The sequence below is a fragment of the Pseudomonas sp. BF-RE-25 genome, from assembly GCF_019956105.1.
GTDB lineage: Bacteria > Pseudomonadota > Gammaproteobacteria > Pseudomonadales > Pseudomonadaceae > Aquipseudomonas > Aquipseudomonas migulae.
In genome coordinates, this window is sequence record NZ_JAHBDB010000018.1 from 1 (window position 1) to 57671 (window position 57671).

53 protein-coding genes (1 of these 53 running past the window's edge) are annotated in these 57671 nt (G+C 59.9%); 23 read left to right on the forward strand and 30 right to left on the reverse strand.

Annotated elements, in window-relative coordinates; all coding sequences use genetic code 11:
* Positions 1–76: 76 nt before the first annotated feature.
* The 4 genes from KGB24_RS09895 to minC all read right to left on the reverse strand — a co-directional run bounded on the left by KGB24_RS09895 (position 77) and on the right by minC (position 2897).
* Complete coding sequence (locus tag KGB24_RS09895) at positions 77–712, reverse strand: RluA family pseudouridine synthase (RefSeq protein ID WP_008031443.1); 636 nt, start codon at positions 710–712, stop codon at positions 77–79.
* Positions 713–892: 180 nt separating this feature from the next.
* Complete coding sequence (gene minE / locus KGB24_RS09900) at positions 893–1147, reverse strand: cell division topological specificity factor MinE (RefSeq protein ID WP_007944431.1); 255 nt, start codon at positions 1145–1147, stop codon at positions 893–895.
* Positions 1147–1959 (reverse strand): septum site-determining protein MinD, encoded by an 813-nt coding sequence (gene minD / locus KGB24_RS09905; protein ID WP_008031445.1) that lies wholly within the window; start codon positions 1957–1959, stop codon positions 1147–1149. Before minD ends, minE begins: the two co-directional genes overlap by 1 nt.
* A gap of 200 nt (positions 1960–2159) precedes the next feature.
* Positions 2160–2897: a septum site-determining protein MinC gene (gene minC / locus KGB24_RS09910; protein ID WP_032832547.1), complete on the reverse strand. Its 738-nt coding sequence runs from the start codon at positions 2895–2897 to the stop codon at positions 2160–2162.
* 118 nt (positions 2898–3015) lie between these two features.
* Between minC and KGB24_RS09915 the strand changes: the two genes are divergently transcribed.
* Positions 3016–3948, forward strand: coding sequence for a lipid A biosynthesis lauroyl acyltransferase (locus KGB24_RS09915; RefSeq protein WP_008031451.1), 933 nt, complete (start codon positions 3016–3018; stop codon positions 3946–3948).
* Between the two features lie 161 nt (positions 3949–4109).
* Positions 4110–5282 (forward strand): patatin-like phospholipase family protein, encoded by a 1173-nt coding sequence (locus KGB24_RS09920; RefSeq protein WP_223414384.1) that lies wholly within the window; start codon positions 4110–4112, stop codon positions 5280–5282.
* Between the two features lie 131 nt (positions 5283–5413).
* Here KGB24_RS09920 and KGB24_RS09925 read toward each other — a convergent pair whose 3' ends face one another.
* From KGB24_RS09925 to puuE, 8 genes are all read right to left on the reverse strand, one after another.
* On the reverse strand, positions 5414–6199 hold the full coding sequence (locus KGB24_RS09925; protein WP_192227308.1) for an outer membrane protein OmpK: 786 nt from the start codon (positions 6197–6199) through the stop codon (positions 5414–5416).
* A 375-nt stretch (positions 6200–6574) separates the two neighbouring features.
* Entirely contained in the window at positions 6575–7360 is a 786-nt protein-coding gene (locus tag KGB24_RS09930; protein ID WP_223414383.1) for an outer membrane protein OmpK, read from the reverse strand.
* 169 nt (positions 7361–7529) lie between these two features.
* Positions 7530–8882 (reverse strand): nucleobase:cation symporter-2 family protein, encoded by a 1353-nt coding sequence (locus KGB24_RS09935; protein WP_223414382.1) that lies wholly within the window; start codon positions 8880–8882, stop codon positions 7530–7532.
* 168 nt (positions 8883–9050) lie between these two features.
* The gene (locus KGB24_RS09940; protein WP_223414381.1) at positions 9051–10343 is read right to left on the reverse strand and encodes a urate hydroxylase PuuD; all 1293 of its coding nucleotides are present in this window, start codon (positions 10341–10343) and stop codon (positions 9051–9053) included.
* 51 nt (positions 10344–10394) lie between these two features.
* On the reverse strand, positions 10395–10898 hold the full coding sequence (locus KGB24_RS09945; RefSeq protein WP_007988150.1) for an ureidoglycolate lyase: 504 nt from the start codon (positions 10896–10898) through the stop codon (positions 10395–10397).
* Between the two features lie 116 nt (positions 10899–11014).
* Entirely contained in the window at positions 11015–12010 is a 996-nt protein-coding gene (alc, locus tag KGB24_RS09950) for an allantoicase (RefSeq protein WP_008031459.1), read from the reverse strand.
* Between the two features lie 88 nt (positions 12011–12098).
* Positions 12099–12614, reverse strand: a complete 516-nt coding sequence (gene uraD / locus KGB24_RS09955; protein ID WP_223414379.1) for a 2-oxo-4-hydroxy-4-carboxy-5-ureidoimidazoline decarboxylase — start codon at positions 12612–12614, stop codon at positions 12099–12101.
* Positions 12611–13537 (reverse strand): allantoinase PuuE, encoded by a 927-nt coding sequence (puuE, locus tag KGB24_RS09960; RefSeq protein WP_008031461.1) that lies wholly within the window; start codon positions 13535–13537, stop codon positions 12611–12613. Before puuE ends, uraD begins: the two co-directional genes overlap by 4 nt.
* A 419-nt stretch (positions 13538–13956) precedes the next feature.
* Here puuE and uraH point away from each other — a divergent pair, with 419 nt between their 5' ends.
* Complete coding sequence (gene uraH, locus KGB24_RS09965) at positions 13957–14310, forward strand: hydroxyisourate hydrolase (RefSeq protein ID WP_008031462.1); 354 nt, start codon at positions 13957–13959, stop codon at positions 14308–14310.
* A 204-nt stretch (positions 14311–14514) separates the two neighbouring features.
* Here uraH and KGB24_RS09970 read toward each other — a convergent pair whose 3' ends face one another.
* The 3 genes from KGB24_RS09970 to KGB24_RS09980 form a co-directional block, all read right to left on the reverse strand.
* Positions 14515–15141, reverse strand: a complete 627-nt coding sequence (locus KGB24_RS09970; RefSeq protein WP_008031463.1) for a LysE family translocator — start codon at positions 15139–15141, stop codon at positions 14515–14517.
* Between the two features lie 68 nt (positions 15142–15209).
* The gene (locus KGB24_RS09975) at positions 15210–16559 is read right to left on the reverse strand and encodes an NCS2 family permease (RefSeq protein WP_008031464.1); all 1350 of its coding nucleotides are present in this window, start codon (positions 16557–16559) and stop codon (positions 15210–15212) included.
* A gap of 291 nt (positions 16560–16850) precedes the next feature.
* Entirely contained in the window at positions 16851–17294 is a 444-nt protein-coding gene (locus KGB24_RS09980) for a MarR family winged helix-turn-helix transcriptional regulator (protein WP_192227312.1), read from the reverse strand.
* An 83-nt stretch (positions 17295–17377) separates the two neighbouring features.
* On the opposite strand from KGB24_RS09980, the gene KGB24_RS09985 reads away from it, so the two are divergent.
* A complete protein-coding gene (locus tag KGB24_RS09985) occupies positions 17378–18544 on the forward strand; it encodes a PLP-dependent aminotransferase family protein (RefSeq protein ID WP_223414378.1) in 1167 nt (388 codons plus the stop codon).
* A gap of 163 nt (positions 18545–18707) precedes the next feature.
* Here KGB24_RS09985 and KGB24_RS09990 read toward each other — a convergent pair whose 3' ends face one another.
* The 7 genes from KGB24_RS09990 to KGB24_RS10025 form a co-directional block, all read right to left on the reverse strand.
* A complete protein-coding gene (locus KGB24_RS09990; protein WP_008042800.1) occupies positions 18708–19079 on the reverse strand; it encodes a glutathione S-transferase N-terminal domain-containing protein in 372 nt (123 codons plus the stop codon).
* A gap of 101 nt (positions 19080–19180) precedes the next feature.
* Positions 19181–19726 (reverse strand): GTP cyclohydrolase I FolE, encoded by a 546-nt coding sequence (folE, locus tag KGB24_RS09995; protein WP_032832746.1) that lies wholly within the window; start codon positions 19724–19726, stop codon positions 19181–19183.
* A 393-nt stretch (positions 19727–20119) separates the two neighbouring features.
* Positions 20120–20794, reverse strand: a complete 675-nt coding sequence (locus tag KGB24_RS10005; protein ID WP_008042798.1) for a polysaccharide lyase family 7 protein — start codon at positions 20792–20794, stop codon at positions 20120–20122.
* A gap of 312 nt (positions 20795–21106) precedes the next feature.
* On the reverse strand, positions 21107–21820 hold the full coding sequence (locus KGB24_RS10010; RefSeq protein WP_008031477.1) for an XRE family transcriptional regulator: 714 nt from the start codon (positions 21818–21820) through the stop codon (positions 21107–21109).
* 117 nt (positions 21821–21937) lie between these two features.
* Positions 21938–22495: a Smr/MutS family protein gene (locus KGB24_RS10015; protein ID WP_008031481.1), complete on the reverse strand. Its 558-nt coding sequence runs from the start codon at positions 22493–22495 to the stop codon at positions 21938–21940.
* Between the two features lie 86 nt (positions 22496–22581).
* A complete protein-coding gene (locus tag KGB24_RS10020; protein WP_008031483.1) occupies positions 22582–22902 on the reverse strand; it encodes a hypothetical protein in 321 nt (106 codons plus the stop codon).
* Between the two features lie 131 nt (positions 22903–23033).
* Complete coding sequence (locus tag KGB24_RS10025) at positions 23034–23624, reverse strand: cysteine hydrolase family protein (protein WP_008031485.1); 591 nt, start codon at positions 23622–23624, stop codon at positions 23034–23036.
* Between the two features lie 238 nt (positions 23625–23862).
* Here KGB24_RS10025 and prmB point away from each other — a divergent pair, with 238 nt between their 5' ends.
* A complete protein-coding gene (gene prmB / locus KGB24_RS10030; protein ID WP_192227315.1) occupies positions 23863–24771 on the forward strand; it encodes a 50S ribosomal protein L3 N(5)-glutamine methyltransferase in 909 nt (302 codons plus the stop codon).
* Positions 24772–24904: 133 nt separating this feature from the next.
* On the opposite strand, the gene KGB24_RS10035 is transcribed toward prmB, so the two are convergent.
* The gene (locus KGB24_RS10035) at positions 24905–25696 is read right to left on the reverse strand and encodes a hypothetical protein (protein WP_192419063.1); all 792 of its coding nucleotides are present in this window, start codon (positions 25694–25696) and stop codon (positions 24905–24907) included.
* A 110-nt stretch (positions 25697–25806) separates the two neighbouring features.
* Positions 25807–26805, reverse strand: coding sequence for an alpha/beta hydrolase (locus tag KGB24_RS10040; RefSeq protein ID WP_008031490.1), 999 nt, complete (start codon positions 26803–26805; stop codon positions 25807–25809).
* An 83-nt stretch (positions 26806–26888) separates the two neighbouring features.
* Between KGB24_RS10040 and aroC the strand changes: the two genes are divergently transcribed.
* Genes aroC through mtnC form a run of 5 tightly spaced genes read left to right on the forward strand, consistent with a single transcriptional unit; the run spans position 26889 to position 31023 of the window.
* Positions 26889–27980: a chorismate synthase gene (aroC, locus tag KGB24_RS10045; protein ID WP_008031492.1), complete on the forward strand. Its 1092-nt coding sequence runs from the start codon at positions 26889–26891 to the stop codon at positions 27978–27980.
* A 34-nt stretch (positions 27981–28014) separates the two neighbouring features.
* Positions 28015–29160, forward strand: coding sequence for an MFS transporter (locus tag KGB24_RS10050; RefSeq protein ID WP_032832748.1), 1146 nt, complete (start codon positions 28015–28017; stop codon positions 29158–29160).
* Entirely contained in the window at positions 29157–29777 is a 621-nt protein-coding gene (locus KGB24_RS10055) for a methylthioribulose 1-phosphate dehydratase (protein ID WP_008031496.1), read from the forward strand. Before KGB24_RS10050 ends, KGB24_RS10055 begins: the two co-directional genes overlap by 4 nt.
* A 12-nt stretch (positions 29778–29789) precedes the next feature.
* Positions 29790–30335, forward strand: a complete 546-nt coding sequence (locus tag KGB24_RS10060; RefSeq protein WP_008031498.1) for a 1,2-dihydroxy-3-keto-5-methylthiopentene dioxygenase — start codon at positions 29790–29792, stop codon at positions 30333–30335.
* Between the two features lie 4 nt (positions 30336–30339).
* Complete coding sequence (gene mtnC, locus KGB24_RS10065; RefSeq protein WP_223414377.1) at positions 30340–31023, forward strand: acireductone synthase; 684 nt, start codon at positions 30340–30342, stop codon at positions 31021–31023.
* A 134-nt stretch (positions 31024–31157) separates the two neighbouring features.
* Here mtnC and KGB24_RS10070 read toward each other — a convergent pair whose 3' ends face one another.
* Positions 31158–31436: a DUF3509 domain-containing protein gene (locus KGB24_RS10070; RefSeq protein ID WP_008031503.1), complete on the reverse strand. Its 279-nt coding sequence runs from the start codon at positions 31434–31436 to the stop codon at positions 31158–31160.
* A 331-nt stretch (positions 31437–31767) separates the two neighbouring features.
* Between KGB24_RS10070 and KGB24_RS10075 the strand changes: the two genes are divergently transcribed.
* Positions 31768–33606 carry a long-chain-acyl-CoA synthetase gene (locus tag KGB24_RS10075; protein ID WP_223415093.1) on the forward strand — a complete coding sequence of 613 codons (1839 nt, stop codon included), beginning with the start codon at positions 31768–31770 and terminating at the stop codon, positions 33604–33606.
* 96 nt (positions 33607–33702) lie between these two features.
* Complete coding sequence (locus KGB24_RS10080; RefSeq protein WP_223415094.1) at positions 33703–34221, forward strand: ankyrin repeat domain-containing protein; 519 nt, start codon at positions 33703–33705, stop codon at positions 34219–34221.
* Positions 34222–35257: 1036 nt separating this feature from the next.
* On the opposite strand, the gene KGB24_RS10085 is transcribed toward KGB24_RS10080, so the two are convergent.
* Together KGB24_RS10085 and xthA are read right to left on the reverse strand one after the other, a co-directional pair.
* A complete protein-coding gene (locus KGB24_RS10085) occupies positions 35258–36598 on the reverse strand; it encodes a substrate-binding domain-containing protein (protein ID WP_223415095.1) in 1341 nt (446 codons plus the stop codon).
* Between the two features lie 201 nt (positions 36599–36799).
* Positions 36800–37612 carry an exodeoxyribonuclease III gene (gene xthA, locus KGB24_RS10090; RefSeq protein ID WP_008032791.1) on the reverse strand — a complete coding sequence of 271 codons (813 nt, stop codon included), beginning with the start codon at positions 37610–37612 and terminating at the stop codon, positions 36800–36802.
* Between the two features lie 329 nt (positions 37613–37941).
* Here xthA and KGB24_RS10095 point away from each other — a divergent pair, with 329 nt between their 5' ends.
* The 7 genes from KGB24_RS10095 to KGB24_RS10125 all read left to right on the forward strand — a co-directional run bounded on the left by KGB24_RS10095 (position 37942) and on the right by KGB24_RS10125 (position 49149).
* Positions 37942–38592, forward strand: coding sequence for a GNAT family N-acetyltransferase (locus KGB24_RS10095; protein ID WP_008032790.1), 651 nt, complete (start codon positions 37942–37944; stop codon positions 38590–38592).
* A 67-nt stretch (positions 38593–38659) separates the two neighbouring features.
* Positions 38660–40387, forward strand: a complete 1728-nt coding sequence (locus KGB24_RS10100) for an autotransporter assembly complex protein TamA (protein WP_223415096.1) — start codon at positions 38660–38662, stop codon at positions 40385–40387.
* Complete coding sequence (locus tag KGB24_RS10105) at positions 40384–44052, forward strand: translocation/assembly module TamB domain-containing protein (protein WP_223415097.1); 3669 nt, start codon at positions 40384–40386, stop codon at positions 44050–44052. Before KGB24_RS10100 ends, KGB24_RS10105 begins: the two co-directional genes overlap by 4 nt.
* 245 nt (positions 44053–44297) lie before the next feature.
* On the forward strand, positions 44298–44771 hold the full coding sequence (locus KGB24_RS10110) for a MarR family winged helix-turn-helix transcriptional regulator (RefSeq protein ID WP_008032787.1): 474 nt from the start codon (positions 44298–44300) through the stop codon (positions 44769–44771).
* On the forward strand, positions 44768–46237 hold the full coding sequence (locus KGB24_RS10115; RefSeq protein ID WP_223415098.1) for an efflux transporter outer membrane subunit: 1470 nt from the start codon (positions 44768–44770) through the stop codon (positions 46235–46237). The genes KGB24_RS10110 and KGB24_RS10115 overlap by 4 nt, the downstream gene beginning before the upstream one ends.
* 15 nt (positions 46238–46252) lie before the next feature.
* Entirely contained in the window at positions 46253–47455 is a 1203-nt protein-coding gene (locus KGB24_RS10120; protein ID WP_008045127.1) for an efflux RND transporter periplasmic adaptor subunit, read from the forward strand.
* A gap of 164 nt (positions 47456–47619) precedes the next feature.
* Entirely contained in the window at positions 47620–49149 is a 1530-nt protein-coding gene (locus KGB24_RS10125) for a DHA2 family efflux MFS transporter permease subunit (protein ID WP_008032779.1), read from the forward strand.
* 36 nt (positions 49150–49185) lie between these two features.
* Here the strand turns inward: KGB24_RS10125 and lpxH are convergent, their stop codons facing one another.
* The gene (lpxH, locus tag KGB24_RS10130; protein ID WP_223415099.1) at positions 49186–49944 is read right to left on the reverse strand and encodes a UDP-2,3-diacylglucosamine diphosphatase; all 759 of its coding nucleotides are present in this window, start codon (positions 49942–49944) and stop codon (positions 49186–49188) included.
* On the reverse strand, positions 49941–50444 hold the full coding sequence (locus KGB24_RS10135) for a peptidylprolyl isomerase (RefSeq protein ID WP_008032775.1): 504 nt from the start codon (positions 50442–50444) through the stop codon (positions 49941–49943). The genes lpxH and KGB24_RS10135 overlap by 4 nt, the downstream gene beginning before the upstream one ends.
* A gap of 250 nt (positions 50445–50694) precedes the next feature.
* On the opposite strand from KGB24_RS10135, the gene KGB24_RS10140 reads away from it, so the two are divergent.
* Positions 50695–52395: a glutamine--tRNA ligase/YqeY domain fusion protein gene (locus KGB24_RS10140; RefSeq protein ID WP_223415100.1), complete on the forward strand. Its 1701-nt coding sequence runs from the start codon at positions 50695–50697 to the stop codon at positions 52393–52395.
* Between the two features lie 17 nt (positions 52396–52412).
* Positions 52413–53795: a cysteine--tRNA ligase gene (gene cysS / locus KGB24_RS10145; protein ID WP_008032770.1), complete on the forward strand. Its 1383-nt coding sequence runs from the start codon at positions 52413–52415 to the stop codon at positions 53793–53795.
* 215 nt (positions 53796–54010) lie between these two features.
* Here the strand turns inward: cysS and KGB24_RS10150 are convergent, their stop codons facing one another.
* Positions 54011–55849 (reverse strand): sigma-54-dependent Fis family transcriptional regulator, encoded by a 1839-nt coding sequence (locus KGB24_RS10150; RefSeq protein ID WP_223415101.1) that lies wholly within the window; start codon positions 55847–55849, stop codon positions 54011–54013.
* Between the two features lie 347 nt (positions 55850–56196).
* On the opposite strand from KGB24_RS10150, the gene KGB24_RS10155 reads away from it, so the two are divergent.
* Both KGB24_RS10155 and KGB24_RS10160 read left to right on the forward strand, forming a co-directional pair.
* Positions 56197–57291, forward strand: a complete 1095-nt coding sequence (locus tag KGB24_RS10155; RefSeq protein ID WP_192419093.1) for an ABC transporter ATP-binding protein — start codon at positions 56197–56199, stop codon at positions 57289–57291.
* Positions 57291–57671 carry the 5' end (the start) of an ABC transporter ATP-binding protein gene (locus KGB24_RS10160; RefSeq protein WP_223415102.1) on the forward strand. The gene runs 717 nt beyond the window's last position, so 381 of the gene's 1098 nt are visible here — the first part of the coding sequence; its start codon is at positions 57291–57293; its stop codon lies off the right edge, out of view. The genes KGB24_RS10155 and KGB24_RS10160 overlap by 1 nt, the downstream gene beginning before the upstream one ends.

Sequence of the window (57671 nt, forward strand, 5' to 3'; positions counted from 1 at the left end):
GTCAATCAAAGTTGATGTCGATTGGCACTCCGCTTTCGCGGGCAAGCCTCGCTCCTACAGATTCGGCTTTTTCCGCTTAGAACGGTGCCGGGCACTCGAAGCGCAGGCGTTCACCGGTCTGCGGATGAGTGAAGCTGAGCATGCTCGCGTGCAGGCACAGCCGTGGCCAGGCGGCCAGCGCCTGCTCGTGGGCATAGAGCCCGTCACCCAGCAGCGGGTGGCCGATGGAGAGCATGTGCACGCGCAACTGATGGGAGCGGCCGGTGATCGGCGTCAGTTCAACGCGGCACCAGTCGCCGCATCGTTCCAGTACGCGCCAGAATGTCAGGGCGTTTTTGCCGAACTCGAAATCCACCACATGGCGCGGCTTGGTCGGCGGGTCGTAGCGCAGGGGCAGGTCGATGCTGCCGCTGTCCAGTTCCGGCTGGCCCCAGCAAAGTGCGGTGTAGGCCTTTTCGGTTTCACGGTCGTGAAATTGCCGAGACAATTCGCGATGGGTGTCCGGGTCACGGGCCAGCAGAATGATGCCGGAGGTTTCCCAGTCCAGGCGATGGACGATGCGGGCTTCGGGGTAGCCGTTTTCTTGCAGGCGGGTGATCAGGCAATCCTTGTTGTCATCGGCCCGGCCAGGGACGGAAAGCAACAGGGTCGGTTTATTCACCACCAGTACGGCGGCGTCCTGATGGATGATGTGGACGTTGGACAGCGGCATTAAACAGCCTCGTAACAAACGCCAACGGCGACTCAGGCTTTCAGGGCTCTTGTAGGAGCGAAGCTTGCTCGCGAAGGTGTGTCAGCAACGTTAATGTCGACTGACACACCTTCGCGAGCAAGCTTCGCTCCTACAAGGAGCTGCAAAAGCCTGAGCCGCCGTGGCTCCCGACGGATCGACTCAGCGATCCGGCAGGGTGATATTGAGTTCCAGAATCGAGCAGCTACCCTGGTTTTCCAGGGCGACATGCACGTCATCGGACCCGATATTGACGTACTTGCGGATGACTTCGACCAGCTCTTTCTGCAAGGCTGGCAAGTAATCCGGCGTACTGCGTTGGCCGCGTTCATGCGCCACGATGATCTGTAGACGCTCTTTCGCTACCGACGCAGTACTTGGCTTCTTGTTGGCGCGAAAGAAGTCAAAAATGTTCATTACCGACCTCCAAACAAACTCGCAAAGAATCCTTTCTTCTGCACATCGAGGAATCGATGTTCTACGGTTTTACCCAGCAGACGTTCGACTGCATCGCTGTACGCCTGACCGGCGTCGCTCTGGTCGTCAAGAATTACGGGTACACCGGAGTTGGAAGCCTTGAGTACCGCTTGGGATTCCGGAATGACGCCCAGCAGGGTCACGGCCAGAATCTCTTTCACGTCTTCGACGCCGAGCATCTCGCCATCACTGACGCGTTGCGGGTTGTAACGGGTCAACAGCAAGTGTTCCTTGATCGGGTCTTCGCCGTTTTCGGCGCGACGCGATTTGCTGGCCAGCAGGCCCAGCATGCGGTCCGAGTCACGAACCGAGGAGACTTCCGGGTTGGTCACGACGATCGCTTCATCGGCGAAGTACATGGCCAGGTGAGCACCTTTCTCGATGCCGGCCGGGGAGTCGCAGACCACGAATTCGAAGTCTTCTTTCAACGCCATCAGGACTTTTTCCACGCCTTCGACAGTCAGCGCGTCTTTGTCGCGGGTCTGACTGGCGGCCAGTACGTAGAGGTTTTCCAGGCGTTTGTCTTTGATCAGGGCCTGTTGCAGGTTGGCTTCGCCGTTAACCACGTTGACGAAGTCATACACGACGCGACGCTCGCAACCCATGATCAGGTCGAGGTTACGCAAGCCGACGTCGAAGTCGACGATAACTGTTTTGTGACCGCGCAGTGCGAGGCCGGTACCGATAGCAGCACTGGTGGTGGTCTTACCCACACCACCCTTGCCGGATGTAACCACGAGAATCTTGGCCAAGGTGTTTCACCCCTAAGGAAAAAGGACATTTAGCCCCTGAAAAACATCTCTGGAAAAACGACTGCAGTCGGACAGCTTGGCTGGAATCCGGTCCTGAACCGCGCTTACCCCCGGTAAACACTGCTTTAGGCCTTTTTCCTACTTCGTTTGAGCCGTTTTCGCTACGTTTTAGAGATGCTTGGAAAATGCGGCAGTATCCGTTAAAGCCGAATGATGTTCAACACATCGCCCGACAGGCTGACCTGTACACCCGCGCCCCACAAAGGATCGCGACGCAGATCTTCCGAAACCTTGTAGTGGCCTGCGATGGAGACCAGTTCAGCGCTCATTTGCTGACAGAAAATCCTGGCTTTCGTGTCGCCTTTGACCCCGGCCAATACACGACCGCGCATCGGTCCGTATACATGGATGTTGCCGTCGGCGAGAAGTTCCGCCCCCGGGCTGACCGAAGAGATCACGACGAGGTCGCAACCCTGGGCATAAATCTGCTGGCCGCCCCGTACCGGCGAGGTGATGATTTTCGTCGGTTTTATCGTCGGTTCAGCGGGTTTTTCCGGTTTCTTCGCCACGGTGCCTTCAAGCGGGTCCAGCGCACGCTCGCGGGCGCCGGAGGGCGGCAGCACCGGCAGGTCGACCGCGATGGCGGCGGCGATGTCTTCGATGCGACTGGCGCGGATCGCCAGCGTGCGCAGGCCGTGCTGGCGGCAGACGCGCATCAAGCCTGGCAGATCGACCGCGCCTTCGCTGGCCGGAAGCTTGTCCAGCGCCAGTACCAGCGGCGCGTTGCTGAAAAAGCCAGGCGCTTGGGCGACCTTGGCGGCCAATTGCCGATCAAGGCTTTCGAGGTCGTTGCGGGCCAGCTCCAGCACGGTAATGGCGAGCATGCTGCCCTTCAACTGGAACACGGGATCCTGGTCTTGCGGTTCGATTTGGCTCATGGTCGGCATACAACGGCTTGTCACTAAAAGTGCCGAGACTTATAACGAGAACGCTCGCGAGCCGCAAGCCGGGTCGAACGATGTAGAATGCGCGGCCATTGTCTTTCCGGAACCTTTAATGGATCGCCCGCGTTTTCAAAAAACATTTCTGATGCCGCGTTTCTGGCCGCTGTGGTGCGGCTTGGGGCTGTTGTGGCTGATCGTTCAGTTACCTTACCCGGCGCTGCTGTTTATTGGTCGTGCCCTCGGTGCATTGATGTATCGCGCGGCGGGCGACCGACGGCGCATCGCCAAGCGCAACCTGGAGCTGTGCTTCCCGGAAAAATCCGCTGCCGAGCGCAAGCGCCTGCTCAAGGAAAACTTTGCCTCCACCGGCATCGCGTTCTTTGAAATGGCCATGAGCTGGTGGTGGTCGCGGGAGCGCCTGGCCAGGTTGGCGCATGTCGAAGGGCTGGAGCACCTGAAAAAAGCCCAGCGCGAAGGCAAGGGCGTGATTCTGATGGCCGTGCATTTCACCACGCTGGAAATCGGCGCGGCATTGCTCGGCCAGCAACACACCATCGACGGCATGTACCGCGAGCACAAGAACCCGCTGTTCGATTACATCCAGCGCAATGGCCGTGAGCGACACAACCTCGACTCGCTGGCCGTGGAGCGTGAAGACGTGCGCGGCATGCTCAAACTGCTGCGGGCCGGCCGGGCGATCTGGTACGCGCCGGATCAGGACTACGGCGCCAAGCAAAGCATCTTCGTGCCGCTGTTCGGGATTCAGGCCGCGACCGTCACTGCCACCAGCAAGTTTGCTCGGCTGGGCAAGGCGCTGGTGGTGCCGTTCACGCAAGAGCGTCTGGCGGACGGCAGCGGTTATCGCTTGGTGATCCATGCGCCGCTCGAAGGTTTCCCTGGCGAGACCGAAGAGGCCGATTGCCTGCGAATCAACCAATGGATCGAAGGCGTCTTGCGCGACTGCCCGGAGCAATACCTCTGGGCCCATCGCCGCTTCAAGAGTCGTCCGCCGGGCGAACCCAAGTTGTACGCAAAACGCGGCTGAACCACGATCCCCTGTGTAGGAGCGAGCTTGCTCGCGATGGTGGTCAACGCTAACGCGGGGAACCTGATACCCCGCGGCGTCCTTATGACCATCGCGAGCAAGCTCGCTCCTACAGGTACAGGGGAATGGAAAATTCCAACTAGCACCATGGAGAGTTGTGCATGAGTCCAGGCGAACCGGTTACAGGGTTGATTCTTTCCGGCGGCGGGGCTCGGGCGGCCTATCAGGTCGGCGTGCTGGCAGCGATTGCCGAATTGCTGCCGGTGGGGGCAAACAATCCGTTCCCGGTGATCGTCGGCACCTCGGCCGGGGCGATCAATGCGGTCAGCCTCGCCAGCGGGGCGATGGACTTTCGCAATGCCATCGAACGCCTGACCGCTTTCTGGCAAGGGTTTCGTAGCCATCTGGTTTTGCGCAGCGACTGGCCGGGCGTGATCCGTCAGGCCAGCCGGTTTGTCAGCCACAGTCTGCTCGGCATCGGCGCTCAGGTGCCTGTGGCCCTGCTCAACAGCTCGCCGCTGCGCGGGTTGCTCAACGATAAATTGCACATGACCGGCATCGCCGAAGCCATCGCGCAGAAGCAGTTGAAGGCCGTGGCGGTCACCGCGTTCGGTTACGAATCAGGTCAGGCGGTCACCTTCTATCAGGGCGGCGGCACCATCGACGCCTGGTTGCGCCATCGGCGCATCGGCGTTCCCACGCAGTTGACCGTCGAGCACTTGCTCGCCAGCTCCGCCATCCCGCTGCTGTTCGCCCCGGTAAAAATCGGCGAGGAATATTTCGGTGACGGCGCGGTGCGCCAATCGGCACCGATCAGCCCGGCCCTGCACCTGGGGGCCAGCCGCGTGCTGGTAGTGGGCGTCAGTGGCAACCCGCGCGGTGTAGACCCGGAGCGACCGCTGCAACGGGCCTATACCGGGCAGCAACCGACGCTCGCGCAGATCGGCGGTCACATGCTCAACAGTACGTTCATTGACAGCCTGGAAAGTGACATCGAACTGCTGCAGCGCTTGAATCAGTTCAGCCATCTGATGCCCGCCGGCACGCCGACCCGCACGCTCGGCGTAGCGCCGGTGGAGGTGCTGGTGATTTCGCCGAGCCAGCCGATTGATGAGATTGCTGCGCGACATCGCCAGGAGTTGCCGGCAGCGCTGCGTCTGTTTCTGCGCGGTCCGGGGGCGACCAAGACCAGTGGGGCGGGGGTGTTGAGTTACCTGCTGTTCGAGGCGGGGTATTGCAGCGAGTTGATAGATCTGGGGCGGCGTGATGCGTTGGCCAAGAAGGATGAGTTGTGTCGGTTTCTTGGGTTGGTGCAGCCGGTGATTCCGGCTTGAGATCGGCGGCGCGACCTTCGCGGGCAAGCCATGCTCCTACAGGTTTTGTGTCGTTCACATAATGGGCGAACGGCACAAAACCTGTAGGAGCATGGCTTGCCCGCGAAGGCGTCCTCACAGACGCCGCTGGATCAGAAGTGGAACTTCACCAGGAAGCTCGTCGTGCTCTGATCAGTCTTGAAGTACTGGCTATCCTTAATCCCGTACTTGTCCGACCAATAGTCATACTCCACACCCACATACAGCTGCTTCTCGCCAAAATTCAGCGCTTTACCCAAGTCATATTTAACTTGCGGGTTGAAGTGCAGGTTGGCGTGGTAATCGCCTTTGGAGTTGGAGTCGTTGTCGACTACCCAGTCCATGAAACCGTCGATCAGGATGCTCGAATCGCCGACCGGGATGGTGTAGGACCAGACCGGGGTGATCTGCCAGACGTTGTCGCCCGCACGGCTGCCTTCGGTATGACGCTGGTAGAAGTTCAGCTGGAAGTAGTCGAAACCGGGAATCGCCAGGTCGAAACCCGGGCCGATCAGATAGGACTCGGTATCGCCTTCACCAAACTCGTACGTCATGGCCAGCAACACGTCTTTGACCGGGCCGAATCCGATTTTCTGGTCGAGGACTTTGCCCAGGGAAATACGTGGGCTGAACTCACCGTAATAGGTGTTCGGGCCGACGTTGAAATCCTTTTCGCCGTTGTAGAAGATCTTGTCGACGAAGAAGAAGTTATCCCCATATTTCCAGCCGTCGGCGTGTTCGAAGGTCACGGTCTGCTGAATGCGCGGGTTGACCTGGAAGTCTTTGCCATAGAGGTAGGTCAGGCTGTTGTTCTGCCATTGCAGCAAGTCGCTGGCCATGGCCTGGCCCCCGGCCAGCAAGGATCCCGCCAGCATCAGGCTAGTGCACGTACGTTTCATTCGGTTGCTCCCAAAAAGTAGGTGTTTCACGTTGTTTTTTTAAGGTCGGCGCTCTGGTGTGGCGCCTTTTTCCGTAGCGGTAAAAAATCATCCAATCGGTCAGCTTCAGTGCTGTTAGCAAGAGCTGCGCCAAGGCTTTCGAAAAGCAAAAAAACTCCCGTTCGGCGGCTCAAGAGCCGTCGATTGAGAGGGGGGTTGGAATGCCTTGATACCGTCCAGGGCCGGGATAAGTTGGCTTTCTGGTCAGGAATTAAATCCGGGCTTTTTTTTAAAGCGGATTCAGGCGGCCGCGGAGAATACTGACTCCAGGGCCGGGTCTCAAGTGCCCCGCAACAGCGCACCGACGACAGGTTTGGGGCACTGGTGCGGGTCATCTTAAAAGTGCACCTTCACCAGCAGGCTGGTGGTGTTTTCATTGGTGTCGAAGTTGGTGTTGTTTTCCACGCCGTACTTGTCTTTCCAGTAGCTGTACTCGACGCCGACATACACCTGTTTCTCCCGCCAGCCCAAAGCCTTGCCCAGGTCGTATTTGATCTGCGGGTTGAAATGCAGGTTGGCGTGATAGGTGCCGCGCGCGTTCTGGTCGTTGTCCACGACCCAGTCGAGGTAGCCGTCGATCAACAGGTTCGAATGGCCCAGCGGGACGGTGTAGGACCAGGCCGGTGTGATCTGCCAGACATCATCCCCGGGGCGCGAGCCTTCGGTCTGGCGATAGTAGAAATTCAAGGTGAAAAAATTGAAGCCCGGTACTGCAAGGTCGAAGCCGGGGCCGATCAGGTAGGCCTCGGTGTCGTCTTCGCCATTCTCGTAGGTCATGGCCAGCAACACGTCCTTGATCGGGCCGAACTCGAAGCGGCGGTCGAGGATTTTGCCGAAGGAGAGGCGCGGGCTGAATTCGCCGTAATAGGCATGAACGCCTTTGTTCCGGTCTTTTTCGCCGTTGTAGTAAGTGCTGTCGACGAACAGGAAGTTGTCGCCGTACTTCCAGCGGTCGGCGTGTTCGAAGGTGATCGTCTGCTGAATCGACGGGTTGATCGCGAAATCCTTGCCGTACAGATAGCTCAGGCTGTTGGTCTGCCACAGCAGTAAATCGCCGGCCATGGCTTGGCTGGCAGCCAGAAGACCGCTGCCTAACAGCAGGTTTGTCTGTGTCCGAATCATCTGTTGCTCCCTCTTGTTTTTATTTTCAAGGCGCAGGAAACCCCACCCCTGTAGGAGCCGGCTTGCTGGCGATGGTCGTTAACGAATACGCGTGTTATCTGGATAAACGCGGTGTTCTCGGGTTCATCGCGAGCAGGCTCGCTCCCACAGGGGGTTGTGCGTTTCAGTCTTAGTGGGCGTGGCAGTCGTTGATCGCGGCGCGTTCCTTGCCGCCGAGGATGTTGAACAGCAGGTTCAGCGCCAAAGCACTCAACGTCGCCATGGCGATGCCGCTGTGGGTGATCGGGCTCATCCACAACGGCAGGTGGGCGAAGAACTCCGGACGTACCACCGGAATCAGGCCCATGCCGATGCTCACCGCCACCAGCAATTGGTTGCGACGGTCACCGATGTCGGCTTCCTGGAGAATCTTGATCCCGGTGGCGGCGACCATGCCGAACATCGCAATCGCTGCGCCGCCAAGCACGGCGGGCGGAATCGAGGCGACCAGGAACGCGGCTTTCGGCAGCAGGCTCAACACCACCAGCAACCCGCCGGCAACGATTGTCACCGAGCGGCAGCGCACGCCGGTCATCTGCACCAGGCCGATGTTCTGCGCGAAAGAGGAATGGGTGAAGGTGTTGAAGAAACCGGCGAAGAACGACGCACCGGCATCGCACAGCAAGCCGCGACGCAGCATCCGTGGGCAGACTTCCTGGCCGGTGATTTTGCCCAGCGCGAGGAACATCCCGGTGGATTCGACGAAGATGATCACCACGACAAGGCACATCGAAAGAATCGGCGCGAGTTCAAACTTCGGCATGCCGAAGTGCAGCGGGGTGACGAATTGCAGCCAAGGCGCCTGGGCCATTCCGCTGAGGTCGACCATGCCGATCAACCCGCAGATCACGTAACCGAGGCACATGCCGATCAGCACGGAAATGTTGACCCAGAAACCGCGCATGAAACGATGGACCAACAGAATGGTGGCCAGCACCAGTGCGGCGATGGCCAGGTAAATCGGTGAGCCGAATTGAGCGGCACCGGCACCACCGCCCGCCCAATTGACGGCGACGGGGAACAGCGACAAACCGATCGAGGTGATGACTGTGCCGGTCACCAGCGGCGGGAAGAACCGAACGACTTTGGACATGAACGGTGCGATGAGCATGCCGAAGAACCCGGCGGCGATGGTCGCGCCGAAGATTCCTTGCAGGCCGATACCGGGCATGCCGGCCATGGCGACCATGCTGCCGACGGCGGCGAAGCTGGCGCCCATCATCACAGGCATGCGAATGCCCATCGGGCCGATGCCCAGCGACTGGACGATGGTGGCGATGCCGGCCACCAGCAGGTCGGCGTTGATCAGGAAGGCGATTTCTTCACGACTCAGGCCAGCGGCCTGTCCGATGATCAGCGGCACCGCGATGGCTCCGCCGTACATCAGCAAAACATGTTGCAGACCGACCAGGATCAGTTGCAAAAGGGGCAAACGCTGAATGGCGGGTGCGTCGGGGATGCGCGCTTGGGATAGCTCGGACATGCAACACCTCGGATCTTTTTTATTCTTGTGATTTTGTGCATCAGGGAAGACCGCGTTGCGGCCATTCGCGGGCAAGCCTCGCTCCTACAGGTTCTGGGGCGATTTGCATCATTTGTGAACGACGCAAAACCTGTAGGAGCGAGGCTTGCCCGCGAAGCTTTTCAACGGTTAATTGGTCGGGGCTCCCTGAACAATCCACGCGCCGATCAGGTCACGTTCCTGCTGGGTCATCTGGGTGATGTTGCCCAGTGGCATGATCTGGCTGGTGACGGCTTGAGCCTGGATGCGCGCCGCGTTCTGGCGGATCTGCTCGGGGGTATCGAACATCACGCCGGCCGGTGCTGCGCTGAACAACGGGCTGGTCGGCTTGGCCGAGTGGCATACCGCGCAACGTTCCTGGATCACGCTGTGCACTTTGTCGAAACCCGGGCCGGCGTTTGCCGCCTGGACCGGTGCTTCAGCAGGTTTCGCGACGGCAGGTTTGGCACCACCGCCGAGGGCGGTTTCCGGCAGCGGCTGGTACTCGATGGTGCCAGGTGCCTTGGCCACTTCAGGTGCGCTTGGCATCTGCGCCGGGCCAGTTACGTAAGCCAGGCAGATCATGCCCACGGCTGCGACGGGCAAGGTCCAGGCAAACTTGTGGCTGTCATGACGGGTGTTGAAGTAGTGACGCACCAACACCGCCAACACTGCGATCCCGGCCAGGATCAGCCAGTTGTACTGGCTGCCATAAGTGCTCGGGAAGTGGTTGCTGATCATGATGAACAGCACCGGCAAGGTGAAGTAGTTGTTGTGACGCGAACGCAGCAGGCCTTTGGCCGGCAGTGCCGGATCGGGCGTGCGGTTCTCGGCAATCGCCGCTACCAGTGCGCGCTGCGCCGGCATGATGATGCGGAACACGTTGCCGACCATGATGGTGCCGATGATCGCGCCGACGTGCAGGTACGCACCACGACCGCTGAACACTTTGCTGAAGCCGTAGGCGGCGCCGATGATCAGCACGAACAGGATGAAGCCGAGCAGGGCAGGGCGTTTGCCCAGGGCCGAGTCGCAGAGGAAGGAGTAGACGAACCAGCCAACGAACAAAGAAGCGATGCCCAGTGCGACCCCTTCAGGGCCGGTCAGGCTGCTGCCCGGTGCCAGCAGGTACAGCGTCGGGTTGGAGTAGAACACCACGCACAGCAGCGCGATCCCCGACATCCAGGTGAAGTAGGCTTCCCACTTGAACCAGTGCAGGTTGTCCGGCATGGTCGGTGGAGCCAGTTTGTATTTTTCCAGGTGATAGATACCGCCGCCGTGGATCGCCCACAAATCACCGGCCAGACCGCTTTTCGGGTTGACCCGATTGAGGTTGTTTTCCAGCCAGACGAAATAGAACGACGCACCGATCCAGGCCACGCCAGTAATCATGTGAACCCAGCGCACGCTCAGGTTCAGCCATTCCAACAGATGTGCTTCCACAGTCTTTACCTCTCGCCCGTCACGCTTGTTGTCGCGTGATCGGACCTTCTCTTATTGGTGGGGGGCGAGGATCAAACGCTCATCCTCTTTGAAAAAATGCTCATCGCAGTTATTGCCTGTGCCACTGCGATCAACCACCAGGAAGTCATCCCGCTTTTCGATCGTCAGCACCGGGTGGTGCCAGACGCCGCGATGGTAATTAATGCCCTGCCTGCCGTTGGTGACGAAGGCGCGGACCAAGCCTGATACAGGTTCATCGCCAAGTGGCGCGACCACGATCAGAAAGGGGTTGCCGAGCAGCGGAATGAAAGCCTGGCTGCCCAGCGGGTGACGCTCCAGCATGCTGACGGTCAGCGGCATGTCCTGCGCGTCGGCGCGGAAAATGCTGATGATCGCCTTGTCTTCTGGCGTGGCGGTTTCCACCGTCGCCAGTTTATGAAAGCGCATGGTCGAACCGTTGTTGATCATGAAGTGATCGCTGCCGTCGGTTTCGATCACGTCACCGAAAGGGGCGAAGGCTTCTTTGGTCAGCGGTTCAATCGTCAGTGTGCGCATGCTGGTCTTCTTATCCGAATTCAATGTTGTTTGTTCTGTCGTCTTCGCGGGCAAGCCTCGCTCCTACGGTTTGAGAAACCTGTAGGAGCGAGGCTTGCCCGCGAAGGCCTCACCGCTTATTTAGCAACCTTGCCCAGGACGCGCAGGCGGCTCACACCGCCATCCGGGAACACGTTCAGGCGGATGTGGGTGATCGGGCCCAGTGCCTTGATCTGCTCGGCGAAGGTGTGTTCGGCGTGCATTTCCAGTTTCTGCGCCGGCAACAGTTCGCGCCAGAACAGCGATTGGGTTTCGATCTGGCTGTCGGTGCCGCCCTTCACAAAGGCGCCCTGGATCGAGCAGGTGTCCGGGTAGTTGCCCTTGAAGTGCAGGGTGTCGACGACGACTTTTTCGATCTCGCCGGCATGACCCAGCGCGACGATCACCCAGTCATTGCCCGGCGTGCGACGACGTGCGGTTTCCCAGCCGTCGCCCATGTTGATGCCACGGCCCGGGTTGAGGATGTTGCTCATGCGGCCGAAGTGTTCGTCGGAGCAGGCGAGGGCGCGGCCACCGTTCAGGGCGGCGGCCAGGTCGACTTGCTCGTTGTCACCCACAGCGGACCAGTCGCGGAACGGAATGCCGTAGACACGCAGACGGGCCACGCCACCATCCGGGTAGATGTTGAAGCGCAGGTGGCTGAAGGCCTGGTCGTTGCTGATTTCGTGGTAGTGATGGCTGTTGCCTTGCAGCTCGACGGCCGACAGCACTTCAGTCCACTGGGTGTTGTCGTCCGGTTCGCCAGACGCGAGGAAGCAGGCTTCCAGCGAAGCCGACGGCGGGAAGTTGCCGGTGAAGAATGAAGTGTCGATGTCTACGCCTTTGATCGAACCCGGCACGCCCAGGCGGATGACCGCGCTGTCGTAGCCTTCGAAGCGTTTGCGACGCGATTCCCAGCCGTCCATCCACTTGCCGTTGTCATCGAACACGCCCTCCTTCCACACGGCCGGGGTCGGTTGGAACAGACGGTTGGCGTCTGCGAACCAGTCATCGGTGACCGAAATGATTTTGGTGCCCAGGCGGGCGTCGGCCAGGTTGACGAACTTCTCGAAAGGTACGGCGTAAGCTTTCATTCTTCTTGTCTGCCTTTAATAAGTTGGCTTGGGATGCTTGCAGTGCCCTGGGCGATGTTTGCGTCCAATGTCGCTCGGGCAAGGCTCGCTATAGGGTCAGTAATCGGAACAGGGCAATTTTGTTGATCTCCGCCAGCGCGCACTTGAACTCGGTTTCTGCCGGGTTGTGAATGCGCGTTTCGAACGCCGCGAGGATCTGATGCCGGTTGCTGCCTTTTACCGCCATGATGAAGGGAAACTTGAACTTGGCTTTGTAGGCGTCGTTCAGCTCGGTGAAGCGAGAAAACTCTTCGGCCGTGCATTGGTGAATACCGGCGCCAGCCTGTTCATTGGTGCTGGCTTCGGTCAACTGGCCCTGGACGGCGGCTTTGCCGGCCAGGTCCGGGTGAGCGTTGATCAGGGCCAGCTGGCTTTCGTGATCAGCGCTCAACAGGATGTCGCTCATGCGCTGGTGCAGGGTTTCGATCTCGTCGATCGAAGCGTCCTGGCCCAGGTCGAAGGCCTTCTCGGCCACCCATGGCGAATGTTCGTAGATGTCGGCGAAAGCGGCGACGAACGCGTCGCGGCTCAGGGTCGAGGGTTTCAGGGTTTGAAAGGTGCTCATTGGGCAGCCCCTTGGTACGGGTGGGTTTCGTGCCAGTGGCGAGCGATGTCGACACGGCGGCTGAACCACACCTGTTCATGACTTTTAGCGTATTCGATAAAGCGCTTGAGCGAGGCCAGACGCGCCGGACGGCCGATCAGCCGGCAGTGCAGACCGATCGAGAGCATTTTCGGCGCTTCGGCACCTTCGGCGTACAGCACATCGAAAGCGTCTTTGAGGTATTCAAAAAAGTCGTCGCCCTTGTTGAAGCCCTGGACCTGGGTGAAGCGCATGTCGTTGGTGTCCAGGGTGTACGGGATCACCAGGTGCGGCTTGCCGGTCGGGTTGTTCGGTTCCCAGTAGGGCAGGTCGTCGTCGTAGGTGTCGCAGTCGTAGAGAAAGCCGCCTTCTTCCATCACCAGCCGACGGGTGTTCGGGCCGGTGCGGCCGGTGTACCAGCCCAGTGGGCGTTCGCCGGTGATTTCGGTGAGGACGCGGATCGCTTCGAGCATGTGCTCGCGTTCCTGTGCTTCGTCCATGTACTGGTAGTCGATCCAGCGATAGCCGTGGCTGCAGATCTCGTGACCGGCATCAACCATCGCGCGGATCACGTCCGGGTGACGCTGGGCGGCCATGGCCACGGCGAAAATGGTCAGTGGAATGTCGAATTCCTTGAACAGTTTCAGAATCCGCCAGACGCCGGCGCGGCTGCCATACTCGTAAAGGGATTCCATGCTCATGTTGCGCGCGCCTTGCAGCGGCTGCGCCGAGACCATTTCCGAAAGGAAGGCTTCGGACTCTTTATCGCCGTGCAGGATGTTGCGCTCGCCGCCTTCTTCGTAATTGAGCACGAAAGACAGGGCGATGCGCGCATTGCCCGGCCAGTGTGGGTGAGGAGGGTTACTGCCGTAACCGATCAGGTCGCGTGGGTAGTCAGCGCTCACTGCAGTCTTCCTTCTTATTCGTTGACAGGTTGTGTGGCGGCCTGGCGATGGAGTGACAGGCTGGCGTCACAGCGATGGGCTGATTGTATACAACTTTATATCCACTTTGTAAGCCTGAATTTTCGCATTTTTCATCTGCTGTCATCTTGGAGTGATACTGCAAGAAACCTGCCCAGTTGGTCAGCTAATGGATAGAAGGTCCGCTGCTCGCATGGTTTAGCGTCAGATTGACTGCGAATCCTTGAATGGCGGTGCTGGCTGCAAAAATGTCGTTTTTATTGTGTACAATTTTTATGAAAAGTGTCTTAATCAGTCGCTCGCCGCAGCTTTTCGTGCTCCGAATCGGTGCGGTCTCCTTTTCAACTGACTTCGGGAGGCGCGAGGTCTGACTGCTCCACGCAGGCAGGCGCGCAGAATCAATGGGACGTTTGACTACACACGTTTTGGACGCTGCACACGGTTGCCCGGGCAGCTCGATCAAGGTCGAGTTGTACCGCGTTGAAGGCTCGCAGCTGGAATTGGTCGCCAGCGCAATCACCAACAGCGACGGCCGCGTCGATGCACCGCTGCTGCAGGGCGATGACTACCGCACCGGGGTCTACCAGGTTCAGTTTCATGCGGGCGATTACTACCGCGCCCGTGGCGTTCAGCTGCCGGAGCCTGCGTTCCTGGATGTGGTGGTGCTGCGGTTTGGCATCTCCGCGGAACAGGATCACTACCATGTGCCGCTGCTGATTTCGCCTTATAGCTATTCCACGTACCGCGGCAGCTGATCCCCCAAGCAGCTGTCGCCTCCGAGAAGCGACTGCGCATATAGCTTCTTTGGTCTTTCGCCCGCTCACACTGCGGGCTTTTTTTCGTCCCGAGGAATGTGCCGACGCCTTCGCGGGCAAGCCTCGCTCCTACAGGTTTTGTGTCGTTCCCGATAAATGTGATCGACATAAAACTCGTAGGAGCGAGGCTTGCCCGCGAAGCTCTTAACGGCTCAACAGCGACGCTGCGCCGGCGCCGCTAAACAACCCGGCACTTACGCGGTTAAACCAGCTCTGCCCCTTGCCACTGCGCAGATACCGCGCCGCACCATGGGCACCTAACCCGTAAGCCAATTTGCACAGCAGATCCAACACTGTCCACGTGGCAATCATCACCAGCAACTGCGGCAGGAACGGTTGCCCGGCGCTCAAGAACTGCGGCAGGAACGCGGCGAAGAACAGGATGTCTTTCGGATTGCTCGCACCCAGCACAAATGCGCGCCCGAACAGGGCACGGAAACGCGGCACCGGCGCAGCTTGGGGCACTTCGGCGCCGACCGATGGCTGGCGCGATTGCTGCCAGCTCTGCCAGGCGAGGTAGAACAGGTACAGCGCACCGACGATTTTCAATGCGCTGAACAGCTGTTCCGAAGCCAGCAACAACGCCCCCAATCCCAGCGCGGAAGCGCTGAGCAAGCAGATCGACGCAATCACGCCACCCAAAAACGCCGGGTAAGAACGACGCAAACCGTAATTCAAACTGTTGCTGATCATCAGCAACGACAGTGGCCCCGGGATCAGGATCACCACCAGCGCAGCGCCGCTGAACAGCAGCCAGGTTTCCAGACTCATCACTTTCCTCCATTTGCACAAAAGCCTCACCCGACGGGGTGAGGCTGTTTTCAAGCGAGTACCTGTGTTTACAAGAAGATGAACTTGGCGATGAAGATCGCGCAGAGCACCCACAGGCTCACGGAAATTTCCTTGTATTTACCGGTGCCGGCTTTCAACGCCACATAGGTGATGAAGCCCAGCGCAATACCGTCGGCGACCGAGAAGGTCAGCGGCATCATGATCGCAGTGACGATCGCCGGAATGCTGTCGGTCGCTTCGTCCCATTCGATGTGCGCCATGCCGCCCATCATCAGCATCGCCACGTAAATCAGCGCGCCGGCTGTTGCATAAGCGGGGATCATGCCAGCCAGCGGTGCGAAAAACATGGCTGCAATAAATAGCACACCTACGGTCACTGCGGTAAGACCAGTCCGACCACCAGCGGCTACACCCGCGGCACTTTCCACGTAGCTTGTTACCGGAGGGACACCCACTACGGCGCCGAATACGCTGGAGGCGCTGTCAGCTTTCATGGCGCGGGAGAGGTTTTCGATGCGGCCGTCCGCGTTCACCAGGTTGGCGCGCTGGGCGACGCCCATCAAAGTGCCGGCAGTGTCGAACATGTGCACGAAGAGGAAGGCCAGCACTACGCTGATCATGCTGACGTTGAATACGCCGGCGACGTTCATGGCCATCCAGGTCGGTGCCAGGCTCGGCGGTGCCGACATGATCCCTTCGTAATGCACCAGGCCCAGACCCCAGCCGGCCAGCGTTACGGTGATGATGCTGATGAGAATCGCACCGAACACCTTGTGGTAACTGAGCACGGCGATCATCAGGAAGCAGATCGCGGCGAGCAGCGGGCCGGGTTCACGCAGCGAGCCGAGCTTGATCAGCGTTGCCGGGCTATCGACAACGATACCGGCGGTTTTCAAGCCGATCAGGCCGAGGAACAGACCTACGCCGGCGCCCATCGCAAAACGCAGGCTCACCGGAATGCTGTTGAGCAGCCATTCGCGGATCTTGGAGAAGGTCAGGATCATGAACAACACACCGGACACGAACACTGCACCGAGTGCGGTTTCCCAGTTGTAGCCCATGGTGCCGACCACGGTGTAGGTGAAGAAGGCGTTGAGGCCCATGCCCGGCGCGAGGCCGACCGGCCAGTTGGCGTACAGGCCCATCAACAGACAACCCAGTGCAGCCGCGATGCACGTTGCAACGAATGCCGCGCCGTGATCGATCCCGGCGTCGGCCATGATGTTGGGGTTGACGAAGATGATGTAAGCCATGGTGATGAAGGTTGTCAGACCGGCAATCAACTCGGTCTTCACCGTGGTGCCATGCAAGCTGAGTTTGAAGATGCGTTCCAGCCAGCCATTGCGTAATGGCGGCGAGAGTTCCAGCGACGGGGCTTCGGATTTGCGGCTTTCCACAGCGAGTACTCCTCAAGAGTTTTATTGTTATTTCCAGGGCCGGACCCATGAGGGTGGCAGCGGCCCTTTGAGGCATTCGCGAATTTGTTGACCGCTTGGTCAGGAACTCGCACGCAGTGGATTATGCTTTTGTATACAAATAATGCAAATAATGTTTTTGATTTTGTAGACGAAAAGTTTGGCAATAGGGATATATCGCCAGAAAGGACGCCTTCGCGGGCAAGCCTCGCTCCTACAAAAGCGGCGAATATTCTGTAGGAGCGAGGCTTGCCCGCGAAGACTGACTCGAGGTCACATCTTCTGCTGGTTTTCCCCCAACGCCAGATTCACCGCCAACCACCCATTCACCGCCGTCTCCCCAGCCTCGGCAAACACCCGCTCCAGCAGTTTCACCTGCTCACGTCGCAACGATTGCTCAAACCGCGCCCCTTCCACGGTCAGTTCCAGCAACCGCTTACGCTTGTCGGTCTCGGACGCAACGCTGTCCACCAGGTGCATTTCCACCAACTGGCGCAGTGGAATGTTCAGTGCCTGCTTGCTCACGCCGAGCAATGCCAGCAACTCCTTGACGCTGAGATTCGGGTATCGGGCGATGAAAAACACGATGCGTTGATGCACCCGGCTCAAGCCGCGACGCTCCAGCATTTCGTCGGCCTTGGCGGTGAACGCCTGGTAGCCGAAGAAAAACGCTTCCATGGCCTGTTGCTGGGAGGCGGGATTTTTAAGGTCAAGCATGTTGACGTATCCGTCCGGGTTGTCGTAATTTCGGTCAACCAGTTTGACTCATTTTCCTCAGGCCTCGCTACCGGTGACCTCCCATGGCTTTTTCCGAACGTGTCTCGCGCCTTAAAAGTTCTTTGATTCGTGAAATCCTCGCCGCCGCCCAGCGCCCGCAAGTGATGTCGTTCGCCGGTGGCTTGCCGGCCGAAGTCATGCTGCCGAAAGTCGAATGGGTCGACATGCCGCTGTCCATTGGCCAATACGGCATGAGCGAAGGGGAGCCGGCGTTGCGCGAAGCCTTGGCGGCCGAGGCGCGAGCACTGGGCGTGCCCTGTGAGGCGAGTCAGGTATTGGTGGTCAGCGGCTCGCAGCAAACCCTCGATCTGGCGGCCAAGCTCTACATCGACAAAGGCACCGAGATCCTGCTCGAAGCGCCGACGTACCTGGCGGCGTTGCAGATCTTTCAACTGTTTGGCGCCGACTGCATCACCGTGCCGCTGGAAGCCGATGGCCCTAATCTGCTTGAGCTGCGCACGCGTCTGGAAAAACACCAGCCTGCTTTCATCTACCTGATCCCGACTTTCCAGAACCCGTCGGCGGTGCGCTACAGCGAGGCCAAGCGCGATGCGGTCGCGGCGTTGCTGGATGAGTTTGGCGTCACCCTGATCGAAGACGAGCCGTATCGCGAGCTGACGTTTGATGGCGGCAGTGCCAGGCCAATCGTCAGCCGCTTGAAAAAGACCAGCTGGATCTACACCGGCACCGTGTCGAAAACCTTGTTGCCGGGGCTGCGAGTCGGCTACCTGATTGCCAGTCCGGACCTGTTTCCGCATTTGCTGAAGCTCAAGCAGTCCGCCGATCTGCACACCAACCGCGTCGGCCAGTGGCAAGCGCTGCAATGGATCGGTACCGAGAAATTCCAGCAGCACCTGAGTGAACTGCGGGATTTTTACCGGGTGCGCCGGGATGCGTTTCAGTCGGCGCTGGAAACGCATTTTTCTGATTTGGCAGAGTGGAACGTGCCGCAGGGCGGGCTGTTTTTCTGGTTGACGCTGAAACAACCGCTGGACACGCGCACGTTGCTCAAGCCTGCACTGGCGGCGGATGTGGCGTTCATGCCGGGTGAGCCGTTTTTTCCAGAGCCGGACAATCACCCGGGGCATTTACGGCTGAACTTCAGCCACATCGATCCGGCGCGGCTGGATGAAGGGTTGAAGCGATTGGCGGCGGTGGTGCGACAGGCGCAGGCTGCGGAAGCGGCCTGATCGCAGAGATAAAAAAAACCGGCTCATGGGCCGGTTTTTTTTTGTTTGAGATTTGTGGTGGTTGATCCGACGCCTTCGCGGGCAAGCCTCGCTCCTACAGAAGATGCATAACCTGTAGGAGCGAGGCTTGCCCGCGAAGAGGCCGTCAGCCACACCACAAACCTCACGCCGCCGCGAATCGCTTGTCCAGATAATCAATGATCACCTTGGACTCATACATCCAGGTGGTCTGGCCATTCTCTTCAATGCGCAGGCACGGCACTTTGATTTTGCCGCCTTGCTCCAGCAGAACCTGACGATCCTGCTCGTTGTTCTTCGCATCACGCAACGCCACCGGCACATTCAGGCGGCGCAGGGTGCGGCGGGTTTTCACGCAGAACGGGCAGGCGTGGAACTGATACAGCGTCAGGTCCTTGGCAGCCGCTTCAACCTGAGCCTGGGCGGCGGCAGGGCGCTGCTTCTTGCCGGGACGGGTGATGAAGTCGATGAAGATGATCAGTTGGCCGAGGCCGACACGAAGCGCTTTAACGAACACGGTACAAGCCTCACGGGGCGAAAGAAGGCGCGCAGCTTACCTGATTTTTCGCAGACGAAAAAAAACCGGCGATGAATGCCGGTTTTCTTCGTTGCTGCGAATTACTTGATCAGGCTGAGAAACTCGCTGCGGGTCGCCGCGTTTTCGCGGAACTCACCGAGCATCACCGAGGTGATCATCGTCGAATTCTGCTTTTCCACACCGCGCATCATCATGCACATGTGCTTGGCCTCGATCACCACCGCAACGCCCAGGGCGCCGGTGACTTGCTGGACCGCATCGGCGATCTGGCGGCTGAGGTTTTCCTGGATCTGCAGGCGGCGGGCGTACATATCGACGATCCGCGCGACTTTCGACAGGCCCAGCACTTTGCCGCTCGGAATATAGGCGACGTGGGCTTTGCCGATGAACGGCAGGAGGTGGTGTTCGCACAACGAGTAGAGCTCGATGTCTTTCACCAGCACCATTTCGCTGTTGTCGGAGCTGAACAAGGCACCGTTGGTGACTTCTTCCAGTGTCTGTTCATAACCGCGGCAGAGGTACTGCATGGCTTTGGCGGCACGTTTTGGCGTGTCGAGCAGGCCCTCGCGGGAGACGTCCTCGCCCAATTGGCCGAGAATCGCGGTGTAATTCTGTTCCAGTGTCACAGGGGCTGATTCCATAAGGGTTTCAGAGGGGTACTGTTTCTGTCTGTACCAATGTTGTACCAATCGAGCTCGTTTCAAACGGCCCGTTCACTCTGGTCGATGCCGGAGTTGATTCGTCGGGCGTGGTCGATAGCAACATCTGAACGCTACGACCGAGCCGAGTGGCAATAAAACGCAGGGTTCATCCCCGACATGAGGCACATGGTAGCGTATGTGTGACGGCAGTTGTATTGCCAGCGGGCGCGAAGCCCAAAATCGGTCGTTGCGGCCTGCAAGTGTTTGTCGGTCGCCAGGCCTGCCGGATTTTATCCGCATCCCGCTACAGCCTGTCGCCAGGCTGCAGCAGTGATGTTCCCCTGAAACCTGTTTTGCTCATCAGGCCGAGCAGGTCTATCAGGCGTGAGTGATCGACAGATCGCTGATGATGCAGACAGAACCGTCTAGCGGGTCGGTGGTGTCGGAGTAATCGATCTGGTTGTACACGCCGCCGTGAAAGGCAAGCGTTTTCGTGTCCCAAGTGTTGTCGAGGCGCATGATCGCGGAAGTGGATTTGACGCCGTTACAGCTGGCCGATACAGAAACGGCGCCGCTCGAGTTGGCGTGAATGTTGATTTTGAAAAGTGCACCGAGCGGTACGTTTTCCAACACCGTCGAGTTGACCGGATCGTCCTGGAGGTAGCTTGACCGGAACCCCATGGTGATTTTTCCTTTGTTCCAGAACACCTTCACCGGAGGTCGTTCTGAACCCTTCACATGAATTTGGCCAATCACGACTTTCTGCAGCGAGTTGACTTTGGTCAGTCGCATTTCCTGGCGGTTCCAGTGGTCCGCTGCGCTGGAGAACAGCCAGTAACCTGGCTCCTTCCACTCACAGCGAGTTCGTAGCGTGCTCTTGCTGGACGCCCCAAGCGTCGGCGCCGTCATCTGCAGCGAACCATCTTCAAGCATTGAGATGACGTCGGGGCATTCGAGCAGTGCGCGCCAGCCGATGAGCTCAAGCGCAATCGGGTTGGTGTCGGAGATTGGAAGCGGGGTAGCGATGGTGAAGTTGCTGATGTCTACAGTCATGGTTTTTACCTCAGTCCATTGATGTCGCTTTTTGCTCTGGTGAGCCTTGCGTTTGATGCAGGCCTACATCCCACTGCCCACTCAATGAATGGGCAGAAGTGATAGTTGGCAGCTTCCGATCGATTTCCCGTTGGCTTGAATATGAATATAGGCGTTCCTATATTTTGTGTAAACGGGTATTCCCATATTTTATTCTGTGCCTGTATTCCAGATGTAAAAAAGCCCGCGCTTGGCGGGCTCCTCTTGGATGTGCGTCGATTTGCTGTATTGCACGTTATGGCACTGGACGTTCACGAATCACCGCAACTCGGTTCACCGCGAATACATTGCCCACCAAAAGACATGACCCAGGATCGCAATCTGCTGCTCCTGGATCTCGGCGAAGGTGTAGTCCTCGTCCGGATGCTCGTCACGGTTGAAGCTGCGTAGCCGGATCCCGCTGGGCAGTCGGTAGACTTGTTTCACGCGGAGCTGGCCGTTGTGGTTGATCGCGTACATGTCGCCGTCGACGATGTCGCCCAGCGAATTCTTGCCAATGTTCATGCCAACGGTGGCGCCGTCGCGCAGTACCGGGAACATGCTGTTCCCGCTCACCCGCACGCACCTGGCGTTGTTGAACTGCACGTTATTGTGACGCAGGTCTTTCTTGAAGAAACGCAGCCTGGCGCTGTCGTTTTCTGCGATCACGAATCGGCCTGAACCCGCCGCCAGCTCAACTTCACGCAGGAAGGGGACATAAACCTCATCGTCATCCAGGGGGGTGCTGTCGTCCCAAGGCTGGATGTCTGACATTGAAATGTCTGGAGGGGGGGAGACTCCTTTAAGCATGTCGCCGACACCTTCAGCCAGCCACATCGGTGAAACGCCACACACTGAAGCGATCTGGGCAACAAAGGCTGTCGCTTTCGATTTCCCGCGCTCGAGGTCGGAGATTGAGGTTTGAGTCAGCCCCGCGCGCTCGGCAAGCTCGGTCTGATTGAGCTTGGCGTGTTGGCGGGCTGTTTTGAGTCTTTCTTTAAATTCCATCTGCGAAGTATTACGGGAGCTCCCATATCATTGCAAGTCGGTATGCCTGCGCTGAGTGGTCAGTCAGTAGCCAGATCGGTGTGGCGGATACGACGCTGCAAGCGCGGCGCAACAGCTTTACTCGTCGCGACCTTCCATCATGGTGCGTTTGAGCATCACATAAACCGCGCCGGCACCACCATGTTTCGCCTGGCACGACGTGAAGCCAAGTACCTGTGAATGCTGGCGCAGCCAGGTGTTGACGTGGCTTTTGATCATCGGCCGCTTGCCGTCCAGGCGCACGGCTTTGCCGTGGGTGACGCGCACGCAGCGGATTTCGAATTTGGTTGCTTCCGCCAGGAACGCCCAGAGCGTTTCCCGGGCCTTTTCCACACTCATGCCGTGCAGGTCGAGGCTGCCTTCGAAGGGAATTTGCCCGATCTTGAGCTTGCGCATCTGGCTTTCCTGCACGCCGTCGCGCGCCCACATCAGCTCGTCTTCCGGGCCGACGTCGATCACGAACTGATCGGACAGGCCGTCAACGGTGGTGGCATCGGTGCGCACGGTAGCGGCTTGACGCAGCTTGGCGATCTGCGCGCGGTCAGCCTTGGGTTTGCCGGTTTCGGCGCGATCGTGCTTGATCGGCTTGACGCCTTGGATCGCGCTTTTGAACAGGGAAAAATCGTTGTCTTGCATATCAGCCTCCGCGAAGGGCGGCCAGTTTACCCAAGTCGAGACACGACCGATAACAATTGGGGCCCGGTAAACGTCAGGCCGTCAATTCAGTCGTGTTTTTTCATCAGATGCGGGGACATGTTCAGCTCTTGCGACTGGCGCGCGCGGCGACGGCAACGCCGCCACAGCCAAACGCCCAGGTAGAGCAGGAACAGACCGACCGCCAGAATGATTGCCGAGCCCAGCGGGCTGGCATTCAGCTCGCCGAGTGCCGGCGGGTGGCCCAGCAGGCTGGCGGCGCCGGCCATCGCCAGCAACACACCGCACGTTGCCAGCAAGGCAGCAAAGGCTGCGCCGAATCGAAAACGCCAGTTGCTTTGGCCTTTGGGCCGCAAGCGGCGTGCGTCAAAACCATCGGATAACTTCATTCCGACCTTCCTCAATGGGTATCGGCCCTTCGACCGGGAGTTGACCGGGATGTTCCTGAGGCTATGACATTTACAGCGAACGAGAGGCTTTTGCGGATGAGCGGCGACATGAACCGCTCATCAAGCGTCGATCAGATCAGATCGTGGGTCAGGGCGAGGGTGGCGAAGTTGTCCGCCATGATCGCCATTTCGGTCTGTTGAACGTGGTCGGCGCTCAACACGCCACCCTTGTAGGGCAAGTCGCGCGTTGCACAGGCGTCTTCAACGAGGGTGCAGCGAAAGCCCAGGTTTTTCGCGGCGCGCACGGTGGTGCTGACGCTGGAGTGACTCATGAAACCGCATACGATCAGGTCCAGGGAGCCGAGATTTTGCAGGCGGTCCAGCAGTTCGGTGCCGTGAAACGCACTCGGCAGCAACTTGCCGATGATGGTTTCGTCGCTCTGTGGTTCGAGGCCCGGGATGAATTCACCGCGCTCGCCTTGCGGATCGAACAGCCCGCCGACGGTGCCGAGGTGGCGCACATGCACGATAGGACGGCCGGCTGCGCGGGCAGCGCTCACCAGCTGCTTGATGTTCGCGACGGCAGCATCCATGCCGACCAGGGCCAGGGGGCCGCTGAGATATTCTTTCTGGGCATCGATGATGACAAGGGTCGCATGGCTCAGATTGGCGGCGGCATAACCGCGACCGCTGAGTTGAAACATCGTTTTTGGAACGGACATTCTGGGGCTCCTTGGAGTGGGGCTTTTGCGACATTGTCCTCTGGCTGAGCGCTTCTGTGAATCGCTACCATCGTAGGCGCCGTCGTTACTGGCCTGCAGCCTTGTCAATATCCTCGTTTTGTTCAATAGCCAGCGATAAAAATGGATATGTCCTACATCTGAGCCGGTGTTTTTCCTGCGTCGTCGTAACGCGTTTTGGCTGTTAGAATCGCCAGTCGTTTTTTCTGGAGTTTACCCCGTGATCACTTCCCGACTTCGTACCCTGCGTGACCATATCCGTTGGGCCGTCAGCCGCTTCCATGGGGAGGATCTGTTTTTCGGCCATGGGACCGACAACGCCTGGGACGAAGCCCGTCAACTGGTGTTGGGTGCCTTGCACTTGCCGTGGGAAATTGCTGACAGCTACCTCGACTGCAATCTGGAAGACGATGAGCTGGTCAAGCTGCAGCGTTTGCTCAAGCGGCGCATCGAAGAACGCATTCCCACCGCTTATCTGTTGGGTGAGGCGTGGTTCTGCGGCATGTCGTTCATCGTCGATGAGCGTGTATTGATTCCGCGTTCGCCGATCGGTGAGCTGATTGAAAAGGGTTTCGCACCGTGGCTGGGCGCCGCGCCTGCGCGGATTCTTGACCTGTGCACCGGTTCCGGTTGCATCGGTATTGCCTGCGCCTATGAATTTCAGAACGCCGAAGTCGTGCTGGCGGATCTTTCGTTCGAAGCGCTGGAAGTGGCCAACCAGAACATCGAGCGCCATGGTGTCGATGAGCGGGTTTACACCGTGCAGGGCGATGGTTTCGATGGCTTGCCGGGTCAGCGTTTCGACCTGATCGTGTCGAACCCGCCTTACGTCGATGCGGAAGATTTCGCCGACATGCCGCAGGAATATCAGCATGAACCCGAGCTGGGCCTGGCCTGTGGCGACGATGGCTTGAACCTGGTACGACGGATGCTCGCCGAAGCGGCGGATCATCTGACCGAGAAGGGTTTGCTGATTGTCGAAGTGGGCAACAGCCAGGTTCACGTTGACGCGTTGTACCCGGAAGTCGACTTCGCTTGGCTCGATTTCGAGCGCGGCGGGCATGGCGTGTTCATGTTGACGGCGCAGCAGTGCCGGGAGCATCAGGCGTTGTTCGCTTCACGCGTCTGACCTGAGGACGCTATCCCCTGTAGGAGCGAGCCTGCTCGCGATGGTCGTTAACGATGACGCGTGTTTGCTGGAAACACGCGTCGCCCTTAAGTCCATCGCGAGCAGGCTCACTCCTACAGGGAGTGGGCAGCCTTCAACGGTGTGTCGCAATCCAGATCAACAACCCCGCCTGAAACACCGCAAACGCCACCAGGCACGTAATGGTGAACCGCAGCCCCGCGTCTTCGCGTTTGTACTTGCTGACCTTTTCTTCGTGTTTCTTCAGCTTCACTTCCTGCTCGGCCAGGTTCTGCTCGGCCTGCTGCAGCATCTGCGCCGCTTCGAGAATTTCCACCTGCTGCAGCTTCTCGGTGTTCCAGTCGGCCAACAGGTCGCCGACCTGCACCTCTTTGACGCTGCCCTTCAAATGCTGGGCGTCGGCATACGCCACCTCAAAACCATGCGCCTTCAGAAAGCGATCACGGCGCAGGCGCGTGTCTTCGTTCAACGCGTCCTTGTTGTTCAGGTCGGTGCCGTCGACGGTGTAGCCGGGCCAGCGCTTTTTCGCCCAGGTAATGCCTTGGGCTGCCATGTAGCGGCCGATGCCACGGTTCATCGGTTCGATCTGCAAACCGCTTTCCGGTCCGAAATGCACACGTTTTGTGGTGTGGTCGACCCACACGTCGAGGTGGTTCTGTTCCTTGCGCACGCGCTGGCCGGGCAGGGAAATGGTCATGCGCAACAGACTGTGTTTCTTGTCGTTGCGTTCGGCATAACCGAATTCGACAAAGCGCAGTGGCCGCCCGCCGGTGTTGCGGTCGGTCTGCAACGGCGCCAGGCGGAGCATCTTGTGGTGCTCGACGTGGACGTCCGCCCACGGCAGCTCGACCGCTGGCGGTGCGTCTTTTTCAGCGGTAGTGTCGGGTGAAGTCGGGGTATCAGTCATAACGGCGAGATCCTGTCCAAGCTCAGCTTGTCGCCAGTCATAACGCTGGCGACAAAGGCTTATCGGCCGTTTTTTTCAGGACTGGAGGGAAAAAGCGCTTAAAAAAGCGCTCAACTGGAGCGAAGTCCGTCAATAAACCCGAGGATTCGCGCGCCCAGCTCGGCTGCCAGCGGCAATTGCGGATCTTTGTAAGAGGCCAATTGCCGTTTGACGTCGTTGGGCACGATGCGCATGACGTGGTTCATGCCCTCGATCAACGCCAGTTCGGCGTCCGGTTTGGCGGCCTGCAACAACCTGGCGTCGCCGACACCGACCTGGATGTCGTTGCTGCCTTGAATGATCAGCGCCGGCATTTTCAATTTGGCGAATGCGGCGGCGGGGTCCTGGCGGAACAGTGAGATCAGATACGGCTGCACGCTCGGGCGGAATATCACCTGAAGTTGCGGCGGTACGTTGTCATCGGTGCGACCGGCCTTGAGGCTGTCGAGCAGTTCATTGCTGCGCAGCATCAGCGGAGGAGGCAAGCGATTGCTCAGTTGCTGACGCAGCACCTGATCGATCGGCCGTGCGCTGCCGGACAGGGAAATCACCCCGGCGGCATCGACGCTCGGCGCCGCGAGGCTGGCGATCAATGCGCCTTCGCTGTGGCCCAGCAGAATCAACTGGCCAAAGCGCGGATCGCTTTTGAGCTTGTGGCCCCAGGCCTCGGCGTCGGCCACATAGGCTTCCACCGTCAGATTGCGTTCGTCCGGGGTCGCCGCGAGGCTCGCCGCCACGCCGCGTTTGTCGTAACGCACGCTGGCAATGTTGTGTTTGGCCAGCACCCAGGCGAGGCGCTTGAGGCTGTCGTTGCGTCCGCCGTCGGGGTTATTGCCGTCACGGTCCGTAGGACCAGAGCCGGAAATGATCAGGACAACCGGTACGGGTTTGTCGGATTTTGGCAGCAACAACGAGCCGAAAAGCTCCCCGGTGCCGGTATCCAATGTGATCGGCCGTTGCAGGACGGTGGCCTGTACAAAGCCGGTAAACAAGGTAAGGCTCAAGGCTAAAACTCGCAGCATCATCACGCCATCATGAACAAGATGCCGGTTGGACTCGCAGGCACCCATAAGGTTCGAGGATGAACTAGTTGGGTAGCCTGCGTATACTGGCGCGCATTACGTATTCAGGTTCATTTCACGGAGCGTCCTGCATGTCCGGCAATACCTACGGCAAGCTGTTCACTGTCACCACCGCGGGCGAAAGCCATGGTCCGGCGTTGGTCGCCATTGTCGACGGCTGCCCGCCGGGGCTGGAAATTTCCCTGGAAGATTTGCAGCGCGACCTCGATCGCCGCAAACCCGGCACCAGCCGCCACACCACCCAACGCCAGGAAGCCGACGAAGTCGAAATCCTCTCCGGCATTTTCGAAGGTCGCACCACGGGCTGCTCTATCGGCCTGTTGATCCGCAACACCGACCAGAAGTCCAAGGACTACTCGGCGATCAAGGACCTGTTCCGCCCGGCCCACGCCGACTACACCTATCACCACAAGTACGGCGAACGCGATTACCGCGGTGGCGGCCGCAGCTCGGCGCGGGAAACCGCCATGCGTGTGGCGGCTGGCGCGATTGCCAAGAAATACCTGGCCACCCAGGGCATCGTCATTCGCGGTTACATGAGCCAGCTCGGCCCGATCGAAATCCCGTTCAAGACCTGGGATTCGGTGGAGGAGAACGCCTTTTTCAGCCCTGATCCGGACAAGGTGCCAGAACTGGAAGCCTATATGGACCAGTTGCGCCGCGACCAGGATTCGGTTGGCGCGAAGATCACCGTCGTTGCCGAAGGCGTGATGCCAGGCCTCGGCGAACCGATCTTCGACCGTCTCGACGCCGAACTGGCCCACGCGCTGATGAGCATCAACGCGGTCAAAGGCGTGGAAATCGGCGCCGGTTTCGCCAGTGTTTCCCAGCGCGGCACTGAGCATCGCGATGAAATGACCCCGGAAGGATTCCTCAGCAACAACGCTGGCGGCATCCTCGGCGGCATTTCCTCCGGCCAGCCAATCGTTGCGCATTTGGCGTTGAAGCCGACGTCGAGCATCACCACGCCGGGCCGTTCCATCGACATCAATGGCAATCCGGTGGAGGTTATCACCAAGGGCCGTCACGACCCGTGCGTCGGCATCCGCGCCACGCCGATTGCCGAAGCGATGATGGCCATCGTGCTGATGGATCACCTGTTGCGTCACCGCGGGCAAAATGCCGATGTGCGCGTGAGCACGCCGGTGCTGGGTCAGCTTTGATGGCTGACCTGATAGCCGCTGCGGCCTGACGGTCGTGGCGGCGCTCCCGTACTGGCGGCTCTCCAGTTTCTATCTGTTCTATTTCGCCTTGCTCGGTTCGACAGCGCCGTTCCTGGCGTTGTACTTCGATCACTTGGGTTTTTCTGCCGCGCGCATCGGCGAGCTGGTGGCGATCCCGATGCTGATGCGCTGTGTTGCGCCGAACATCTGGGGTTGGCTCGGGGACTACACCGGCCAGCGTCTGGCCATCGTGCGCTTCGGCGCGGTCTGCACGCTGCTGACGTTCTCGCTGATTTTCGTCAGCAAAACCTACGCCTGGCTGGCGATGGTCATGGCGTTGCATGCGTTCTTTTGGCACGCGGTGTTACCGCAGTTCGAAGTCATCACCCTGGCGCATCTGAAAGGGCAGACGTCCCGTTACAGCCAGATCCGCTTGTGGGGTTCCATCGGTTTCATCATCACCGTGGTCGCGCTCGGTCGCTTGTTCGAATGGCTCAGCCTCGACATCTACCCGGTGGCGTTGGTGCTGATCATGGCCGGGATCGTCGTCAGCAGCCTGTGGGTGCCGAACGCACAACCGGTCCAGAGTGAAAAACTGGCGGCTGACGGGTTTCTCAAGCAGTTGCGCAGCCCCGGTGTGCTGGCATTTTATGCGTGCGTGGCGCTGATGCAGATGAGCCACGGCCCGTATTACACCTTTCTGACGTTGCACCTTGAGCGATTGGGTTACAGCCGTGGCTTGATCGGCCTGCTCTGGGCCGTTGGCGTGGTGGCCGAAGTGTTGATGTTTCTGGCCATGAGCAAGATCCTTGCGCGCTTCTCCGTGCGCCGGGTGCTGCTGGCGAGTTTTCTGCTGGCGGCGCTGCGTTGGTTGCTGCTCGGGTCGCTCGCTGAATTTTTATCGGTGCTGCTGTTTGCCCAGGTATTGCACGCGGCGACGTTCGGCAGCTTTCACGCCGCTGCCATCCAGTTCGTGCAACGTAGCTTCGGTGCGCGCCAGCAAGGGCAGGGCCAGGCGTTGTACGCGGCACTGGCCGGCACCGGCGGCGCATTGGGCGCGTTGTACTCCGGCTACAGCTGGAATGCCCTCGGGGCCTCGTTCACCTTTAGTATTGCCAGTCTGGCAGCCTTCGCGGCTGCCGTTATCATTGCCACACGTATGCAAGAGGACCGGCCATGAGCCTGACCCGTGAACACCTCGCCCAGGAAATCATCGACGCCGGGCGTTTTTTGTATGGCCGCGGCTGGTCGCCGGCCACCAGCAGCAACTATTCGACCCGGCTGTCGCCGAGCGAAGCCTTGCTGACCGTGTCCGGCAAGCACAAGGGCCAGTTGGGCATCGACGATGTGCTGGCCACTGATCTGTCGGGCAACAGTCTGGAACCGGGCAAAAAACCGTCCGCCGAAACCTTGTTGCACACCCAGCTCTATAGCTGGCGTGCGGAGATCGGCGCGGTGCTGCACACCCATTCGGTGAACGCCACGGTGCTGTCGCGCCTGACGCCGGAAGATTTCATCGAGTTCGAAGACTACGAACTGCAAAAGGCGTTCAGCGGCATCTCGACCCACGAATCCCGGGTGCGGGTGCCGATTTTCGACAACGATCAGGACATTGCGCGCTTGGCCGCCAAGGTGCAGCCTTGGCTGGAAGCCCATCCCGATTGCGTCGGCTATCTGATTCGCGGTCACGGCCTCTACACCTGGGGCGCCCGCATGAGTGATGCGTTGCGGCAGATCGAAGCCTTTGAATTTTTGTTCGAGTGCGAGTTGAAGACGCGCTCGATCCTAAACCGTTAAGGAGTTGCCCTGATGAGTAGCCTGTCCGTCTACCACGTCTCAAGCCCTGACATTCCGAACAAGGTGCTGACCCATTTCGAAGACATCGCCTCGACCCTGGCCGAGCAAGGTGTGCGCTTCGACCGCTGGCAAGCGGCGGCGAAAATCCAGCCCGGCGCCAGTCAGGAAGAAGTGATTGCCGCGTACCAGGAGCAAATCGACAAGCTGATGACCGAACGCGGTTACATCACCGTCGATGTGGTCAGCCTGAACAGCGATCATCCGCAAAAAGCCGAATTGCGCGCCAAGTTCCTCGACGAGCACCGCCATGGCGAAGACGAAGTACGATTTTTCGTCGCCGGCCGTGGCTTGTTTACCCTGCACATCGACGATTATGTCTACGCCGTGCTCTGCGAGAAAAACGACCTGATCTCGGTACCGGCCGGCACGCCACACTGGTTCGACATGGGCGAGCATCCGCATTTCGTCGCGATCCGGCTGTTCAACAACCCGGAAGGCTGGGTGGCCAATTTCACCGGCGAAGACATCGCCAGCCGCTTCCCGCGTCTTGAGGACTGAGTCGATGCCGATCAAAGCGATTCTCACCGACATCGAAGGCACCACCAGCGCGGTGAGTTTTGTGTTCGAGGTGCTGTTTCCCTACGCCGCCAAACACCTGCCGGACTTCGTTCGCCAGCACGCCGCGCGCGCCGATGTGGCGGAGCAACTGCACACCGTGCGCCGGGATAGCCATGAGCCGGACGCCGATGTCGAACGTGTCATCGAGATTCTCCTGGGCTGGATCGCCGAAGACCGCAAAGCCACGCCGCTCAAGGCGTTGCAAGGCATGGTCTGGGAGCAGGGCTATCAGGCCGGGCAGTTGAAAGGTCACGTGTACCCGGACGCCGTTGAAGCGCTCAAGCGCTGGCATCAGCAGGGTTTCAAACTGTTTGTTTATTCCTCGGGTTCGATACAGGCGCAAAAACTGATCTTCGGCTGCTCCGAGGCGGGGGATTTGTCGCCGTTGTTCAGCGGCTATTTCGACACCACATCGGGGCCCAAGCGTGAAGCGCAGTCGTACCAGCGCATCACCCAGGCCATCGGCCTTGAAGCAGCGCAGATACTGTTCCTGTCGGACATCGTCGAAGAGCTGGACGCGGCGCGCACGGCGGGTATGGCAACCTGCGGACTGGCGCGAGAAGGCGGGGAGTTGGCAGGGCATGTGACCGTGGACAGCTTTGCCCGGATCAACCCTTCCGCGTACTAATTCACGACGCTAACCTGTAGGAGCGAAGCTTGCTCGCGAAGGCGGCGTATCAGGCGATATTAATGTTGACTGATACGCCGCCTTCGCGAGCAAGCTTCGCTCCTACAAGGGCTGGTTTGCAGCGTTGAAACGGTTTATGCCGAGTGATACGTCGGCAGCGCAAAGCGCTGTTGGCTTTGCAGCATGGAGATCTGCGGCAATTCGCTGGCCTGTTCGGCCAGGTCACGGCGGATCGCACTGATCACCCACGACAGCTGATCACCGGCATGCAACTGCTGGTAGGAAACCGAGCGCTTGAAGACTCTGCCTTCACTGCTGCGCAAGGTCAGCAGAATGCCACCGTCGGGACGTGGCTGGGTGGTGACTTCGAAGTTGGAGAACAGGGACGAAAATTTTTCCTGGATCAGGTTCATGTCTATCAGCTCCGTAAGCGCTTGAATGGCAAGCATGCAGAGGTAGTTGCAGTGATTGTGCCAGCACCTGATTTTTTAAAAATCGTTATAAATCAATAGTTTAGTTTTCATCCGGATTTTTGCTTTCGTGCAATCTGCATGAATGGCCATCGTGCATCCTGCATTTTGCGAGGTCGATGTCGGTTCGATGGAACCATTCACATCCTCCGGGTTCGCGTTTTTCGCGGATACAAAACATTTCAAAAACCGCGTGTACAGCTCAAGAACCGTTGACGTATTTTCGGGCTCAATCACCGTCGCCCGACAATAAAAAGATCGAACGGGAGCACCCATGAGCCGCACGACGAACGACACGATTACCTGGGGCATGATGCTCCGCAAGCTGCCGTCCATTGCCAAAGCCATCCCCCGGGTGGTGAAAGGCATGAAGGCCGCCAACGTCAAGGACCCGACCCAACCGTGTGGCCTGGGCTGGAGCTTCGAACAAGCGACGTTGCGCAATCCCGCCGGCCCCGCCTTGCTCCAGGGCGCGGTGGTGCTCACGTACTCGCAAGTCAATCAATGGGCCAATCGCATCGCCCATCACTTGATTGCCCAAGGCATCGGCAAGGGCGACGTGGTCGCAGTGTTCATCGAAAACCGCCCGGAGCTGTTGGTGAACATATTGGCGGTGGCCAAAGTCGGGGCGATCAGTGCCTTGCTCAACACGTCTCAAACCCGCGATACCCTGGCCCACAGCCTGAACCTGGTGGCGCCGGCAGCGATCATTGTCGGTGAGGAGCTGGTGCCGGCGTTTGCGGCAGTGCGCGAACGGGTCTCGATCGACGCGGCGCGCACCTGGTTCGTCGCCGACCAGGACACCTATCGCCAACCGGGCGTTGCGCCCGACGGTTTCATCAACCTGATGACCGCGATTGCCGACAGCCCCAGCGACAACCCTGCCAGCAGTCAGCAGGTTTTTTTCGACGACCCGTGTTTCTACATCTACACCTCGGGCACCACCGGGCTGCCCAAGGCCGGGGTGTTCAAGCATGGCCGCTGGATGCGCAGCTCGGCCAGTTTTGGCTTGATCGCGCTGGACATGCGCCCCGAGGACATCGTCTATTGCACCTTGCCGCTGTATCACGCCACCGGGCTGTGCGTGTGCTGGGGCTCGGCCATCAGCGGCGCCTCGGGGTTTGCCATCCGCCGCAAGTTCAGCGCCAGCCAGTTCTGGAGCGACGTGCGCAATTACCGTGCGACCACCCTCGGTTACGTCGGCGAATTGTGCCGCTACCTCGTGGATCAACCGCCCAGCACCGAGGACAACAAGCACGGCGTGACGAAAATGATCGGCAACGGCCTGCGCCCCGGCGCATGGCACGAATTCAAGACGCGCTTTGGCGTGAACCACATCTGCGAGTTGTACGCGGCCAGCGACGGCAATATCGGTTTCACCAACATCCTCAACTTCGACAACACCGTCGGGTTTTCCCTGATGTCCTGGGAGCTTGCGGCCTACGACCATGACAGCGGCGCGCCGACGCGGGACGCCAACGGCTTCATGCGCAAGGTGGCCAAGGGCGAGCAGGGGCTGTTGCTGGCGAAGATCGACGACAAGGCGCCGCTGGATGGCTACACCGATCCGCAGAAGACTGAAAAAGTCGTGCTGCACGACGTGTTCGAGAAGGGTGACCGTTACTTCAATACCGGTGACCTGCTGCGCAACATCGGTTTTGGTCACGCGCAGTTCGTCGATCGCCTAGGGGACACTTATCGCTGGAAGGGTGAAAACGTCTCGACCACCGAGGTCGAAAACATCCTGCTGCAACACCCGAACATTTCCGAAGCCGTGGCTTATGGCGTGGAGGTCCGCAACACCAACGGGCGCGCCGGGATGGCGGCGATCACGCCCGCCGAGTCCCTGGCGACCCTGGATTTCAGCGAGCTGCTGGCCTTCGCCCGTGAGCAAATGCCGGCGTATGCGGTGCCGCTGTTCCTGCGGGTGAAAGTGAAGATGGAGACCACCGGCACCTTCAAATACCAGAAGACCCGGCTCAAGGACGAAGCCTTCGACCCTGGCAAAACCGGCGACGATCCGATCTATGCCTGGCTGCCGGGTACTGACACTTACGTGCAGGTCGACGAACAATTGCTGGTGGATATTCACGGCGGCAAGTACCGCTATTGATTGTGGCTATGGCGTGCCTTGAGAAAAAACAAGTGACAGTGTCGGGGGCGCTCGGGAAACTGTGGGCTTTGCGAATAACTGTAAGTGGAGTTTCCAATGTCCGATCAAAGCCGCCAGATGACCCCCGAAGAAGCCGCCGAATTTGCCGAACAGGTTTTCAACAAGGCGCGCGAGGGCGATGCGGCGATGATGGCTGCGCTGCTGACCAAAGGCCTGCCGCCGAACCTGCGCAACCACAAGGGTGACACGTTGCTGATGCTGGCCGCTTACCACGGCCATGTGGACACAGTGAAAGTGCTGCTTGAGCACAAGGCCGATCCGGAAATCCGCAACGACAATGGCCAGAGCCCGATTGCCGGCGCGGCGTTCAAAGGGGACCTGGCGGCGGTCAAGGCGTTGGTCGAGGGCGGTGCGCTGGTGGAAGGTGCATCGTTTGACGGTCGTACGGCGTTGATGATGGCGGCGATGTTCAATCGCGTGGAAATCGTTGATTACCTGATCAGCAAAGGGGCGGATCCGAAGGCCAAGGATGCCAATGGGGTTTCGGCGTTGGATGCTGCGAAAACGTTGGGTGCGGTGGATACCGTTGCGCAATTGGAGAAACTGCTGGGCTGATTGAGCGGAAGGACCCGGAACCCCTGTGGGAGTGAGCCTGCTCGCGATGGCTGTGTGTCAGGCGCCTGGTTTTTCGATGGTGTACATATCCGTTTCTGCGGTAACGGCGGCTATTGGTTTCGCCCTTACGGCGAGTCACTTTCGAAAAGCGCGAAAGTAACCAAAGCGCTCTTGCCCCTTTCGTTCGGTGCCTCGCTAAGGCTCGGCATGCCCTCGCTCCGGTCCTGCTCCGTGGGCCCGCCGCCATCGGCCATCCATGGCCGGGTTGCCCACTACGCAGAACCTCCACTCGGCCTCTCGAGGGGGCGACCACCGCCACAGCCGCCGAGGCGGCCTGAAAGCCGACCTGGCTCATTTTGTGTACGCGTTGTCCTTCTCTGATGCGTTCACTCATTCCCGACATGTACACCGCTCCCCTGTAGGAGCCGGCTTGCTGGCGATAGCGGTGGGGCAGTCGACGCATTTACTGACTGGAAGGGCGCCATCGCCAGCAAGCCGGCTCCTACAGGGGATCGTATTTCTCCAAACACATCTGCATTTCCCTTGTAGGAGCCAGCTTGCTGGCGATGGACGTCAACGATAACGCGGGCTGTCTGAACGAACGCGTTGCCCAGATGCTTTTCGCCGGCAAGCCGGCTCCTACAGTTGATCGTATTTATCCAAATGCATATGCATTTCCGTTGTAGGAGCCAGCTTGCTGGCGATGAACGTCAACGATAACGCGGGCTGTCTGAATGAACGCGTTGCCCCGACGCTTTTCGCGGGCAAGCCTCGCTCCTACAGGGAATCGCGTTTGCTTTTGCTTCTCACCACTCATCAGGCCGAGCGTTAGCTCGCCTTCAGCTTTTGATCTGAGCGCCCCCTCGCTCCGGGCCCACGGAGCAGGACCGGAGCGAGGGCATGGCGAGCTTTTGCGAGCCACCGAACGAAAGGGGCAAGAGCGCTTGGTTACTTGGCGCTTCTCCAAGTGACTCGCCGTAAGGGCGAAACCAATAGAAGCCGTTACCGCAGCAACGGATATACACACAAAACCCAATCAATACACCCAAACCTCAACCCGCCGATTCTTGATCCGCCCCTCATCCGCGCTATTGGCCGCCACCGGCATCTCGGCGCCAAAACCGCGAATCTCGCGAAACACCACGCCGCTTTTCACCAACTCCCGCCGCACCGCCATGGCCCGCAATTTCGACAGCAGGTCAGCCCGCGCCGGATCGCTCTTGGCATCGCCAAACCCCACCAACGTCACCTGCCGGTTGGTTTTCTGGTTCTGCTGAAGGTAATCAAGCACCCGCGTCAGGTCCTGTCGGGCCTTGTTGTCCAGCGTTGCGCTGCCTTCCTCGAAACGGAAATTCACAGTCAAGCGCTGGGCGTGGCGGCTGAGCGCCTGATAACCCTCGGGCATCAATGCATTGGGCGTAACGGCCATCGCCTGGACGGTCTGGGCAATAAACCCGTTGGCCGCGACGATGGCCTGGCCGCTGCTGCTTTGCGCAAACGCGACCAACGCTTCGGCCCAGGGGTTTTTGGCGTTGGGCGGCAGGTAAAAGAACAACCGTCGCGACAACGGATAGTCTTCCGTGGCAATCAGGCTGTTAAGCGGCGGCATAGCCTGAGATTGGCCATCGACGATCGCCACGGCTTTGGCCTGACGCACGTAGGGCAGGCCGATAAAACCGATGCCTTGCGGATCGAGGCTGACCGCGTCGGACAATTGCTCGCTGGATTCGAAACGTTTCGCTGCGCTGTTCAGCGTTTTCCCACGACGACTGAGCACCACTTCCTTAAACGTGTCGTACGTGCCCGATTGGTCATCCCGCGCATACAGGTGAATGGCTCCGCCGCTGCCGCCGAGTTCTTCCCAGGTTTTCACTTCGCCGCTGAAGATTTGTGCAAGTTGTTCGGTGTTGAGTTGATTCAGCGGGTTTTGCGGATGAAGGATGATTGCCAGGCCGTCGATGGCGATCACCTGCTCGGCGCCGGGACTCTTCAGGTCGCCGAGGGATTGCAGGGCCAGCAGTTCACTGTCCTTGATCGGACGCGAAGAGGCGGCGAGGTCCGCCGTAGCGTTTTTCAGGGCGGTGAAACCGGTGCTGGAACCGTGGGCCGCGATGTCCACCATAACCCGGCGGCCCTGAGCGGTTTCGCCGACCACGCGCAATTCGTTGGCTTTGTCCGGGGTTTCGCTGTGGACCTTGAGCAAGCCTTGCTCGCGCATCAAGCCCTCGACCAGCGCCGGGCCCAATGCCGCGCCGATGGTGTTGGAACCCTGGATGCGCAGCAACGGTCCTTGTTTGGGCGTCGGCAAGTCAGCGGCCGACGCGGTGATGGGCAGCCCGGCGCACAGCATTAACAGGAAGAAAACGCGCAGCGTCATGCCGGCACCTTTAAAGAACAAAGAAAGTGTCGGGAGATTAAGTCAGTAAGGTTTCTGAAAGATGACAGTTAACCTTGTAGGAGCGGCCGGTCGACGCTCGATTGCCAGCGAAGGGGGCTGATATTCAACATCTAAGTTGGCTGACAGTCCGCTATCGCGAGCAAGCTTGCTCCTACAGTTGAGCTGCGTTGAGCCGGGGGATCAGCTCAACTCAAGCCAGATCGGCGCGTGGTCCGACGGTTTTTCCATCCCGCGCAGTTCGTAATCCACGCCGGCATCCTTCACTCGCGGCAACAAGCCGTGGGATGCCATGATCACGTCAATCCGCAGCCCGCGCTTCGGTTCATCCTCGAAGCCACGGCTGCGGTAGTCGAACCAGCTGAATCGGTCGGCCACGTCCGGGTTCAGATGGCGGAAGCTGTCCACCAGGCCCCAGTTCTTCAGGCGGGCCATCCACTCGCGTTCTTCCGGCAGGAAGCTGCATTTGCCGGTTTTCAGCCAGCGCTTCATGTTGTCCGGGCCGATGCCGATGTCGCAGTCTTCCGGGGAAATGTTCACGTCGCCCATCACCACCAGCGGCTGTTCGTTGTTGAACTGGCTTTCCAGCAGGTGCTGCAGATCGTTGTAGAAACGTTCCTTGGCCGGGAATTTGGTTGGATGGTCGCGGCTTTCACCCTGTGGGAAATAGCCGTTCATGATCGTCACCGGCACGCCATTGGCATCAGCGAACGTGCCCCAGATGAAGCGGCGCTGGGCGTCTTCTTCATCGGTGACGAAACCTTTGTGCAGTTCCAGCGGTTCCTTGCGAGAGAGCAGGGCAACGCCGTAGTGACCCTTTTGCCCATGGAAATACACGTGATAGCCCAGCGCCTGGATCTCGGCCAGCGGGAACTGATCGTCGTGGACCTTGGTTTCCTGCAGGCCGATCACGTCCGGCTGATGCTTTTCGATCAGCGCCGCCAGCTGATGAGGACGAGCACGCAGCCCGTTGATGTTGAAGGAGACGATCTTCATGGTCGGCAGTCCTGGCAAAAGGGCGATGCTAGCTGACCTGTGGGATTGGGGCCAGTGTGGGGTGAGGGGATTCGCTTTTGTCCGTCAGATTTGCATAGGCAGTAATGGCCTCTTCGCGGGCAAGCCTCGCTCCTACGGGTTTTGTGTCGTACCCAAATAATTCGGCAGACATAGAACCTGTAGGAGCGAGGCTTGCCCGCGAAGAGGCCAGTTCAGTCGATGAAGATCCTGACTTTGGTCTATACCTGTCTGGGGAACTGTGAAGCCACCTACACGCTCGTACCAATAAGAGCGCAGCCACCCGAGCCGCGCCGGGGAGAATGACCGTTATGCCCGAAACCTCGACCGTCATCGCCGATATCCACATGCTCGACAGCGGTTATTCCCGCGAAGCCCGCTCCCTGTTGTACCAGGCCTACCGCCACGAGCCGACCTTCGGCTACCTCTTCGAAGCCGAACGCCCCGGTTATGAACAACGGGTGCGCGCCACCGTGCGGGAACTGGTCAAGCAACACTTTCTTCAGGATTTGCCGGCCATCGGCCTGCTGGTCAACGACCGCTTGATCGGTATCGCGCTGATCGCGCCGCCGCAACGACGCCTGGGCATTACCGAAAGCTGGGCGTGGCGCCTGCGGATGGTGCTCAGCACCGGGTTTCGCTGCACTCGCCGCTACCTCGAATACCACGACGCGGTGATGGCCTGCGTGCCGTCCGATTCGGTGCACCTGCTGCCATTGCTGGGGGTTCACCCGCAATTTCAGGGCAAGCACTTCGGCGAACAACTGCTGCAGGCGGTCCATAACTGGTGCGCGGTCGATGAACATTCCCAGGGTGTAGTCCTCGATACCGGGAACCCGCGTTATCTGGAGTTCTATAAACGTCAGGGCTACGAGGAAATCGGTGAAGTGGCGGTAGGACCGATCCGCGAGCACGTGTTTTTCCACGCCAACCCACAGGTGCTGCAAACCGCCACGGCATAAAACGGTAGAACTTTCGCGGGGCGCGAGGCTCTATCACGCTCCCACGCTCGTGATAGCATCCGCGCCTATGAAGTTTCCAGGAAGAATTACCAGCGGCGTGCTGATGCTGATCACCAGCTGCGCGGCGCTGGCGCAAAGTGAATTGGATGTGCGGATCAAACCGTCCAACGATGAACTGAAGGCCAATATAGAGGGCTATATCGGCAGCCTCGGCGATCGTGACGAGGAGGCCTTGTTGCGCTTCAGTCGTGGCGCCGAAGAACAGGCGCGCAAGGCCGCCCAGGCCTTGGGTTATTACCAGCCACAGGTCGACACGGACGTGAAGGGCGGCAAGACACCGCGCCTGGTCATGAACATCGATCCCGGCGAGCCTGTGCATTTGCGCAATGTGACTATTCGCATCGACGGCCCTGCGGCCTCCCTCAAAGCCTTTCGTGTGCCCAAAAGCAATGCGCTGAAAACCGGCGCGGTGCTCAATCATGGCCGCTACGAAGACGCCAAGCGTCTGATCCAGAACCAGGCCTCGCGTTACGGTTTCTTCAGCGGTTATTTCACCCGGCAGAAACTCGCGGTCGACCCGCGAGCCGGCGTTGCCGACATCGAACTGATCTACGAAAGCGGCCCGCGTTACGCCTTGGGTAAAGTCAGTTTCGAAGGCGATACGCCGTTCGACGAAGAGTTGCTGCAACGCATGGTGCCGTTCAAGGCGGGTGAGCCCTATGACTCCGAACTGATCGCCGAACTGAATCAGAATCTGCAGGCAAGCGGGTACTTCGAAGGCGTGCGCGTCGACGCCGCGCCGACGGCGTCCAAGAACGATGTGATCCCGGTGGACGTCAAGCTCGACACCCGCAAGCCGCGGACCATGGGCCTCGGCCTGGGTTATTCCACGGACGTCGGCCCTCGGGTCAAGGCCAACTGGACCCGGCACTGGGTCAACCCTCAAGGCCACAGCTATGGCTGGGAAACCGAAGTCTCGGCGCCACGGCAAAACGTCGGGCTGTTCTACGACATTCCGCTGGACCCGCCGCTGACCGACAAACTGCGTTTCGCCGGTGGTTATCAGAGCGAAGAAATCGCCGACAAGGACAGCCTGAGCAAACTGCTGACCCTGGGCCCCGAATGGCATAGCAAGTTGCCCAGCGGCTGGCAGCGGGTGGTGTCGCTGAAATGGCAGCGCGAAGAATATCGACTCGGCGATGACTCGGGGCTGAGCAATCTGCTGATGCCCGGCGTCAGCTATTCCTACCTGAAAAGCGACAACCGCATCGACCCGCACAACGGCTATCGACTGCAGTTCGAAAGCAAAGTGGCCAAGGAAGGCTTGGGTTCCGACAACAACCTGCTTTACGGCACCGCGCTGGTCAAAGGCCTTACCACGGTGTTCGATAAACACCGTTTCCTCGGTCGGGTGCAGGTGGGTGGCAGTGCCACCAATGGCTACAAATCGGTGCCGCCGTCGCTGCGCTTCTTCGCCGGTGGCGATCAGAGCGTTCGCGGTTACGACTATCAGAGCCTGTCCCCGGAAAACTCCGACGGCGACCGCATCGGTGGCCGCTACATGATTGCCGGCAGCGTCGAGTATCAATATTCCATCGCCGAAAAATGGCGGGTCGCAACGTTCGTCGACCAGGGCAATTCCTTCAACAAACTCGAACTGCCCGATCTCAAGACCGGCGTCGGTATCGGCGTGCGCTGGGTGTCACCGGTGGGGCCTATTCGTCTCGACCTGGCCCACGCGATGGACGACGACGGCGGTATTCGACTGCACTTTTCCATGGGGCCTGAGCTGTGAAGCGTGGTTTGAAAATAACGCTGCTGACGATTCTGGCGCTGCTGATGCTGGTGCTGCTGGCCGTGACCACGGTGCTGGGCACCGCGACGGGCAGCCGCTGGGCGCTTGGCTTTGTGCCGGGTTTGACGGTCGAGAATTTCCAGGGCCGTCTGGGCGGTCAGTGGAGCGCCGATCATCTGGTCTGGCAGCAGGGCACCAGCCGGGTTGAACTGAGCAAAGTGATTTTCGCCTGGTCGCCGTTGTGCCTGACGCGCATGGCCCTGTGCATCGAGCAACTGAAAACCGATCAGGTCAGCCTGCAATTTCCACCGGGCCCTGAAGAGCAGAGCAGCGGACCGATCACCTTGCCGGATCTGAAATTGCCACTGGCCATCGAGCTGGGCGACGTGCAGGTCGGCAGCTTGCTGTTCAACGGCAGCGAAGAACTCAAAGGCCTGCAACTGGCGGCGCACTGGACCGAGCAGGGGATGCAGATCGACTCGGTGCAACTGCAACGCGACGACCTCAGCCTGAATCTGTCCGGCCTCCTGCAACCCAATGGCAACTGGCCGCTCAAGGCTGAAGGCAAACTGACCCTGCCGGCGCCCGAGCCCTGGGCGCTGACGCTGAAAATCAACGGCGACCTGCTGAAAACCCTGAAGCTCACCTCCGACAGCAGCGGTTACCTGAACGGCCAACTGACCGGCGAGTTGAAGCCGCTGGTGGACAACCTGCCGGCCAAGGTGCGGATCACCGCCGATGGCTTCAAGCCCAGCGCCGATTTGCCAGACACCCTGCAACTCAATCAGCTTGAACTGACCGGCGACGGCGACCTGAAAAACGGCTACCAGTTGCGCGGCAACGCCACGCTACCTGCCGAGCAAGGCCCGGTTGCACTGATGCTGCAAGGCAAAGTCGACGCCAGCGGCGCGCAGATCGCCGCGCTGGACCTGACCGCCAACGACAAGCAAAGTCTCAAACTCACGGGTGTTCTGGACTGGAGTAAAGGCCTGAACGCCACGGCGAAAATCGACTGGCTGGATTTCCCCTGGCACCGGCTCTATCCGCTGATCGACGAACCTGAAGTGGCGTTGCGCAGCTTCAACGGCGAAGTCTCTTACACCGACGGCAAATACCTCGGCAACTTCAAGGCTGCACTGGATGGCCCGGCCGGGGCGTTCAGCCTGAGCAGCCCGTTCGCCGGCGACCTGACGAAAATCTACCTGCAACAAATCCAGCTCGAAGCCGGGCAGGGCAAGGCCGAAGGCCACCTGAACCTGCAGTTTGCCGATGGCATCGCCTGGGACACCGCGCTGGACCTGTCGGCGATCAACCCGGCGTACTGGGTCGCGGAATTGCCGGGCACCCTGGCCGGACCGTTGCGCAGCAAAGGCGAGATGAAGAATGAACAACTCAGCCTGAACGCGGACCTTGATCTGAAGGGCAAGCTGCGTGGCCAGCCGGCCATCCTGCAAGCCAAGGCTGATGGCAGCGGCGAGCAATGGAACCTCAGCGCGCTGCAAATCCGCCTCGGTGACAACAGCATCACCGGCAAAGGCAGCCTGCAACAGAAACTCGCCGGCCAGATCGACATCAAGCTGTCGCGCCTGGCGCAGCTGTGGCCGCAACTGCGCGGTCAGCTCAATGGTCGCGTCGATGTCGCCGGCACGCTCAAGGCACCGCAAGGCAAGCTCGGGCTGCAAGGCACGCAACTGGCGTTCGAAGGCAATCGCCTGCAAAGCCTGAACCTCGACGCCACGCTCGATAGTGCGCAACGGGCGAAAATCGATTTCAAAGGCAGCGGCATTCAGGCCGGCGACATGTCGCTGGGCACGCTGACGGCCAGCGGTCAGGGCGATATCAAAAACCAGAAACTGACGCTCGACCTGCAAGGCCCGCAACTGAAACTGGCCCTGGGCCTCGACGGCAATCTGGACAAAGGCAACTGGCGCGGACGTTTGGCCAGCGGTGATATTCAGGCCGGTGGCCAGGACTGGAAGCTGCAAAACCCGGCGAAACTCGAACGGCTGGCGGACGGCAAAATCAACTTCGGCGCCCATTGCTGGATGTCCGGCCCGGCCAGTTTGTGCGGTGAAGACCAGCGCCTGATGCCGGAGCCGAAGTTACGTTATCACCTCAAGCAATTCCCGATTGAAAGCCTTGCGCAATGGCTGCCGAAGGATTTCGCCTGGAAGGGCCGGCTCAACGCCGATGTGCAACTGGACCTGCCGGCCAGCGGCCCGAACGGCCAGATCAGCCTCGATGCCAGCGGCGGCACCCTGCGCATCAAGGAAAAGGATCAGTGGCTGGACTTCCCCTACCAGACCCTGAAACTCACCAGCAAACTCACGCCCAAGCGCATCGACACCGACCTCAACTTCGTCGGCGGCAAGCTCGGCGAACTGAGTGTGCAGGCGCAGATCAATCCATTGCCGAAGAACAAGCCGCTGACCGGCGCGTTCCGCCTCAATGGCCTCGACCTGTCCGTGGCGCGACCGTTTGTGCCGATGGTCGAGAAACTCACCGGACGCCTGAATGGCAGCGGCACGATTTCCGGTGGGCTGCTGGCGCCTTTGGTCAACGGCAACCTGTTGCTCAGCGACGGCGAGATTTCCGGTCCTGAATTGCCGATGGACCTTGAAGCATTGCAGCTTCAAGCGCTGATCGCCGGCGAAACCGTGCAGTTGAACGGTGGCTGGAAAAGCGGCAAGAGCGGGCAGGGCAGCTTGACCGGCAGCATCGCCTGGGGGCAGGCGCTGGTGGTGGACCTGGCGCTCAAAGGCACGCAATTGCCGGTCACTGTCGAACCGTACGCCAAGCTCGAAGTGGCGCCGGACTTGAAGATTTCGATGAAGGGCGACGAGCTGGCCATCGCTGGCAAAGTGCTGGTGCCGAAAGGCGAAATCACCGTGCGCGAGTTGCCGCCATCGACGGTCAAGGTTTCTGATGACACGGTGATCATTGGCGCGCAGACCGAAGAGGGCAAACCGCCGCTGGCGATGAAAATGGACATCGACGTGGCGGTCGGCGAAGACAAACTCAGCTTCGCCGGGTTTGGCCTGACCGCCAACCTGCAAGGGCACGTGCACATTGGCGACAACATGGACACCCGCGGCGAGCTGTGGCTCAACGACGGGCGTTACCGGGCCTACGGCCAGCGGCTGACGGTGCGCCGGGCGCGCTTGCTGTTTGCCGGCCCGATCGATCAGCCGTACCTGGACATCGAGGCGATTCGCCAGACCGACGACGTCATCGCCGGTATTCGCCTGAGCGGCAGCGCCGAGCAGCCGACCACGCAGATCTTCTCCGAGCCGGCGATGAGCCAGGAACAGGCCTTGTCCTATCTGGTGCTCGGGCGTCCGCTGAGCACCACCGGTGAAGACAACAACATGCTGGCGCAGGCCGCGCTGGGGTTGGGCCTGATGGGCAGTGCCGGGGTGACCGGCAAACTGGCCAGCGATCTGGGGATTCAGGATTTCCAGCTCGATACCGAGGGCAGCGGCAATACGACAAGTGTGGTCGCCAGCGGCAATATCTCCGAGAAGCTCAGCCTGCGTTATGGCGTTGGCGTGTTTGAGCCGGCCAACACCATTGCCCTGCGCTACAAACTGAGCAAGAAGGTGTACCTCGAAGCGGCGGGTGGCGTGGCCAGTTCGCTGGATATCTTCTACAAGCGGGATTTCTAAACCCCGTCCTCTCCAAACCGAGTCGCTGCCATCGCGAGCAGGCTCGCTCCCACAGTGGATTTGTGTACACCGCAGAACCAATGTGGGAGCGAGCCTGCTCGCGATGGCGTCAGCGTGTTCACCACAAAAATCCACACCATTTATCCATCAAATACAAAGCAACCTAACTATTACGTTGACATTGGCTGCCTAGGCAGTAACATCTCGACATACATTCTCTGCCTAGGCAGCTAATTGGTGGTCAGATGAAACATTTCACCCCGGACGAATTCAAGAACTGCCATCTCGGTCTCCTGCTCGGGCGCGCCGCGCTGCTCAAGGACCGGATCATCGACACGCACATGGAACCCCACGGCATCACCGCCGCGCAGTTCAAAGTGCTGATCATCATCGCCCAATACGGCGTCGATACCCCGGCCGAGCTGTGCCGGCACTTGTCACTCGACAGCGGCTCTATGACCCGCATGCTCGATCGTCTGGAACAGAAAGGTTTCCTCGCCCGCCAACGCTCCGAAGCGGACCGCCGTCAGGTGCAGCTTGTGTTGACTGAGCAAGGCCAGCAGTTGGCTGACCGCTTGCCGGTGATCGGCGCCGACGCGATGAACGAACTGGCCGGTGCGATCACTCCGGATGAGCTGAAAACCCTGGAACAGATCCTGAAGAAAATTTTGGTGGCAGCCGGTGACTCGATCACGCTGCTGCGGGTAGGTGACAAATGAGCAGCAAAACCTTGCGCGCCGGCCTGAGCCTGGTGCTCGCGGCCATGACCCTGGCCGGATGCGCCAGCTACAGCGGCCTGACCACCGAAGGTAAAAGCCTCGATGCGAAAACCCTCAAGGCCGGGCAATCACTCAGCGGCGTGACCCTGTCGCCTGCGGCCTGGCCGAAAAGCGACTGGTGGAAAAGCCTCGGCGACCCGCAGCTCGACGGTCTGATTCGCGAAGCCCTGCACGACAGCCCCGACATGCAGATCGCCGACGCCCGCGCCCATCAGGCCAGTGCCGCTGCGTATGCCGCCGACGCTGCGCGGATGCCGACCCTCGATGCCAGCGCCGGCGTCAGCCGTTCGCGTCTGGCCCGGGATCAAGACCCGAGAGGCGAGGGCGATGCCTACTCGACCGTGCGCAACATCGGCGCCAGTTTCAATTACAACTTCGACCTCTGGGGCGGCCAGCGCGACGCCTGGGAAGCCGCGTTGGGCCAGGCCCGCGCTGCCGAAGTCGATCAGCAGGCCGCGCAGTTGACGCTGTCTGCCGACGTCGCCCGCGCCTACAGCGATCTGGGGCAGGCGCACATCGTTTATGACCTGGCCAACGAAGACCTCAAGCGTACCCGGCAAATGCTCGACCTGAGCCAGCGTCGCCTGAGCTCCGGGATCGACAGCCAGTACCAGTTCCAGCAAACCGAAAGCCTGGAAGCCACGTCTGAAGCCAGCCTGATCGACGCCGAGAAACGCCTGCAAAGCGCGAAAATCGCCTTGGCGGTCTTGCTTGGCAAAGGTCCGGATCGCGGCAACGAAATCGCCCGGCCGAAGATTCTTCAGTCCAGCGCCGTCGCATTGCCGTCGGTCCTGCCCGCCGAGTTGCTCGGTCGTCGTCCCGATCTGGTGGCCGCGCGCTGGCGGGTCGAGGCGGCGAGCAAGAACATTGACGCCGGCAAGACCCGGTTCTATCCCAACCTGAACCTCAGCGCGGCGGCCGGTGCCGAATCGTTGCTAGGCGACGCGATGTTCGGTCCGGCCAGTCGTTTCTTCAACATCGCACCGACCATTTCCCTGCCGATTTTCGACGGCGGCCGCCTGCGCGCCGACCTCGATGCCCGCGACGCCGATTACGACCTCGCCGTTGCGCAGTACAACAAAAGCCTGGTGAAAGCCCTCGGTGATGTCAGCGACACCATCAATCAGTTGCGTGACATCGGCCGGCAGATCGGCGCTCAGCAGCACGCCACCGACATTGCCCAGGATTCTTACAACACCGTGGTCCAGCGGTACGGTTCCGGCATCGGCAACTACCTGGACGTGCTCAGCATCGAGCAGCAATTGCTCCAGGCCCAGCGTCAGCTGGCCAACCTGAATGCCGAGCAGATCGACCTGTCGATCCAACTGATGCAGGCGCTGGGCGGCGGTTTTCAGGGTGAAACCCTGACCGCGGCCAACGCAACCCCAGCCACGCAGCACAACTAATTCAAGGTAATGGTCATGGCCACTGCACAAAACACACAAACCTCCGGCAACCCGCAGGACACCAGCAACCCGCGCAAACGCAAAGTCATGCTGGTGGTCCTGGCCATCGTGGTGGTCCTTGCCGGTGTCGGCGTCTGGGGCTATCACGAATTCTTCGGGCGCTGGAACGAAAGCACCGACGACGCCTATGTGAACGGCAACGTGGTGGAAATCACGCCGCTGGTCACCGGCACCGTCGTGAGCATCGGCGCTGATGACGGCGACCTGGTTCATGAAGGCCAGGTACTGGTGAATTTCGACCCGAACGACGCCGAAGTCGGTCTGCAAAGTGCCCAGGCCAACCTCGCTCGCACCGTGCGTCAGGTACGCGGCTTGTACAGCAATGTCGACGGCATGAAAGCCCAGGTCAACGCCCAGCAGGCGGAAGTGCAGAAGGCCCAGGACAACTTCAATCGCCGGAAAAATCTCGCGGCGGGCGGGGCGATTTCCCAGGAAGAACTGTCCCACGCTCGCGATGACCTGACCTCGGCGCAAAACGCCCTGGCCAACGCCAAACAGCAACTGAAAACCACCAGCGCCCTGGTGGATGACACCGTGGTGTCGTCGCACCCGGACGTGATGTCGGCCGCCGCGCAACTGCGCCAGGCGTACCTGAACCATTCCCGCAGCACTCTGATTGCACCGGTGACCGGTTACGTCGCCAAGCGCTCGGTACAACTCGGTCAGCGGGTTCAGCCGGGCACCGCGCTGATGGCCGTCATTCCTCTGGATCAGTTGTGGATCGACGCCAACTTCAAGGAAACCCAACTGCGCGACATGCGCATCGGCCAACCGGTGGATATCCAGGCAGACCTGTACGGCAGCGACGTGAAATTCAGCGGCACCATCGACAGCCTCGGCGCTGGCACCGGCAGCGCGTTTGCCCTGCTGCCGGCGCAGAACGCCACCGGGAACTGGATCAAGATCGTCCAGCGTGTGCCGGTGCGGATTCACATCAACGCCGAAGAACTGGCCAAGCACCCGTTGCGCGTGGGCCTGTCGACTCAGGTCGATGTGAACCTGCGCGACCAGAGCGGCCCGGTGCTGGCGCAACAGCCGCCGCAAAAGGCGTCGTTCAGCACCAGCGTCTATGACCGTCAGTTGGCCGAGGCCGACGCGATGATCACGCAGTTGATCCACGACAACAGCGCCGCGGTCAGCAAAACCGCGCAACGCTGACACCGACCCTGTAGGAGCGAGCTTGCTCGCGATGGATGTCAACGAAAACGCGGGCTGTCTGGAAACCCGTGTTGTCTGGACCACCATCGCGAGCAAGCTCGCTCCTACACGGTCAGCTGCGTCTTTAATGGGCGCAGCGCCCATCAGGTTTCAAAGGATTCGCGATGAGCAATAACGCGTCTTTCACCCCGCCCAGCCTGCTGCTCAGCACCATCGGCCTGTCGCTGGCGACTTTCATGCAAGTGCTCGACACCACCATCGCCAACGTGGCGTTGCCGACGATTTCCGGCAACCTGGGCGTGAGTTCGGAGCAGGGCACCTGGGTGATCACCTCGTTTGCGGTGAGCAATGCGATTGCGCTGCCGCTGACTGGCTGGCTCAGTCGGCGCTTTGGCGAAGTGAAACTGTTTCTGTGGGCGACGATCCTGTTTGTGCTGGCTTCGTTTCTCTGCGGCATTTCCACCTCGATGCCGGAGCTGATCGGCTTTCGGGTGTTGCAAGGTCTGGTGGCCGGGCCGTTGTACCCGATGACCCAGACGCTGCTGATCGCGGTTTATCCCCCCGCCAGGCGCGGCATGGCCTTGGCGTTGCTGGCGATGGTCACGGTGGTGGCGCCGATTGCCGGGCCGATTCTGGGCGGCTGGATTACCGACAGTTATAGCTGGCCGTGGATCTTCTTCATCAACGTGCCAATCGGGGTTTTCGCGGTGATGGTGGTGCGTTCGCAGCTCAAGGCGCGGCCGGTGGTGACCAGTTATCAGCCAATGGATTACGTCGGCCTGATCACGTTGATCATCGGTGTCGGCGCGTTGCAGGTGATCCTCGACAAGGGCAACGACCTCGACTGGTTCGAATCGAATTTCATCCTCATCGGCGCGGCCATTTCCGCGATTGCGCTGGCGGTGTTCGTGATCTGGGAAATGACCGACAAACACCCGGTGGTCAACCTGCGCTTGTTTGCGTATCGCAACTTCCGCATCGGCACGATTGTGCTGGTGTTGGGTTACGCCGGGTTCTTCGGCATCAACCTGATCCTGCCGCAATGGCTGCAAACGCAGATGGGCTACACGGCAACGTGGGCCGGGCTGGCGGTGGCGCCGATCGGGATTCTGCCGGTGATCCTCTCGCCGTTTGTCGGCAAGTACGCGCACAAGTTCGACCTGCGGCTTTTGGCGGGCCTGGCGTTCCTGGCGATTGGCCTCAGCTGCTTCATGCGCGCCGGGTTCACCAACGAGGTGGACTTCCAGCACATCGCCCTGGTGCAGTTGTTCATGGGCATTGGCGTGGCGCTGTTCTTCATGCCGACCTTGAGCATTTTGATGTCGGACCTGCCACCGAGCCAGATCGCCGATGGCGCGGGCCTCGCGACGTTCCTGCGGACCCTGGGCGGCAGTTTTGCGGCGTCGTTGACCACGTGGATCTGGATTCGCCGGGCGGATCAGCATCACGCCTACATGAGCGAGAGCATCAGCACCTACGAACCGGCGACCCGCGAGGCCCTGAATGCGCTGGGCGGTGCGAACAACCCGGCGTATGCGCAGCTCGATCATGTGCTGACCAGCCAGGCGTACATGCTCTCCACCGTGGATTACTTCACTTTGCTGGGGTGGGCGTTCATGGGGTTGATCGTGCTGGTATGGCTGGCGAAACCGCCGTTCGCGGCAAAGGCCGGGCCCGCGGCCTCCGGCCACTAGGAAACACAGTCCCTGTAGGAGCGAGCAGGCTCGCTCCTACAGGGGATTTGTGTTGTTGGTTAACGCTGGCGGCGGGGTGAAGTCAAACGGCGCCAACGCAAACCCACTCTCATCCACCTGCAACGCCCACCCTTGGCGATCCCAATCCCCCAGCACAATGCGCTTGGCCGCTTGCTCGCCAATCTGCAACTTGTGGATGGCCGGGCGATGGGTGTGCCCGTGGATCAGGGTTTTCACACCATAAGCCTGCATCACCCGTGGCACTTCGTCCGGCGTGACATCGACAATGTCATTGGCCTTCATCCGCGTCTGCGCACGGCTTTCGCTGCGCAGTTTGCGCGCCAGTTTATGGCGGGTGCGCAACGGCAAGTGGCGCAGGATGAACAGGGTGATCGGGTTGCGCAGGTAACGACGCAGCTTCATATAAGCCTCGTCGCGGGTGCAGAGGCTGTCGCCGTGCATCAAGAGCACCGGCTCGCCGTTGAACTGCACGACACTCGGATCCTTCAACAACGTACAACCGGCCTGTTTGCAAAAGGCCTGGCCGAGCATGAAGTCGCGATTGCCGTGCATCAGAAAAATCGCCGTGCCGCTGTCGCTGAGGTCGCGCAGGGCCTGGCAGATGGAACGCTGGAAGGGCGTCATGGCATCGTCGCCAATCCACGCTTCGAAAAAGTCGCCGAGGATGTACAACGCACTCGCCGAGCGGGCGCGTCCGGCGAGCAAATCCAGAAACGCCCGGGTGATGTCCGGGCGCTCCTCTTCCAGATGCAAGTCTGAAATCAGCAATATCACTCAATGATCTCGGCTTTCTCGATGATCACGTCGTCTGCTGGTACGTCCTGGTGGCCGGCCTTGGAGGTGGTGGACACGCCTTTGATCTTGTCGACAACGTCGGTGCCGGCGGTCACTTTGCCGAACACTGCGTAGCCCCAGCCCTGAACGTTCTTGCCGCTGTGGTTCAGGAAGCTGTTGTCAGCGACGTTGATGAAGAACTGGGCGGAAGCCGAATGCGGCTCCATGGTGCGGGCCATGGCGACGGTGTATTTGTCGTTGGAAAGACCGTTGTCGGCTTCGTTCTGGATGCTTGGGCGTTTGTCTTTCTTTTCTTTCATGCCTGGCTCGAAACCGCCGCCCTGGATCATGAAGTTACCGATGACGCGGTGGAAAACAGTGTTTTCGTAGTGACCGGCTTTAACGTATTCGATGAAGTTGGCCACGGTGATCGGGGCTTTCTCAGCGTTCAGTTCCAGGACGATGTCGCCGTGGTTGGTGGTCAGTTTGACTTGGGTCATGATCGGTACTCTTTCTGGGAATTCGTGGGTTTCAGGGCTGTCGAGCCCTCAACCGGTCCGGCCGATGTCGGCCAAGGTGCGCAGTTTAGCGCGACAGACGCCAATTTCGAGGCTGTTTTTCATTTGCATCCGATTAAATGCAGCCGTTTTCGGGCCTGTACTGTCAGCGACTTGACGGCTTCGGCTATGATAGCGGCTTTGTTTTATCAGGCCCGTGTTCCGGCCGCGCACTTGTACGTTCAAGGATCCTATGAGCAAGCCCACTGTCGACCCTACCTCGAATTCCAAGACCGGCCCTGCCGTGCCGGTCAATTTCCTGCGCCCGATCATCCAGGCGGACCTGGACTCGGGTAAGCACACGCAGATCGTCACCCGTTTCCCGCCTGAGCCCAACGGCTACCTGCACATCGGTCACGCCAAGTCGATCTGTGTGAACTTCGGTCTGGCCCAGGAGTTTGGCGGCGTCACCCACCTGCGTTTCGACGACACCAACCCGGCCAAGGAAGACCAGGAATACATCGACGCCATCGAAAGCGACGTCAAATGGCTGGGTTTCGAATGGTCCGGCGAAGTGCGCTATGCCTCGCAGTATTTCGACCAGTTGCACGACTGGGCCGTTGAACTGATCAAGGCCGGCAAGGCCTATGTTGACGACCTGAGCCCGGAACAAGCCAAGGAATACCGTGGCACGCTGACCGAGCCGGGCCGCAACAGCCCGTTCCGTGATCGCAGCGTCGAAGAAAACCTCGACTGGTTCGCCCGCATGCGTGCCGGCGAGTTCCCGGACGGCGCACGTGTGCTGCGGGCCAAGATCGACATGGCTTCGCCGAACATGAACCTGCGCGATCCGATCATGTATCGCATCCGCCATGCGCATCACCACCAGACCGGTGACAAGTGGTGCATCTACCCGAACTACGACTTCACCCACGGTCAGTCGGACGCCATCGAAGGCATCACCCACTCGATCTGCACCCTGGAGTTCGAAAGCCATCGTCCGCTGTACGAGTGGTTCCTCGAGAACCTGCCGGTGCCGGCGAACCCGCGCCAGTACGAGTTCAGCCGCCTGAACCTGAACTACACCATCACCAGCAAGCGCAAGCTCAAGCAGTTGGTCGATGAGAAGCACGTCAATGGCTGGGACGATCCGCGCATGTCCACGCTGTCCGGCTTCCGCCGCCGTGGCTACACCCCGGCGTCGATCCGCAATTTCTGCGACATGATCGGCACCAACCGTTCCGACGGCGTGGTTGACTTCGGCATGCTTGAGTTCAGCATCCGTCAGGACCTCGACGCGAACGCCCCGCGCGCCATGTGCGTGCTTCGTCCGTTGAAAGTCGTGATCACCAACTACCCGGAAGACAAGATCGATCACCTCGAACTGCCTCGTCACCCGCAGAAAGAAGAACTCGGCGTGCGCAAGCTGCCGTTCGCCCGTGAAATCTACATCGACCGCGATGACTTCATGGAAGAGCCGCCAAAAGGCTACAAGCGCCTGGAACCGGCCGGCGAAGTGCGTCTGCGCGGCAGCTATGTGATCCGTGCCGACGAAGCGATCAAGGACGCCGATGGCAACATCGTCGAACTGCGTTGCTCGTACGACCCGGAAACCCTGGGCAAGAACCCTGAAGGCCGCAAGGTCAAAGGCGTGATTCACTGGGTGCCGGCCGCGGCCAGCGTCGAGTGCGAAGTGCGTCTGTACGATCGCCTGTTCCGCTCGCCGAACCCTGAAAAGGCCGAAGACAGCGCCAGTTTCCTGGACAACATCAACCCTGATTCGCTGCAAGTACTCACTGGTTGTCGTGCTGAACCCTCCCTGGGCAATGCACAGCCGGAAGACCGTTTCCAGTTCGAGCGCGAAGGTTACTTCTGCGCGGATATCAAGGACTCGAAACCAGGTGCTCCGGTATTCAACCGTACCGTGACCTTGCGTGATTCGTGGGGCCAGTGATTCAAGGAACCTCTAACGTGCTTTCGATCTACAACACGCTCACCAAGAGCAAAGAAGTATTCAAACCGCTGGATGGCAACAATGTGCGCATGTACGTCTGCGGGATGACCGTGTACGACTACTGCCACATTGGCCACGGCCGCAGCATGGTCGCGTTTGACCTGGTGACCCGCTGGTTGCGGTTCAGCGGTTATAACCTGACGTATGTGCGCAACATCACCGACATTGAAGACAAGATCATCAATCGGGCCAAGGAGAACGGCGAGCCGTTCGACGTGCTGACCGAGCGCATGATCACTGCGATGCACGAGGACGAGGCGCGCCTCAACATCCTCAAGCCGGACATGGAACCGCGGGCCACCGATCACATCGCTGGCATGCAGACCATGATCCAGACCCTGATCGACAAGGGTTACGCCTACGCACCGGGCAATGGCGACGTGTACTACCGCGTCGCCAAGTTCATGGGCTACGGCAAGCTGTCGCGCAAGAAGATCGAAGACCTGCGCATCGGCGCGCGGATCGAAGTCGACGAGTCCAAGCAGGACCCGCTGGACTTCGTGCTGTGGAAAGGCGCCAAGCCGGGTGAGCCGAGCTGGCCTTCGCCATGGGGCGACGGTCGTCCGGGCTGGCACATCGAGTGCTCGGTGATGTCGACCTGCTGCCTGGGCGAGACCTTCGACATTCATGGCGGCGGCAGCGACCTTGAGTTCCCGCACCATGAAAACGAAATCGCCCAGAGCGAAGCGGCCACCGGCAAGACTTACGCCAACGCGTGGATGCATTGCGGCATGATTCGCATCAATGGCGAGAAGATGTCCAAGTCCTTGAACAACTTCTTCACCATTCGCGACGTGCTGGAAAAGTACCACCCGGAAGTCGTGCGTTACCTGCTGGTGTCGAGCCACTACCGCAGCGCGATCAACTATTCGGAAGACAACCTCAAGGACGCCAAAGGCGCACTCGAGCGTTTCTACCACGCGTTGAAAGGCCTGCCGACTGTCGCGCCTGCTGGCGGCGAAGCTTTTGTCGAGCGCTTCACTCAGGTGATGAACGACGACTTCGGCACGCCGGAAGCCTGCGCGGTGCTGTTCGAGATGGTTCGCGAGATCAACCGTCTGCGCGAGAGCGATCTTGATGCGGCGGCGGGTCTGGCGGCGCGTCTGAAAGAGCTGGCGAGCGTGCTGGGTGTGTTGCAGCTTGAGGCCGATGACTTCCTGCAGGCCGGTGCCGAAGGGCGGGTTGATGCGGCTGAGGTTGATGCGCTGATTGCTGCGCGTCTGGCGGCACGTGCGGGTAAGGACTGGGCGGAATCCGACCGTATTCGCGATCAACTGACCGCGATGGGTGTGGTGCTGGAAGACGGCAAGGGTGGTACGACCTGGCGTCTGGCTGACTGATTGCTGCGTTTGTTACAAACAAAACCCGCCTTGTGCGGGTTTTTGTTTTTGGGGTGGGATTGATTCAGCGGTGACAGGGCTGACGTCTTCGCGGGCAAGCCTCGCTCCTACAGGGACCGCGTCGTTCACGGTGTTGGCGAACGGCGCGGTCCCTGTAGGAGCGAGGCTTGCCCGCGAATGGTCTCAAACCGGGCGCCGCCGCTGCGGATGCCCCATCATTCCGACTGGCGCAACCGCTTGTAAAGGGTATTGCGACTAACCCCCAACCGCCGGGCGAGATGGGAAATATTCCCCCCAGCCGCCTGCAACTGCCGATTCAAATCCTCCACATCATTCAAATCAACCGCCAACGGCTCATCCACCTCCACCGGCTCCATCTCCAGATCGACAAAAAAATCATCCGGCAAATGCTCCGGCCGCACCGGTTGCTCTTCCGCCATGGCCAGCGCCACCTGCATCACGCTGCTGACCTGCCTTAAATTCCCCGGCCACGGATGACGGCCGAACAACTCCAGCACCTCACGGCTCAACCCGGCCCACTGCGAGGGTTCACGGTGTTGTTCCCACAAGCGTTTGAACAGCGCCTGCTTGTCGCTGCGTTCCCTGAGCGGCGGCAATTCCAGGGTCAAGCCGCCGATCCGGTAATACAGGTCTTCGCGAAACCGTCCCAACTGAACCTGCTCGCGCAACGAGCGGTTGGTCGCCGAGATAATGCGGATATCCACCGGGAACAGCTCGCTGCTGCCCACCGGCTGCACGCAGCGTTCCTGCAACACCCTTAATAGCCGGGCTTGGGTTGGCAATGGCATGTCACCGATTTCATCGAGAAACAGCGTGCCTTTGTCGGCCTTGCGAATCAGCCCGATGCTGCCTTTCTGATTGGCACCCGTAAACGCGCCTTTCTCGTAGCCAAACAGCTCGGACTCCACCAGTTCGGCGGGGATCGCTGCACAGTTGACGGCAATGAATGGTTGTTTGCTGCGCGAACTGGCCTGATGCAGCGCCTTGACGAACACTTCCTTGCCGACCCCGGTTTCGCCGTGGATCAACAGCGGAATGTCTTTCTCCAGCAGGCGCTCGGCCTGGCGCACGGCTTTTTCCACACGGCTGTCGCCGAAATGCAGGGTATTGAGGCTGATGGCGGCGGGTGCGGGTGCCGCCACGGCGGGCTCGGCGAACATTCTTGCCTGGATCGGCGCCTGTTTCGGCCGCTTCAACAGGCACTGGAAGCGGTTGCGCCCGGAAGCCTGGAGGGAGAAGGGCAGGCCGTCCGGCTGATTCAGCAGTTCGAGCAACGAGACCTTGAACAGGCTTTCGACACTGACCCGCGACAGGCTGATGCCCAGCAGATTGTCGGCGCGGCGATTGGCTGAGAGCACCTGGCCGGTCTCATCGAAAATCAACAGACCGGCCCATTGGCTGTCGAGATTGTTCAACCCGGTGTTGAACGTCAGTTGAAAGTGCTGGCCGTGGAACAGGTTGAGGATCAGCCGGTTTTCCACGGTCTGGCTCATCATCTTGACCATGCCGAGGGTGTGGGACGGCGGCAGGTAACTGTCGCTGGACACGTCCAGCACCGCGATGACCTTGCGTTCGGCATCGAAAATCGGCGCGGCGGAACCTGTCATGAAGCGGTTGGCCTTGAGGAAATGTTCATCGTGCTCGATGTGCACCGCCTGCTCACAGGCCAGGGCGGTGCCGATCGCATTGGTGCCGCTGCAACGCTCCATCCAGCTGGCGCCGGCGCTGAAGCCGCGGGTCAGACTCGGCTCGATGAAGCGCTGGGTGCCCCAGGAGGTCAGGACCTGGCCCTGATTGTCGGCGAGCATGATCAGGCAATTGGAATTGCTGAGGATGTTTTCGTAATAGGGCAGGACCTCCTGATGGGTGGTCTGCACCAATGAATGCTGGCTTTCCAGCAACTGCGCGATGTCCGCCGCCGGTAGCTGGTCGAATGCCGGGGCACTCTGATGATCGAGCCCGAACGCGCGGCAACGGGACCAGGAGTCCTGGATGATGGAGTCGTGGGAGAGCGGCGAGGCAGGTGCGGCCATGGCAGTCGATCTCTGAGCAAGCTTTTATTGTTTTTATGATGGTTCTGACACGCCACGCCCCTGTAGGAGCCAGCTTGCTGGCGATGGCGATTTTGAGGGCGCCATCGCCGGCAAGCCGGCTCCTACAGTGGGCGTGAACAGTGCGTAGAGTGTTGTTCACTATTGTTCATTGTCAACGGTTCGATTGTTCAATTGTTCAGCCGTCGTTGTTCATTTCTGTTCAGCAACGAAAGCGGTTTCACCGCTGTTTCAAGGATTTCCAAGCCAGATCAACACGTTGCAATTTCTGGCATGAAACTCGCTCTACTGCTCCGGTCGCTTGACTCCAATAATAAAAAGGCCGAGCCATGTCACTCACTCTGGAGCACGTCAGCCGCACCGTCGAGGGCCAGACCTGGATCGACGATGCGTGCCTGAGTTTCGAACCTGGATCCTTCAACGTTTTGCTGGGCCGCACGCTGTCCGGCAAAACCAGTCTCATGCGCCTGATGGCGGGCCTGGACAAGCCCGACAGCGGCCGCATCCTGATGAACGGCGTCGACGTCACCCAACGCCCGGTGCGCTTGCGTAACGTGTCGATGGTCTATCAGCAGTTCATCAACTACCCGACCATGACGGTGTTCGAGAACATCGCCTCGCCGCTGCGTCAGGCCGGCGTGTCCAACGAACTGATCCAGAGCAAGGTGCTGGAAACCGCGAAGATGCTGCGCATCGAGAAGTTTCTCCAGCGCTATCCGCTGGAGCTCTCCGGCGGTCAGCAACAGCGCACCGCGATGGCCCGGGCGCTGGTCAAGGACGCCGAACTGATCCTGTTCGACGAGCCGCTGGTCAACCTCGACTACAAGTTGCGCGAAGAACTGCGTCAGGAAATGCGCGAGCTGTTCAAGGCGCGACACACCATCGCCATCTACGCCACCACCGAGCCCAACGAAGCGCTGGCGCTCGGTGGCACCACGACCATTCTTCATGAGGGCCGGGTGATCCAGAGCGGCAAGTCGTCCGAGGTCTATCACCAGCCGCAATCGGTGCTGGCCGCCGAGCTGTTCTCCGAACCGCCGATCAACCTGATGCCCGGACGCATCGCCGGCAACGAAGTCAGCTTCGCCAATTTCGTGCACTTCCCGTTGAACGTCGATTTGCGTCCGGTGGGCGAAGGCGAGTTCCGCTTCGGCGTGCGTCCGAGCCACATCTCGCTGGTGCCGAGCAACGACGATGACCTCGAACTGGCAGTGACCGTCGAGGTCGCCGAGATCAGCGGCTCGGAAACCTTCCTCCACGTGCGCAACGAGCATTTCCTGCTGGTGCTGCATTTGCCCGGGGTTCACGAATACGACGTCGATGCGCCGATCCGCATCTATATCCCGACCCATAAACTGTTTGTGTTCGATGCGCAGGGGCGGCTGGTCCAAGCGCCCGGTCGCCGTATCGCGAGGGTTGCCTGATGGCCGAAATCCGTTTGCAGAACCTCGCCCACAGTTACACGCGCACGCCGAGCGGCCCCGAGGATTACGCGATCCGCGAGATGGATCACATCTGGGAGCAGGGCGGTGCCTACGCCTTGCTCGGGCCTTCGGGTTGCGGCAAGTCGACCTTGCTCAACATCATTTCCGGATTGCTCAGCCCGTCCCAGGGCCATGTCCTGTTCGACGGAAAAGCGGTCAACGACCTGACCCCGGAGAAGCGCAATATCGCTCAGGTTTTCCAGTTTCCGGTGGTCTACGACACCATGACGGTGTTCGACAACCTGGCCTTTCCGCTGCGCAATCAAGGCATGGCCGAAGCGAAAATTCACAGCAAGGTGCAGGAAATTGCCGAGGTCCTC

Coding starts and splice junctions, on each gene's coding strand:
- KGB24_RS09895 (WP_008031443.1), bottom strand. CDS start 712: ATGCCGCTGTCCAACGTCCACATCATCCATCAGGACGCCGCCGTACTG.
- KGB24_RS10110 (WP_008032787.1), top strand. CDS start 44,298: ATGAAACATTTCACCCCGGACGAATTCAAGAACTGCCATCTCGGTCTC.
- KGB24_RS10025 (WP_008031485.1), bottom strand. CDS start 23,624: ATGTCCGTTCCAAAAACGATGTTTCAACTCAGCGGTCGCGGTTATGCC.
- aroC (WP_008031492.1), top strand. CDS start 26,889: ATGTCCGGCAATACCTACGGCAAGCTGTTCACTGTCACCACCGCGGGC.
- KGB24_RS09970 (WP_008031463.1), bottom strand. CDS start 15,141: ATGAGTCTGGAAACCTGGCTGCTGTTCAGCGGCGCTGCGCTGGTGGTG.
- KGB24_RS10005 (WP_008042798.1), bottom strand. CDS start 20,794: ATGACTGTAGACATCAGCAACTTCACCATCGCTACCCCGCTTCCAATC.
- alc (WP_008031459.1), bottom strand. CDS start 12,010: ATGAAAGCTTACGCCGTACCTTTCGAGAAGTTCGTCAACCTGGCCGAC.
- KGB24_RS10140 (WP_223415100.1), top strand. CDS start 50,695: ATGAGCAAGCCCACTGTCGACCCTACCTCGAATTCCAAGACCGGCCCT.
- KGB24_RS10100 (WP_223415096.1), top strand. CDS start 38,660: ATGAAGTTTCCAGGAAGAATTACCAGCGGCGTGCTGATGCTGATCACC.
- KGB24_RS09985 (WP_223414378.1), top strand. CDS start 17,378: ATGGCTTTTTCCGAACGTGTCTCGCGCCTTAAAAGTTCTTTGATTCGT.
- uraD (WP_223414379.1), bottom strand. CDS start 12,614: ATGAGCACCTTTCAAACCCTGAAACCCTCGACCCTGAGCCGCGACGCG.
- KGB24_RS09930 (WP_223414383.1), bottom strand. CDS start 7,360: ATGATTCGGACACAGACAAACCTGCTGTTAGGCAGCGGTCTTCTGGCT.
- KGB24_RS10080 (WP_223415094.1), top strand. CDS start 33,703: ATGTCCGATCAAAGCCGCCAGATGACCCCCGAAGAAGCCGCCGAATTT.
- KGB24_RS10120 (WP_008045127.1), top strand. CDS start 46,253: ATGGCCACTGCACAAAACACACAAACCTCCGGCAACCCGCAGGACACC.
- KGB24_RS10075 (WP_223415093.1), top strand. CDS start 31,768: ATGAGCCGCACGACGAACGACACGATTACCTGGGGCATGATGCTCCGC.
- KGB24_RS10015 (WP_008031481.1), bottom strand. CDS start 22,495: ATGCAAGACAACGATTTTTCCCTGTTCAAAAGCGCGATCCAAGGCGTC.
- KGB24_RS10070 (WP_008031503.1), bottom strand. CDS start 31,436: ATGAACCTGATCCAGGAAAAATTTTCGTCCCTGTTCTCCAACTTCGAA.
- KGB24_RS10035 (WP_192419063.1), bottom strand. CDS start 25,696: ATGACTGATACCCCGACTTCACCCGACACTACCGCTGAAAAAGACGCA.
- KGB24_RS10085 (WP_223415095.1), bottom strand. CDS start 36,598: ATGACGCTGCGCGTTTTCTTCCTGTTAATGCTGTGCGCCGGGCTGCCC.
- KGB24_RS10115 (WP_223415098.1), top strand. CDS start 44,768: ATGAGCAGCAAAACCTTGCGCGCCGGCCTGAGCCTGGTGCTCGCGGCC.
- xthA (WP_008032791.1), bottom strand. CDS start 37,612: ATGAAGATCGTCTCCTTCAACATCAACGGGCTGCGTGCTCGTCCTCAT.
- KGB24_RS09915 (WP_008031451.1), top strand. CDS start 3,016: ATGGATCGCCCGCGTTTTCAAAAAACATTTCTGATGCCGCGTTTCTGG.
- KGB24_RS10125 (WP_008032779.1), top strand. CDS start 47,620: ATGAGCAATAACGCGTCTTTCACCCCGCCCAGCCTGCTGCTCAGCACC.
- KGB24_RS10095 (WP_008032790.1), top strand. CDS start 37,942: ATGCCCGAAACCTCGACCGTCATCGCCGATATCCACATGCTCGACAGC.
- KGB24_RS09980 (WP_192227312.1), bottom strand. CDS start 17,294: ATGCTTGACCTTAAAAATCCCGCCTCCCAGCAACAGGCCATGGAAGCG.
- KGB24_RS10135 (WP_008032775.1), bottom strand. CDS start 50,444: ATGACCCAAGTCAAACTGACCACCAACCACGGCGACATCGTCCTGGAA.
- KGB24_RS10055 (WP_008031496.1), top strand. CDS start 29,157: ATGAGCCTGACCCGTGAACACCTCGCCCAGGAAATCATCGACGCCGGG.
- KGB24_RS10020 (WP_008031483.1), bottom strand. CDS start 22,902: ATGAAGTTATCCGATGGTTTTGACGCACGCCGCTTGCGGCCCAAAGGC.
- KGB24_RS10010 (WP_008031477.1), bottom strand. CDS start 21,820: ATGGAATTTAAAGAAAGACTCAAAACAGCCCGCCAACACGCCAAGCTC.
- KGB24_RS10040 (WP_008031490.1), bottom strand. CDS start 26,805: ATGGGTGCCTGCGAGTCCAACCGGCATCTTGTTCATGATGGCGTGATG.
- KGB24_RS09925 (WP_192227308.1), bottom strand. CDS start 6,199: ATGAAACGTACGTGCACTAGCCTGATGCTGGCGGGATCCTTGCTGGCC.
- minE (WP_007944431.1), bottom strand. CDS start 1,147: ATGAACATTTTTGACTTCTTTCGCGCCAACAAGAAGCCAAGTACTGCG.
- KGB24_RS09920 (WP_223414384.1), top strand. CDS start 4,110: ATGAGTCCAGGCGAACCGGTTACAGGGTTGATTCTTTCCGGCGGCGGG.
- KGB24_RS10155 (WP_192419093.1), top strand. CDS start 56,197: ATGTCACTCACTCTGGAGCACGTCAGCCGCACCGTCGAGGGCCAGACC.
- KGB24_RS09935 (WP_223414382.1), bottom strand. CDS start 8,882: ATGTCCGAGCTATCCCAAGCGCGCATCCCCGACGCACCCGCCATTCAG.
- uraH (WP_008031462.1), top strand. CDS start 13,957: ATGGGACGTTTGACTACACACGTTTTGGACGCTGCACACGGTTGCCCG.
- KGB24_RS09945 (WP_007988150.1), bottom strand. CDS start 10,898: ATGCGCACACTGACGATTGAACCGCTGACCAAAGAAGCCTTCGCCCCT.
- mtnC (WP_223414377.1), top strand. CDS start 30,340: ATGCCGATCAAAGCGATTCTCACCGACATCGAAGGCACCACCAGCGCG.
- minC (WP_032832547.1), bottom strand. CDS start 2,897: ATGAGCCAAATCGAACCGCAAGACCAGGATCCCGTGTTCCAGTTGAAG.
- KGB24_RS10150 (WP_223415101.1), bottom strand. CDS start 55,849: ATGGCCGCACCTGCCTCGCCGCTCTCCCACGACTCCATCATCCAGGAC.
- KGB24_RS10060 (WP_008031498.1), top strand. CDS start 29,790: ATGAGTAGCCTGTCCGTCTACCACGTCTCAAGCCCTGACATTCCGAAC.